Here is a 56,602-nt window from a genome sequence, read left to right as displayed (position 1 = left end):
TTCGGGTCGGAGGCGCACGGTCTGTCGGCTGAGGTGCTTCGCGCGGCCGACAAGCAGGTGCGGGTGCCGATCTACGGCGGCGCCGAGAGCCTGAACCTGGCCGCGGCCGCCGCCGTCTGCCTGTACGCGTCGGCCCGGGCGCAGCGCTGATGCGCGCCATCGTCTACGACGCGGTCGGCGCGCCGCCGCGGCTGGCCGACGTGCCCGAGCCGGACTGCCCGCCCGACGGGGCCGTGGTCGACGTGCGGGCCACCGGGATCTGCCGGTCCGACTGGCACGCCTGGCGCGGGCACGACCCGGTGCCGCTGCCACACACCCCCGGTCACGAGTTCGCGGGCGTCGTCGCCGCGGTCGGGCCGCAGGTCCGGAAGTTCGCGGTCGGCGACCGGGTCACCGTGCCGTTCGTCAACGGGTGCGGCTGGTGCCCGTTCTGTCTCGCCGGCCGCGCGCAGATCTGCCCCAACCAGACCCAGCCCGGCTTCACCCACCCCGGGTCGTACGCCGAGAAGGTCCAGGTGCGGGCGGCCGACACCAACCTCGTGCGGCTGCCCGACGCGGTCGACTTCGTGCCGGCGGCGGCCCTGGGATGCCGGTTCGCCACGGCCTTCCGCGCGCTGACCGGGCACGGCCCGGTGGCCGACGACGCGGTGGTCGCGGTCTACGGCTGCGGGGGCGTCGGGCTCTCGGCGGTGATGATCGCGGCGGCGCTGAAGCTGCGGGTGCTCGCCCTGGATCCTTCGCCGGCGGCGACCGCGATGGCGGCCTCCCTCGGCGCGGTCGTGATGCCGTCGGTGGTCGGCGAGGCCGACATCGCCATCGACGCTTACGGCTCGCCCGAGACCGCCGAGGCGTCGGTACGCAGTTTGCGGCGGGGCGGCCGGCACGTGCAGGTCGGCCTGATGCTCGGGGTGGCCGCGCGGGCGCCGCTGCCCTGGGACATCGTCATCTCGCGGGAGCTGGAGATCGTCGGCTCGCACGGGATGGCCGCCGTCGACTACCCGCCGATGCTGGATCTGGTGGCCCGAGGGCGGCTCGATCCGGGTCGTCTGGTCGGTTCCACCATCGAGCTGGCGGAGGCCGGCGCGGCGCTGACCGCGATGGACTCGCCCATCCCGGCCCACGCCGGGATCACGGTCGCCGTCGTCGGGGCGTGACCGCTATGCTGGGACCCGTGCCAGGACATCTGATGCTGTTTAGCCGGCCCGCTGGTCGCGGGCGCTAGACACTCCTGGGCGTCTTTCCCTGACCGGCGGGCTGCGGCTGAGCCGTGCCTCCGTACACTGCCCGATGGTTCATCCGGTGTTAGGGAGTCTGCCCGACCATGTCCTACCGCAACGATCCGTACGATCCGAAGCAGGCCGCCCTGCTCGACCCGGCCGCCCTCGAGGCCGCCGTGGACGACGCGCGCAAGGCCTTCGACAGCGCGCCCGACCTCGACGCGCTGGCCGCGCTGAAGCCCCTGCACCTGGGCGACCGCTCGCCGGTCTCGCTGGCCCGCCGGGAGATCGGCTCGCTGCCGCCGGCCGCCAAGTCCGACGCCGGCAAGCGGGTCAACCTGGCCCGGCAGTCCGTGCAGGGCGCGTACGACTCCCGCCAGGCCGAGCTCGAGCTCGACCGCGCGGCCAAGGTGCTGGTCCAGGAGCGGGTCGACGTCACCCTGCCGTGGGACCGCCGCCCCCGGGGCGCCCGCCACCCGCTGACCACGCTGATGGAGCACATGGGTGACCTGTTCGCCGGCATGGGTTACGACATCGTGGAAGGTCCCGAGCTCGATCTCGAGTGGGCCAACTTCGACGCGCTCAACATCGGGCCCGACAACCCGGTCCGCGGGGCCATGGACACGTTCTACGTGGACCTGCCGGGCCTGGTCATGCGCACCCACACGTCGCCCGGCCAGGTCCGCTCGATGCTCACCCGGCAGCCGCCGATCTACGTGGTCAGCCCGGGCCGGGCGTACCGCTCGGACGAGCTGGACGCCACCCACAGCCCGGTCTTCCACCAGATCGAGGGCCTGGTCGTGGACGAGGGCATCACCATGGCCCACCTGCGCGGCACGCTCGACCACTTCGCCAAGGCGATGTTCGGCCCGGACGCGCGGACCCGCTGGCGGCCCCACTACTTCCCGTTCACCGAGCCGAGCGCCGAGTTCGACGTCTGGTTCGCGCAGCACCGCGACGGCCCGCGCTGGGTCGAGTGGGGCGGCTGCGGCATGGTCAACCCGCGGGTGCTGACCGCCTGCGGCATCGACCCCGATCGCTACTCGGGGTTCGCGTTCGGCATGGGCGTCGAGCGCACCCTGATGTTCCGCAACGGCGTCAGCGACATGCGCGACATGGTCGAGGGCGACGTCCGCTTCACCACGAACTTCGGAATGGAGGTCTGACGCGATGAAGACCACGCTCTCCTGGCTGCGCGAGCACGTCGAGCTGCCCGCGGACCTCACCGCCGCTCAGCTGGACTCCGCCCTGACCAACCTGGGCATGGAGGTCGAGTCGATCGTCGACCAGTCCGCGACGATCAAGGGCGACCTGGTCGTGGGCCGGGTGCTGACGATCGAGGAGCTGACCGGGTTCAAGAAGCCGATCCGGTTCACCACGGTGGACGTCGGCCGCGACGCTCCGCAGGAGATCGTCTGCGGGGCGCGGAACTTCGCCGAGGGCGACCTCGTCGTGGTGATCCTGCCCGGTGGCGAGCTGCCCGGCGGCTTCAAGATCGGCGCCCGGAAGACCTACGGCCGCAACTCGAACGGCATGATCTGCTCGGCCGCCGAGCTCGGGCTCAGCGGCGACCACTCGGGCATCATCGTGCTGCCCGCCGGCTCGGCCACGCCCGGCACCGACGCCCGCCCGGCCGTGGGCCTGGACGACGTGCTGGTCGAGGTCGAGATCACCCCGGACCGGGGGTACGAGATGAGCCTGCGCGGCCTGGCCCGCGAGCTGTCGTACGCGTTCTCGGCGGCCTACACCGATCCGGCTGCGGTCGACTTCGCCGCGCCCACTTCGGACTCTCCCTACCCCGTCACCATCGAGGACATCGTCGGGTGCGACCGGTTCTCGGCGCGCGTCGTGCGCGGGATCGACCCGAACGCCGCGTCGCCCGACTGGATGCAGAAGCGGCTCGTGGCGGCCGGCATCCGGACGATCTCACTGCCGGTCGACATCACCAACTACCTGATGCTCGAGCTCGGCCAGCCGATGCACGTCTTCGACCTCAACCGGCTCAACGGCGGCCTCGTCGTGCGCCGGGCCCGGGCCGGGGAGAAGCTGACCACCCTGGACGGCGTGGCCCGCGTGCTCGACGCCGAGGACATGGTGATCTGCGACGACACCGGTCCGATCTCGCTGGCTGCGGTCATGGGCGGCGAGACCAGCGAGTGGCAGCCGGACACGGTGGACGTGCTGCTCGAGGCGGCCCACTGGGATCCGGTGATGGTCGGGCGCACGGCCCGCCGGCACAAGCTGTTCAGCGAGGCCGCCAAGCGGTGGGAGCGCGGGGTCGACCCGCAGCTCACCCTGGTCGCTTTGGAACGCGCCGTGTCGATCTTGACGGAATACGCCGGCGGCACCGTGGACCCGCTCGTGCTCGACATCGACCACGTGGTCGCGCCCGCGACCATTTCCTTGGATCCCGCGCTGCCGGCGCAGCGGATCGGCCTCGCGTACTCCTCATCGGACGTCGTCGATCTTCTCGGTCGCGTCGGCTGCCAGGTCACCGGAGTGGCGCCGCTGGAGGTCACCCCGCCGTCCTGGCGGCCCGACCTGCTGGCGCCGATCGACCTGGTGGAGGAGGTGGCCCGCCTCGGCGGGTACAACGACATCCCCAGCATCCTGCCGCCGGCCCGCGGCGGCAGCGGCATCACACCCGCCCAGCGGCGGCGGCGCTCGGTGGGCCGGGCGCTGGCCGAGAACGGGTACGTCGAGGTGCTGTCCTACCCGTTCGTGGCGCCGGGCGCGGCCGACCAGCTCGGCTACGACGCCGACGACCCGCGGCGCAGCGCGGTGCGGCTGACCAACCCGCTCTCCGAGCAGGAGCCGCTGCTGCGCACGTCGCTGCTGCCGACCCTGCTCGGCACGCTCAAGCGCAACCTGGGCCGCGGCCACCGCGACCTGGCGATCTTCGAGGCAGGCCTGGTCTTCCTCCCGACGCTGGCGACCACCGCGCCGCCGGCCATGGGCGTCGACCGCCGGCCCGGCGACGACGAGTGGCAAGCCGCGAACGCGATCGTCCCGAAGCAGCCGTGGCACCTCGCCGCGGCCGTGACCGGGGACATCGCGCCCGCCGGCTGGTGGGGCGCCGGCCGGGAGGCGTCGTGGGCCGACGCGATCGAGGCGGCCCGCATCGCGCTGTCGGCCGCGGGCATCACCGCCGACCGGGTGAGCGTGGCGGCGGCCGAGCTGGCCCCGTGGCACCCGGGCCGCTGCGCGGCGATCTCGGTGGACGGTGCGGTGGTCGGTCACGCCGGCGAGCTCCACCCGGCCGTCGTGTCGGCGTTCGAGCTGCCGAAGCGTACCGCCGCCATGGAACTTGACCTTGACGCCCTGCCCGCGGCTCCGGTCACCCAGGCCCGGAAGATCTCGTCGTTCCCGCCCGCGCTGATCGACGTGGCCCTGATCGTCGACGCCACGACCCCCGCGGCCTCCCTGGAGGCCGCGCTCGCGGAGGGCGCGGGCGAGCTGCTCGAGTCGGTGTCCCTCTTCGACCTGTACGAGTCGGAGCAGCTCGGCGAGGGCAAGAAGTCGCTGGCCTACAAGCTGACCTTCCGCGCCCCCGACCGCACCCTCACCTCGGAGGAGACCCTGGCCGCCCGGGACGCCGCCGTGGCCGCGGCCGCTTCGCGTTTCGGAGCCACCCTCCGCGGCGCCTGATCGTCCGGCCTCGCCGCCGCCGCACCGGGGCGGCGGCGAGGCAGCCGTTTGTACAGTGAGGACTCCTCACTTCACTCGGCGGGCGAAGGAGAGCGGCTGTCGTGCTCGGTCGTGGTTGGGTTCGGGTCCTGCTCCTGACCTTCGTCATCGTCCTGGCCGGGCTGATCGTCTGCTTCACGCTCCTCGACCTGGACCGGGCCGACAAGATCGCGAGCAGCGTCGGCGGTGTCGCCGCGCTGATCACCGTCGGCGCGACCTACCTGGCCCGATCGCGCGACACCGCGACCGCGCCGGCCGGGGACCCCGATGCGCACACGACCGAACTCGCCGACGTCGCGAAGAACGAGCTGACGGCGCTCGCCGACCTCGGTCTCATGCGGGTGCCGTGGGCCCGGCGGCGCTTCCGGAACGAGGACGATCTCGCCGAGCACCTCGCCGCGGGTGGGCAGTTGGTCATCGTGGGCGCCTCCCAATCGGGCAAGACGACTCTCGCCGTCCGGCTGATGGCCCTGCTCGACATCCAGCCGGTTCTTTTCCGGCTGCACTCCTGGGATCCCATCCGCGAGGGCCTCGAAACCTGGCTTTCCTCGGTCCTGCGGGACCAGTACGGGTTACTCGGAGAGAAGCACAAGCGAGCGGTGGAGGACCTCGCCGCCGGCCGCCTGGTGCCGTTCTTCGACGGCTTCGACGAGCTGGACCCGGCCTGTCATCGCCGGGCGTCCTCCGCGCTGCGCCGCTTCACCGAAGGACGTCCCGCGGTGCTGACCGGCATCCGGACGGAGGAGAACAGCGGCGATCTCGATTTGGCCATGCCGAACGCCGAAGTCATCACGCTCGCCCCGGTCACCGCGGCCGAGGTCCGGCGCTACCTGCTGGCCGTCCCCGCCACGGTGCGGCAACCATGGAAACAGGTCGCCGCCCGGCTCCAGGCCGACGACGCGGCGGCCGTTCGGGCCGCGTTGTCGTCGCCGCTGAACGCCTGGCTGATGAAGACGATCTACGCCGGCTCGGGCCGGCGCGCCGTGGCGGTGATGGACGAACTCTGCGGTCTGCCCGACGCCCAGGCCGTCGAGGCGCATCTGCTCGGCCAGTTGGTACCCGCCGTCTTCGAACGCCGGACGCCGGCGCGTTTCGTCGCCGCGGAGGCCGAGCACTGGCTGGGCTACCTGGCCCATCGCGCCACCCACCGGACCATCGCGTTCTGGCAGCTGCGCGGGTACGCCCCGCTGTACCGGCTCGCGCTCGCCGCCGTCGTGCCGCTCAGCGTGATCGCAGCACTCGCCGGACCGGTGTCACCGGCGCCGACCGGGGCGATGACCATGTTCCTGACCGGTGGGGTGGTCTTCGGGTTCGGCTACGCGCGGGGTTACTCCATCGGCCGGTGGAAGGCGCCCGACGATCCGGCCCGCGTGGGTTTCCTCCTGACCCGCGACGGCGCCCGCCGTCCGCCCAAGATCCCCAAGGACGGAAGGCTCCGCGACCATCTCCGCGGGCTCGGGCAGGGGCTGGGGCTGTCGGCCGTCTCGTACGCCGTCTGTCTGCTGGTGTGGTGGCTGGTGGAGCGATCCTGGGATCCGTGGCTCGGCGTCACCCGCAGTCAGTTCACGGCGGCGCTGGTGACGGCGACCGTCATCGCCGGCTCCCTCGGTTACGCCGGAGGCCGCCTCTCGGTCCGGGTGTTGCGCGCGCTTCCCCGGCTGGACGCGTCAACCGGCGCCCGCACCGTTCATCCGCTGGCCGTCATCCGCAGCGACCGCCGGTCGGGGGTGGGCATGCTGATCCTGGGCCATGCGGTCTTCGTCCTGGGTTACCTGGTGTACGCCGCGCTCTACGATCCGCCGGGCGGCCTGTGGGGAACGGTCCTGGCTCCGGTCGGCGCGGTCGCCGCGTTCTTCTTCTGGAACCAGTGGTCGTGTTACAAGGCCGCGCACATCTGGCTGTCCCTCCGCGACCGTCTTCCGTGGGCCTACACGCGCTTCCTTCAGGAATGCCATGAGACCGGCATCCTGCGGCAGAATGGCAACCACTACACGTTCCGCCATCATCACCTGCAGGGCCGCCTCAAGGAGATCTATGAAGGACGCGCCCGGTGATTTCCGGATGGTGGCCGGGACAGCCGGTCTGGGGCTCGACGACGTCGCCCACGTGCTGGTGCCGGGGCGGGGGCGGGATCACACGGGTTGCGGGCTCACCGCCGGCGCGCTCGATCGCGTGGCCGTCGCCCAGGCCCTGTTCGATCGAGTGGTGCGGCGGGCGCAGGGGCGAGTCGTCTGTTCGGGTTACAAATCCCCGATCGACCAGAAGGGCACGCCGTGGCGTTCCGATGACGCGCCCGACCGCACCTACCGCGGTGTGCCCGAGGCCGAGCTGATGCGGCGCGAGCTGCTGCGACGGGGCGTCCCGGCCGATGCGGTCCGGGCCGAGCGCGAGTCGATCGACACCGTGACGAACTTCCTGCGGGCCGAACTCGAAGGCCACTTCGGCGACGCCCGGCCCGTCGCGATCGTGGCCCAGGAACACCATCTCCATCGGATGATCGCGGTCATCGCGCCGCGCACGCTGCGCCGTGCCTACCTGGGCGTCATCGTGCCCGAGAAGGATCCGCAGGCCGAGAGCCCGCTGGCGACGCTCGCGAGCAGGCTGATCGTCACGGCCCTGCCCCGCAAACCCGGGCCGGCGATCCAACAGGCCACCATCCGGGCCGAGGTGATCTGGCGGACCGCCCGCCTGGCCGGTATGCGCCGGTATCACTGACTCGCTCCGCGCCGATGATGGCAGACGCCGGGGAAGATCCACCGCAGCTGATCGGCGAGGATGTCGCGGGAGCGGGGCCGGATCGCCCTCGACGAACTGGTGTGCCGGCACCTGCCGTGGTTCGCGTTCGACCGGATCACCGTGCGCCAGCTGCTCACCCACACCAGCGGCCTGCCGCGGTGGGCCTCCCGCACCGACCTGGCCCGCTCCGTCCGCGACCTGGACGGGGTCCGGCTCGGACCGACCGAGTACAGCGACGCCAACTACATGGTCCTGGGCGCCATGGTCGAGCACCGTACGACACGTCCGGCCTGCCGTACGGCTACGTCACCGCCTCGCTCGACGACATGACCCGCTTCGCCATGGCCCACCTCGACGGCGGCCAGGGTTTACTCAAGCCCGCGACCCTCGGCCAGATGCAGACCGCCCAGACCGACGTCGGCTACGGCCTGGGCTGGCGCGACACCGACCTCGACGGCACCCGCATCGTCCGGCACGCCGGCGCCACCCCCGGCTTCTGGGCCCACCTGATCCTGGTCCCCAGCGCCGGCCTCGGCGTCATCGTCCTCGCCGGCAGCTACAGCCCCGCCCTGGACGCCCGCCTGGCCTCCATCGGCTTCACCATCACCCGCCTGGCCCTGGGTCACTCACCCCACGCGGCCCCGCCGCCGGATCCGCTGATCCGCGGCACTCTCTCAGTCCTGGTCGCCCTGGCCGGTCTGCTCGCGCTGACCTTCATCAATTCGGCCGTACGCCGTTCCGGCCGCGCCCCCTTCTGGTGGGCCACCGCCTGGATGGCCGTGGCCGCGCTGGCCGTTGCCGCCCTACCGGCCGCCATGGGCTACTCCCTGCCCTAGATCCACCTCTGGACCCCCGACATCTTCTGGAGCATCATCACGGTCGCCGCCCGGTCGACAGCCTTGGCTGTCCTGCGCCTTACCCTGGCCCTCCACCACCGCCCCGGCCCCCGGCGCGCTCAGCCAGGGCCGCGGCAAATTCTTCTCGGCCGGGCTGGGTGCTCATGGGGGCGTGGCCGGCGGCTGAGGGCGCTCGCGAACGCGAGAAGCCCTGGCGTTCCACCCGCCGCCGTGGGCGGAACGCCAGGGCTCTCTTTCAGCGCGCCGCCGGGCGAGCTGGTCTTCGGCGCCGCCCGGCGGTTTGCTTGGCAACGAGCCGTTGGGCGGGCTGGTCTTCGGCGCCGCCCGGCGGTTGCTTGGCAACGAGCCGTTGGGCGGGCTGGTTTCGGGTTCGCTCGGCGGCTGCGTCGCGATGAGCAGCTGGGGAGCGGGGTCTACCTCACCCGGTGGCTGCCATGTGCGGCAGCCGCTGGGGGAGCTGGTGCTTTGCGGTGGTGGGGTGAGCACGTCCCGGCGGCAGGGTGGCCGCCACCGGGCCGCCGGGACGCGCTCAGCTGGGGGCCGGGCGACGGCCGTCGGGGAAGATCTGGTCGTAGGCGATCAGCCAGCGGATCTGCTCCCGTGGGGGGACCTGGCAACCGCGCAGGAAAGCCAGCAGGGTGTCGCGGCGCGAATGGCCCCTGGCGGCGATCAAGTTGTGCGCGGTGGCGCGGGAGATCGGGGTGCCCGCCAAACTGCTGCGGCGCACCACGGCGTCCACTGAACACCTACGCTGTGTCATCAGAGCCCGGAGTCGCCGGCCCAGCTCTTGCGGGGTGGCGGCGCCGGTAGGATCGGGCGGAACGTTCGGCACAGTTGCGACGGTCATGAAGAATGGCCTCCAGCGGCTCCGGTCCTCGCGGCAACGAGGATCTTTCCGGGGTCGGTGTCGATCCTGGTTCGGCCGCCAGGGCGAAACAAGAACGCGCCTGCGCACGAAAATCCCTGCTCCCAAGCCTGCGACGGTCGGTGAGAGACACCGTCGTACGCAAGGTGAGCCGCCCCGGCATCGACATCGGAGAGTCACTGTTCTCGATGCCATCGGGGCTTGCGCAACCGGAAGGGTCGACCAGGCGACCGAAAGCAAAAGCGCGTAGCGTTACCGCACTGCAACCACTCTCAGTAGTGGTCGACGAAGGTGATGTCGAAGGAGTCACCGAGCTCGCGGCGAAGTAATGCGAGCAATTGCCGACCTTCGGCGATGAAGGCGAGCCGCGCCTCCTCGGAGGACCACTCGAATCCCGGCCCGAGCTCCCGGTCATGCCGATCGGCCCAGCGCTCCAGCCTCGCCACCAGCGGAGGTGCCGGCGCCAGCTCATCCGGCGCGATCATGCCGTCCGGCCCCCACAGCGGAAACGCCCCGTAGCCAGCCATCAGCCGGATCACTGGCATGCCTCGATCATGCCGCCACGAAGCCCGCCGGAACGGCCCGCTCCGCAAACCGGCGGCAGAAGCCGCCCGCGGTGAGCCAAGGGGTAGTGGCGAGCGGAGGGGCACTGGCGGGCCAAGGGGGAGTGGCCAGCGGAGGGGCAGCGGCGAGCCGAGGGGTGCGGGTGAGTGAGGGGTGCGGGTGAGTGAGGGGCGCGGGTGAGTGAGGGGCGCGGGTGAGTGAGGGGCATCGGTGAGCGAGGGCGGCGGCGGAGCGGTGGTGGCGGCGAGGCAAGGCGCGGTGCGGGAGCGGGGCGGGCGGCGGCGAGGAAGGCAGCGGCTGGGGCCGCGACTCGGCGGGTGAAGGTGGGATGCTGCGGCTGTGGATCGGGTGATTGCTGACGTGCTTGAGGCGGTCGGGCGGTGGGATCGGGACGAGCTCGTACGGCTCCTGCATCCGTATCTGCACTGGACCGAGGGTGGCTCGACGCTGCGCGGGCGCAACAAGGTTCTCGTCCGGCTTGAGGAGGGGCCGGTGCCCGGGCCGCCCGCTTCGTGCGAGCTGCGGGACGGGCAGGTCTACCGGTGGGTGTCAGCCCAGGGCGGGTAGACCGGCATGGCGTCTGACGGCCCGCTTCCGGTCAGGACGGCGGCCCCGGCGAGTCACGTCGGGAAGAGGTGCGCCCGAAGGGTTGGACCACGTCCACCGGGTCAGGGTCGGCGTCGGGCGGGCCCCACGAGGCGACGTGCAATCTGGCGATGTTTCGGCGTCAGCCGAGGACTGGCAAGGCGGCTGCTGCGGGGCGTTGGGCCGGCGTGGGGGACTCGCGGCCGGTGCCGAGCAGGACCACGGTCTCGTCGGACCAGGTGGGTGGCAGGGGAGTGCCGGCGAGGGCCTCGATGGTGCGGCGGCCCAGGTGCAGGGCCGGTGGGTGGGCGGGGGCCGACGTGATGTCGAGGTGGTGCACGGCCAGTTCGACGGCCCAGGTGGCCAGGAAGTCGGCGTACGGCAGGACGTGGCCCTGGAAGCGGACGGCCGGCGGGGTCAGGGTGCGCACGGCAGCGCGTACGCCCTCGGTTGTCGGCGTGAGGTGAGGCAGCAAGCCGGACGGGCGATGGTAGGCGGCGGCCAGCCGCCGGACGAACTGGACCCCGGCGAAGTCGGTCTCCGAGGGGGAGAAATCGCGCCAGTAGGAGGCGGCGTCGGTGTCCGGGGGCGCGTCGGTGGAGGACACGCAGCCGAGCAGCATCTCCTGCAAGCCCATGTGGACGTGGACGAGCGCCTCGGACACGGTCCAGCCGGTGCAGCGGCTCGGGGCGAGCAGGTCGCGGTCGGTGAGCCCGGTCGCGACGGCCAGGAGGAGATCCAGCTGGCCCAGGAACGCCGGTCGCGCCTCATCAAGGTCGACATGCATGCGGCCTCCTTTACCCGGAAAACAAAGATAGACATCTGTCGCTACCTGGGTGAGAGTGGAGCCCATGGCCAAGTCGACGAGGCGTACGTTCCTGTCGGTGTCCGCGGCCGCCGTGGCCGCTCCGTGGGCGGCGGGTGAGGCCAAAGCCGCGAGCCCGCCCGAGCTGAGGCAGATCCTTCAGGAGATCAGCCCCCGGCGGGTCGAGGCCGTCGTCCGGCGTCTGGTCTCCTTCGGTACGCGGCACACGCTCTCCGTGCAGGACGACCCCGCGCGCGGGATCGGGGCGGCGCGCGACTGGATCTTCGCGGAGCTGCAGCGGTACGCCCGGGGGACGCCCATGACGGTCGAGCTGCAGTCGTTCGTGCAGCCGGTGTCGCCGCGCGTGCCGCAGCCGACGCGGATCACCAACGTGATCGCGACGGTGCCGGGCACGGTCACCCCGGAGCGCCTCTACGTGGTGACCGGCCACTACGACTCGCGGGTGACCGACGTCATGAACGCCACCGCCGACGCGCCCGGCGCCGACGACGACGCGTCCGGGGTGGCGGTGATCATGGAGTTGGCCCGGGTGTTCGCGCGGCGGCGGCCGGAGGCGACGCTCGTCTTCGCCGCGGTGGCCGGGGAGGAGCAGGGACTCTACGGCTCCGACCACATGGCGCAGGTCTACAAGGACCGTGGGGCCGACATCCAGGCCATGTTCAGCAACGACATCGTCGGGACGGGTGACGCCCACGACGGCACGGCACCGAAAAACCGCCAGGTGCGGCTGTTCGTCGAAGGCGTACCCACCTCCGAGACACCGGCCGAGGCGACGACCCGGCTCAGCGTGGGCGGCGAGAACGACGGGCCGTCCCGGCAGCTGGGGCGGTTCGTGGACCGGCTCCGGACCGACCTGGACGTCCGGGTCATCTGGCGGCGCGACCGCTACCTGCGGGGCAGCGACCACATCTCGTTCCTGCTCCGCGGCTACCCGGCGGCCCGCTTCACGGAGCCGCGGGAGAACTTCGCCCACGAGCATCAGGACGTACGCGTCGAGAACGGCACCCAGTACGGCGACCTCATCGAATTCTGCGACTTCGACTACATCGCCCGCGTCGCCCGCACCAACGCGGCCGTGGTGTGGTCGCTGGCCCAGGCCCCCGGCACCCCGAAGGGCGTGGTCATCGACACCACGCAGCTGACCAACGCGACGACGTTGCGCTGGCAGCCCGGGACCGAACCCGACCTGGCCGGCTACGAGGTCGTGTGGCGCGAGACCACGGCCCCCGACTGGCAGCACAGCCGCGACGTGGGCCAGGTGAACACGGTCACGATCGATCTCTCCAAGGACAACGTGTTCTTCGGCGTGCGGGCGTACGACCGCAGCGGAAACCGCAGCCCGGTGAGTGCCCCTAAGCCGTCCCCCTGATTGCCGTCCGGTGCGACGATGACGGCATGACCTTGGAACACACCGTGCGCCTGCGGTTCGGGGACGCGTCCCGATCGGCCGCGACGCACACCAACCTGTCGGCCGTGCGGCTCGACGGGCCGGTCCTGTGGATCGCCGGCGACGAGACGGCGACCCTCGAACGCCTCACCGTGGACGACCCCGCCCAGCCGACCGACTTCGGTGACGAGCGCAGCTTCCGCCTGGCCGACTTCGTCGACCTGCCCGGCGTCGACGCCGACGAGGAAGCCGACGTCGAGGGCCTGGCCCGCACCGGGCAGTTCCTGTGGGCGATCGGCTCGCACAGCCTGCGCCGCAAGCAGATCAAGGAACGGCACGAGGGCGCGAAGGCGCTCAAACGGCTGGCCCGCGTCGAAGGCCAGGACAACCGCCAGATCCTCGTACGGCTCCCGGTCGTCGACGTCGACGGCCTGCCCACCCCCGTCCGCGAGGTCACCGTCGACGGGATCCGCCACCGGGCGGCCGCCCTCGGCAAGCGGGACGCCCTGCGCACCCTGCTGCGCCACGACGAACACCTGGGCCCGTTCCTCGACATCCCCGGCAAGGACAACGGCCTCGACATCGAGGGCATCGCCGTCCGCGGCGACCGCGTCTACCTGGGTCTGCGGGGCCCGGTCCTGCGCGGCTGGGCCTTCGTGCTGGAGCTGCGGCCGTACGTGGACCACGACGAACCCGACCGTCTGCGCCTCACCCCGTTCGCGGACGGCAGGCTCTACCGCAAACACGTCCTCGACCTGGACGGCCTGGGTGTGCGCGACATGTGCCCCCAGGGCGACGACCTGCTGATCCTGGCCGGCCCGACCATGGACCTCGACGGGCCCGTCCGCATCTACCGCTGGCACGGCGCGGCCGTGGCCGAGGAACCGGTCATCGTCCGCTCCGACCTGATCAGCCGGGTTCTGGAGCTGACCTACGGCGAGGGCGACGACCACGCCGAGGGCCTGAGCCTGGTCGGCGACGATCGAGTGCTGGTCGTTTATGACAGCCCGGCACCCATCCGCCTCACCGACGACGGCTCGGTGATCGCCGACGTCCTCAAGCTCCCCTAGATCAGCGGCCGTTCAAGATCTGCGGCGGATCTTGGACGGCGGGCTTGAAGGCTATGCGGCCCTCAGCTGAGTCACCGGCTGCGGGCGGGTGGCCGACAGCGAGGTGATCAGCGTCGTCGTTGCGGTGACGAGCAGAGTGAGTGCGGTCACCGCGGCGATCAGGGTCCATGGGAGATCCAGGGTGGCGGTGCCGGTCACGGACTTGGTGGTGGTCAGGACGGCGATGAGGGTGGCGCCGGCGGCCACCCCGCCGAGGAGCAGGGCGGAGACCGTCACGGCGTACGCCTCCACGAGCGCCGATCGCACGACCTGGGCGCGGGTCATGCCCGTGACGCGGGCCTCGGCGAACTCGCGCCGCCGGGTGGCGGCGCCGATGACTATCGAGTTGACGACGCCGATCAGGGCGTAGAGGCCACCCAGGCCCAGGACGATCAGCATGATCTTCTCGTTGGTGGAGTTGGCGGCCTCGGCGTCGGCCCGCAGCCAGTGGTCGAGGGTCGAGACAGTCCCGATCTTGGCCAGGGCGGCCTGGGTGTCGGCCCGGTCGGCGCCGGGGGCCAGGGTCACGAAGGAGCGGGTGGGGGCTTCGGCCAGCTCGGCCGCGCGGATCAGGCCGGCCGGAACGAGGAGATTGGCACCGCCGCTCATGGCGGCCGGCACGCTGGCCACCACCGGCACCTCGCCGAGATCACGGGACGGCAGGCGCAGCCGGACGATGCCCTTGGTGGGGGTGTCACCGCCGGGACCGGCGGCGACCTCTCGGCCGGTCAGGCCGGGCAGGGAGGTGCCGTGCGCTTGGTTGTACGCCGCGGAGTCGATCACCAGGAGGCGGACCACCTCGGTTTCTTCGTCCTCGCCGGACCCGGTGGTGATCTCCGCCGGCAGCTCGGTCTCGGTCGAGACCGCAGCGACGCCGGGCGAGTCCCGAAACGCGATTCCGGGCTTGGTTGTGGAGGCGGCGTGGGGCGGAGGCGTGGAAGCGTCGGCAGGGGCGGCGCCGGGCTGAGTTGTGGAAGCGCCGCGAGGGGCGGTGCCGGGCTGCAGCGCCGGGGTGGCGGGATCCCCCGTGAGGGTGGCGGGGCCGGTGGACTCGACGACCAGGTCGGCGTGGGTCTGGGCGGCCAACTCGCGTACGCCTGAAGTGGTGAAGGAGGCGCCGGCGCCGACGTTGCCGACGATCAGGGCGACCAGCACGATCATCGGGGCGGCGACCGAGGCCGAGCGGCGGCGGGCGTCGCGCAGGTTGGCCCGGGCCAGGCCGCCGGGGCCGGTGACGGGGACCAGGCGGGCGATCAGCGGGACCAGCAGCGGGGCGAAGGCGACCACGGCCACCGCGGCCGGGATCGGGACGTTCATGGCCATCGCCATGCCGCCGGCCGGGCCGCCGTGCGGGGCGATGATGATCAGGGCGAGGGCGCCGCCGAGGAAGAGCAGGCCGATCAGGGCGCGGCTCCAGCTCATCACGCGGGCCGCGGCGCCGGTCTCGCGCAGGGCTTCCAGGGGGCGGACCCGGGACGCGCGGCGGGCGGCGACCAGGACACCAGCCACGGCGAGCAGGATCCCCGTACCGAACGAGACCCCGAGGATCCACGGCCGCCACTCGCCGGCGAAGCCCGGCGGCACGAAGTCGAACTCGCGCATGAGCCAGGCCTGGAAGTTCATCACCGCGAGGCCGGCCGGGATGCCCAGCAGCGCGCCGAACGTACCGAGCAGCAGGGCCTCGCCGAGCAGCATCCGGCGCAGCTGGCCGCGGCTGGCGCCGACCAGGCGCAGCAGGGCGAGATCGCGGCGGCGCTGGTCGACGGTGAAGGCGAACGTCGAGCTGATGATGAAGCCGGCCAGGAACACCGCCCCGCCCAGCACGACGCCGAGCATGGACACCGCGGCCGCCGTGCCGTCGGCGAACTCCATCCGCTGGGCCGCGCTGTAACCGGCCGGCGGGTCGAGCAGCGCGGCCGTGATGAGCAGCAGCAGCGACGATTGCACGAGCGCCACCCCGAGGGTGACCGACAGCAGCGCGCCCAAGACCATCCGACCGCCCCGCCCGCCACCCAAAGCCAGACTAAAGGCTGAGCTCACGCGCTCGGCCAAACTCCGCCAGGCCATGTCAGCGCTCCCAAGCGGCCAGGCGGTCGGCGACCGCGCGGGTGCTCGCGCCGGCCAGCCGGTCGACCACCCGGCCGTCGCGCAGGAAGACCACGGCGTCGGCCCGCGACGCGGCCCCGGGGTCGTGGGTGACCATCACGATGCTCTGGCCGGCGTCGGCCATCGCCCGCAGCAGATCGAGCACGGTCCGGGCCGCGGTGGAGTCCAGCGCGCCGGTCGGCTCGTCGGCGAAGAGCACCTCGGGCCGGGTCACCATGGCCCGGGCGATCGCCACCCGCTGCTGCTGGCCGCCGGAGAGCTCGCGCGGCTTGTGCCGGGCCCGGTCGGTCAGCCCGACCGCGTCGAGCGTGGCCCGCACCTGCGCCCGCGAGGGCCGGCGACCGGCCAGGCGCAGCGGCAGGGCCACGTTCTGCTCGGCGGTCAGCGAGCCGATCAGGTTGAAGCTCTGGAACACGAAGCCGACCCGGGTCCGGCGCAGCGAGGTCAACTGCCCGTCCCCGGCGGTCGTGATATCGGTGTCGCCGATCAGCACCCGGCCGCTGTCGACCCGTTCCAGGCCCGCGGCGCAATGCAGCAGAGTGGACTTGCCGGAGCCGGACGGGCCCATCACGGCCGTCCAGCCCCCACGGGGGAATTCGAGGGTCACATCGTCGACGGCCCGGACCGCGGCGGGACCGCGCCCGTAGACCCGGCTGATCCCCTCCAGCGCGACGGCGGCCCCCGTCATCGTCATCGTCGTCATGCCGATGACGCTATTTTTCCGCCGGCCCGAAAACCCTCCCGCCGACCCCCGTCTTCAAGGTGGTGTTAACTCCTCCATCCGAGCGCCGGGCCCAGCTTGGTGGCGATGTCGGTGAGGATCTGGACGTAGTCCTCGTGCTCGAAGCTGAACGGCAGGGCGAACGCCACCTCGTCGATCTCGCGGTACGCGGCGTGGGCGTGCAACTGCTCGGCGATCTCGGCCGAGGAGCCGAGGTAGTCGCGCGAGAACAGCATTCGCGCCGGACCCTGGGGCTCCAAAGTGCGGGGAGTGCGCTTGTCGACGTACGCCCGGTATTTGGCCTTTTGCTCCTGGGACGCGGAGTCCGTGGGAATGACGACCAGGCCCTGCGAGACGCGGCCCGTGGGGTTGGCCGCGCGGAAGGCGCGCACGTGCGAGAGCTGGATCTCGGCGAAGTCCGTGCCGTCCTCGGCCTTGACGACGCTGCTGGTCAGGAAGTTCATCCGGTGCTCGCCGGCCCATTGCGCGGAGCGGAGGCTGGCCCCGCCGTACCACATGCGGTCGCGCAGGCCCGGGGAGTGCGGCTCGACCCGGGGCGAGAACACCTCGAAGCCCTGGGTGCCCTCGAAGTCGGTGGCCGGCTCACCCGCGACGAAGCCGAGCAGGCGCTCGACCCGCGCGTAGCTGAAGTCCTCGTCGTGGTCGGGGTAGAGGGCCGGCTTCACCTTGTCGTAGTTCATCGGCGGGCCGACGCTGACGCCCGGGTTGAGCCGGCCGCCGGAGAGGATGTCGACGGTGGCCAGATCCTCGGCCAGGCGCAGCGGGTTCTCCCAGCCGAGCGGGATGACGGCGGTGCCGAGCTCGATCCGGGACGTACGCTGCGAGGCCGCGGCCAGCACGGCGACCGGCGACGAGATCCCGTACTGCAGGTGGCGGTGCCGCACCCAGGCGCTGTCGAACCCGAGGTCCTCACCCCGCTTGATGATCTCCAGGGTGGTCTCGTGCCCCGGCCGCGGGTCGGCCCCGTCGAAGAGCCCGATCGTCAGAAAACCCAGCTTGCGCAGTGATCCATCCGCCATGGCCCTACCCTGTCACGAATGACGGCCCTGGAGGACGTGACGTTCCCTTCACCTCCCTTTCCTACCGGCGAGATCGAGCTTCAGCTGCGCTGGCTCGACTTCCTGCGCGGCGCGGTGCTGCGCAAGGCCCTCGGGGTCACCGACGAGCAGGCCCACTGGCGGCCGGACGGCAAATTGCTCCCGTTGGCCGGTCTGGTCAACCACCTGACCGGCGTCGAGCGGCGCTGGATCGACGGCGTCCTGCTCGGCGGCTCGACCTTCAAGGACCCCGGGGAGTACGAAGCCACGGGCGTCACCATCGACGAGGCGGTTGCCGCATACCGGGAACGGGCTGTGGCGACCGGCGACGCGGTGCGTGCCCTGGGCGACCTCGCGGCACGGTCGCCGGACGGCGAATACGACCTGCGCTTCGTGTTGCTGCACCTGATCAATGAGACGGCCCGCCACGCGGGGCACGCGGACGCGGTGCGCGAGCTGCTGGACGGCACGGTCGGGGAATGACGGCGGCCGGATCACGGTCGACCGCGGTCACGCCATCGGCTCGGGCCGTTACGCTGCGAACATGCTGATCACGGTGGTGGCTGATTACGGGCTCGGGGATCTGGCGTTCGCGGAGGTGCGGCAGCGGTTCGCCCGGCTGCTGCCGGAGGCCGAGGTGAGCGCGGTGCCGGTACCGGCGTTCGACACCGTGAGCGCCGGGTTCTGCGTGGCCCAGCTGGCGTTCGGGGACGGGCCGGCCGACCGGATCGTCTACGCCAACGTGGCGCCGCGGGCGGACGAGGACGAGGCGCGGGCCGACAACGCGGGGGAGCCGCTGGCCGCGGCCCGGCTCGACTCGGGGGTGCTGGTGGTCGGGGTGGCCTCGGGGGCGTCGCTCTCCTTCCTGGCGGCGGAGGGCGTGGCCGTACGGGCCGTGGCGGTGCCCGACGCCGGGTCGCAGTTCCGTTCCCGGGACGTCTTTCCCGGGGCCGTGGCCGCCCTGGCCCGCGGCGAGGACGTGCTCGGTGACGAGTTGCCGGTTCCGCCGCCGCCGGCGAACGCCGTGGTCTACACCGACGGCTACGGCAACCTGAAGACGTCGTACGTCGAGGCTCCGGCGCCCGTCGGCACCTCCGTACGGCTGCGGATCGGTGACGTGACCGCCCAGGCCGTCGTCAGCGACGGGGTTTTCGCCGTGCCCGCCGGCGAGATGTCCTTCGCGCCCGGCAGCTCCGGCTGGGGGCGGCCGTTCTACGAGCTTCTGCACCGCGGGGGCAGCGCCGCCGACATCTTCCACCGGCCGGGATCGGGAACGCCGGTCGAGATCGTCTGATCGCTGTTTGCACTACAGTCCGGCGGGTGGGGGACACGCTGGTCGGACGGGACGACGTGGTCGCCGCCGTGCGGGCGCTGCTGGACGGCGCCGCGGCCGGGTCGGGCGGGGCGCTGGTGCTGCACGGGCCGGCCGGCATCGGCAAGACCGCCGTGCTGGATCGGGCCGCGCAGGCCGACGGCTTCCTGGTGCTTCGCGGGGCGGCGGCCCAGGAGGAGTACGTCCTGTCGTTCGCCCTCGTGACGCAGATGGTCGGCCCGGTGGCCGAGGAGAGCCCCTTCGTCGTGGGACGGGAGCTGCTCGACCGGATCACGACGCTGGCCGAGCAGCAGCCGGTGCTGATCATCGCGGACGACCTGCACTGGGCCGACACGGCCAGCGCGAGCGTGCTGGCCTTCCTCGGGCGCCGGCTCGGCGCCGACCGGGTGGCGCTGCTCGGCGCGTACCGGGACGACGAGTCCGCGCCGGCCGCGGGCGGCGGTCTGCCCGAGCTCGCGCTGGGCCCGCTGGCCGACGACGCGGCCGACCTGATCGTCCGCCGGCACGCCCCGGACCTGCCGCCGGTGACCCGCCGCCGGGTGCTGGCCGAGGCCGAGGGCAACCCGCTCGCCCTGGCCGAGTTCGCCGTCGCCGCCCGCTCGCCGGAGGCGCTCGCCCACGGATCGCTGGCGCTGACCGAACGGCTGGAGAAGGCGTTCGCCGACCGGGCGGCCGGCCTGCCGGAGAACGTCCGGGTCGCGCTGACCGTGGCTGCGCTCGGTGAAGGCGCGGTGGACGAGGTGGTCGCGGCGACCGGCCTGGTCATCGGTGGGCCGTTCGGCTCCGACGACCTCGAGCCGGCGGTGGCCGGCCGGCTGATCGACCCGCCGGCCCGGCTCGGTGCCGTCCGGTTCCGGCATCCGCTGATGCGCTCGGCGATGCGGCACGGCGTGAGCGAACCGGTGCGGCGGGCCTGCCACCGCGCGCTGGCCGAGGTCAACGGCGACGACCCGTACCGTCGGGCCTGGCACCGCGCGGCCGCCGCCGACCGGCCCGACGAGGACCTGGCGGCCGAGCTGGAGGCGGCCGGCAAGCTCGTCTACGCGGCGGCCAACCCGGCCGCGGCCTACCGGATGTACCGGCGCGCGGCCGAGCTGACCCCCGAGCACGCGGCCCGGCAGCGACGCCTGGCCGCCGCTTTGTTCGCGGCGTTCGACATGGGTGACCACCGCGAGGTCGTACGGCTGTGCGGGGTGATCGACCCGGCCCCGCTGGACCTGCCGACCCGGCTCGCCATCGCCCTGCACGAGGAGGTGCTGGTCGACCGCCGCTGGTCGGGCAGCCTGCTGCTGACCCACTTCGCCGACGAGGCGGGCCTGCTCCCGCCGGGCACCGACGCCGACCAGGTCGTGCTCGCCCTGCGCGTGCTCACCATGCGGCTGTACTGGGGCATCGGCGAGGGCGACCCGCTGCGCGGGGCCATGCTCGAGATCCTCGACCGGCTACCCGACGGCCCGGCCTCGTCCGCCCGGATCCTCAGCGAATGCATGCTCGCGCCGGTCGACCGGGCCGCCTCGGTGCTCGAACAGCTGCGCCGCACCCCCGTCTCGTCCGCCCTGCAGCCGGTCGAGCTCTGGGAACTCGGCCTGGCCGCGCAGGTCTGCGGCGACATGGCGACGGCCGGGCGGCTGCTCACCCGGGCCGTCGCCGGCATGCGCCAGGGATCGTCCGTGGTGGACTTCGTCAACGCCCTGAGCAGCCTCTGCCTGCAACTGCTGCTGGAAGGCGACGTCCGCCAGGCCGCCGTGCTGGCCGACGAGATCACCGCCCTGGTCCCGGAGGCCGGGATGCCGCTCTACGACCCGACCGCCCGGGCCATGGGTGCGGCGGCCGCGGGCCTGCGCGGCGACGCCACCACGGCCGAACAGCTGGCCGCGCAGGCCGAGCAGGTCCTGGTGCCGTTCGGCGCGGTCCCCGTGCTGGCCCTGGTCCGGATGTGCCGCGCGTTCACCGCGCTCGGGCAGAACCGGCCCGACGAGGCGTACGAGGAACTGGTCACCGTCTTCACCCCGGGCGCCAGCAGCTACCACCACGCCTTCCGCCTGCTCCTCGTGCAGCCCTTGGCCGAGGCGGCGATCCTGGCCGGCCGCCGCGACGACCTGGCCGCGCTGATCGACGAGATGACCCCCGTGGCCGTACGAACGGGGTCGCCGATCCTGCGTACCGGCCTCGACTACGCCCGGGCGGTGCTGGCCGACGACGACACGTCGTTCCGCCACGCGCTGGCCGACCCGCAGCTCACCGTGCTGGGCCGGGCCCACCTCGAGCTCGCCTTCGGCCGCTCCATGCGCCTGCGCCGCCGCGCCGTCGAGAGCCGCTCCTACCTGCGCAGCGCCCAGCACACCTACGAGGCGCTCGGCCTGGCCCCCTGGGCCGACAACGCCCGCACCCACCTCCGCGCCGCCGGCGAACGCGTCGAAACCCCCACCTCCGACGCCGCCGACCTGCTCACCCCGCAGGAGCTGCACATCGCCGCCCTGGCCGCCCGGGGCCTGACCAATCGCGAGATCGCCCAGCGGTTGTATGTTTCCCACCGGACCATCGGCGCCCATCTGTACCACATCTACCCCAAGCTGGGCGTGACCTCCCGGAACGAGCTGGCGGGCGCCTTGGGCCCGATCCCGGGGGAGTTCGCCGCTTAGCATGACCGCTCGCTGCGATGTCATTTTGGCGATGTTGCCGACTGCTCGGTCGCTAACGGCCATATTGCAAGATTGTCTGAGCGGGTCAGAACACGAATGAGTGCAGGAAGGTCTTGCGCCCTCGGGCATAATGGCGACGGGGGAACGGACCGAGGATTTCAAATAGCGGCACTGCGGATAATTGTGTGGAAGATCGTCTCGTGCGTTGCGTTGTTCGTCGTCATCGCTTAGGTCACGATGCAGTACGCACAGCTCAAGGGTATGCGGCGAGATGCTTACGCCGAATTTAACGGTTCGCAAGTATCTGACGAACTTCTTCGAGAGTGAGATACCACGGCTCTACTGGCACAGGCATGGCCTCTGGAACCGTAGAGGTGGGCGCTTGACGGTCTCAGGCGATGGTCAACGACGAGTACTTCCGGGTTGTCGCATCGGGCCCGCCCTCGCGGAGGATAGAGTCGTTCGACCCGTTCTCGACCGTGTTCGCAGCGGTGGCCGTGGCCTCAGCGGGAAGGCTGCCCTGACCAACCGCAAAGCGCCTGATTCAGCGGGCGTCTGGGGTGGGGGGAACATCAGGGATGGATTCCTGGACCGAGTTTGCGTTGACGGCGTCGCGGTAGGCCTGGGTGGCCAGTTCACGGAAAAGCATGACCCAGTGCGACACCCACAGATTCAAGACCATCCAACGCCGCATCTCGTTTCTGGGCACGCCCGGCATGGCCGGGAAGGCGAGATCCGGATCGCTGAGCGAGACCTTGACCAGCTCGATCTGCTGCGCCCGTCTCGTCGCGGCGTCGGCCAGGCGAGCTTGGCGCCACTGCAGCACCAGCGACGCCGCGATGCCGCAGAGCGCCAGCGCCGACAGAATCGCCGAGATGCCGCCGTACGCCTGGCCGACATCGGCCAGCGCTCGCCAGTCGATCGGCTCCCGCGTCACCAGGCTCACCAGCCACGGTGAGGACATGATCGCCACCACCAGGCAGACCATGACCGTCACCGCCATGGCACGCCCAAGATTCGAACGTCCAGTACTTACCCGAAAACCGGCCATGCCCTCATATTCGCCCAGGGCGGCAAGTCGATCATTCGATGGGAATAGGGGACCGTGGACACAAATGATCTACCTCAGCGGCTGAGGCACAATTCGCCGGTCATCAAACGCTCCGCGCAGGATGGGAATGAGGGTTCGGCAAGCACCTTAGCGGCTGTTTCCTCAGACGTGGGACAGGTTGGTGGAATTGATTTGCCGCCGCATCGCTGCTTGCGCGGGGAGACTACATGATCGCGCAGGCCATGCCGGACGGAGACGGCGGCACCGGTCGAGGGCGCCCCTGTACGACCTCCCGGTGGTCCGGCCGGAATTGTCAGGGGGCGAGGCGCAGGTTGCCGGTCTTCACGTCGTCGACGAAGTTCTGCCACTCGGTGGCATCGAGTGGGTGGTGCAGTGGCTGCTGCGGCGCCAGGCGTTCTCAGCGTGGAAGAGGTGGACGCGGGCCATGGCGGGCTCCCTGGCGACGGGCTTAGGCTGGCCAGAAGCACGCTGACCGGTTGTTGAGCGAGTTGCGGAGAAACGGGCTAACGGGCCAGGGCCTCTTCGACCGTGGTCTCGTGGCGGCCCAGGAAGACCGGGTCGCGGTGGGTGAGGGTGTCGGCCAGGGCCTTGACGATGGCGCCGCGTTCGCGGATCACCGAGTTGCGCCAAGGGGCCTTGTAGATCTTCACGGTGTCGTCGCCTACGCCGTTGGTGGTGATGCCCTCGGTGCGGCAGAGAGCCACGGCACGGTCCAGGTGGTAGGTCTGGGTGACGATGGTGGCCGAGGTGACGCCGAAGATGCGCTTGGCCCGCACGCACGAGTCGTAGGTGTCGAAGCCGGCGTAGTCCAGGGCGATCTGCGACGCCGGGACGCCGTGGGCGATCAGGTAGACCTTCATCGAGCCGGGCTCGTCGTACTCCCAGCGGCTGTGGTCGCCGGAGACCAGGATGGCCTTGACCTTGCCGGTCTCGTAGAGGCGCCGGGCGATGTCGAGGCGGGCGGCCAGGAACGGCGAGGGGGAGCCGTCGGCGTAGACCTCGGCGCCGAGGACGATCGCGACCGGGGCGGCCGGGACGTCGGCCTCGCTGAAGACGTGGCCGCGGGCCTGACCCCGGACCCACAGCTCGCCGCTGAGCAGCACCGCGGCGGCCAGGAGGGTCAGGACGACGCCGGCGAGGAGGCCGCGGCGCAGCCGACGGCGGGTGAGGATCAGCACGTCGCCGACTTTGCCAGGCCGGGTCAAGGCAGCATGGCGGGGTGCTCACGCTTGACGATCTCGCCGCCGCGACCGGACACGACCCGCTGATGATCTGGGCCGCCGACCGGCCGGAGGCGCGGGTGTTCGCCCGTCCCGGCGCGGTCGCGGTGGCCTGCCCGGATCTGTCGCGCCGGGACCGGATGCCCGTGCACGGCGATCCGGGCGCCGTGGCCGCCCTCCTGCGCGACGTTCTGCCGCTGGTCGGGCCGTCGTTCCGCCCGCTCGGGGCCGAGCCGCTGCTCACCGCCGTCGCCGAACGCCTGCCGACCATCGAGGTGGCCGGCCGCTTCGGCTGGATGGACACGGCGAGGCCGCCGGAAGCGAGCGGCTGGATGGACACGGCGAGGCCGCCGGCCATGGACCAGGGTCAAGATCCGCGCTGGCTGGGGGCGGGCGAACTGCCTGAGGTCACGGCGCTGCTCGATCGGGCTTTCCCGGAGACGTACGCCCGTCCGGGCGGTTCCGGCGTCCAGCGCTGGGCGGGTGTACGGGGTGAGGACGGCACCCTGCTCGCTGTGGCCGCCGACGCCTGGTCCAGTGACCGGATCGGCTTCCTGGCCGGCGTGACGACGGCGCCGGAGGCCCGGGGGCGGGGACTGGCCGCTGCCCTCTGCGCCTTTGTGACCAGGGAGCTGCTGGAGGGCCACGACCGGGTGGCGCTGTTCGTGGATTACTGGAACAGCGCCGCCCTGGCCACCTACAACAAGCTGGGCTTCGGGTTGAAGCCCTTGGCCGCGGCCCACCTCGTCAGCTGATCGTGAAGCCGGCCCGCAGCAGGTCGCGTTCGCGCGAGCTCGGGCCGACCAGCAGCTCGAAGTCGCCCGGTTCGACGACGCGCCGCCCGTCCGCGGTGACCAGCGAGCAGGCGCCGGCCGGGAGCTCCAGGTCGACCGTCCGGCTTTCGCCGGGCGGGATCGAGACCTGGCGGTACGCCTTCAGCTCGCGCCCGGCCCAGGTGACGCTGGTGACGAGGTCGCTGATGTACGCCTGCACGGTCTCCACGGCCGGCCGGGCGCCCGTGTTGGTCAGGGTCACCGTGGCCCGCACGACGCCGTCGGGGCTGACCGACGGCGTGGTGACGGTCAGGTCCTCGTACCGCACGGTGGTGTAGCTCAAGCCCTCGCCAAAGGCGAACAGCGGATCCTGGGTCAGGTCGGCGTAACGGTCGCCGTGCTGGCCGCGGATGGTGTTGTAGTAGACCGGCTGCTGGCCGACGTGCCGGGCCACCGACAGCGGCAGCCGGCCGGTCGGCTCGATGTGGCCCAGCACCAGCTCGGCGATGGCCCGGCCGCCGCGCATGCCCGGGTTGAAGGCCTGGATGATCGCGGCCGCGCCGAGGGCCGACTCGGGCAGCACCGACGGCTTGGACTGGACCAGCACGACGATCATCGGGGTCTTGGTGGCGGCGATCGCGTCGAGCAGCGCGATCTGGCCGCCCTGCAGTTCGAGCGTGGCCGTCGACTTGTGCTCGCCGGTCAGGTTGACCGTGTCGCCGACCACCACGACCGCGTAGTCGGCCCGGATCGCCTTGTCCCGGGCCACGTCGATGAGGTGCCGGTCGACCGGGGCGGCCTGCGAGATCGGCGGCCGGGGCTGGCCGTCGGGGTAGGTCTCGCCCTCCGGGTCGGGCACGAGACGCTCGATCTCGGCGCCCTTGGCGTAGTCGATGTCCCAGTTGGCCGGGGCGACCGCGCGGAAGCCGTCGAGCACGGTCTCGATCAGTTCGCGGGGCTGGCCGTCGGGCAGCCAGTCGATCTGGCCGGAGTCGCCGGCCCAGTCGCCGAGCTGGGCCGACGGCGAGTCGGCGTTGGGGCCGATGACCGCGATGCGCTTGAACTTGCCGGCCGGGTCGATCGGCAGCGTGCCGTCGTTGCGCAGCAGGATCAGCGAGCGGCGGGCCACCTCGAGGTTGAGCTCGCTGTGCCCGGCCGCGCCGATCACCAGCTTCTGCCGTTCCGGGCTCGGCGCCCGCGGGTCCTCGAACAGGCCGAGCTCGAACTTCAGGCGCAGGATGCGGCGTACGGCCTCGTCGATCTCCTCCTCGGCCAGCAGGCCGCGCTCGACCGCCTCCTGGGCGCCCTCGAAGAAGCCCGGGGTGACCATGACCAGGTCGTTGCCGGCCTTGACGGCGACCGCGGCCGCCTCGGCGTAGTCGGCGCAGACGCGCTGCTCCCACACCATCCGGCCGACGTTGTCCCAGTCGGTGACCAGCGTGCCGGTGAAGCCCCACTCCTGCTTGAGGACGTCGTTGAGCAGCCACTTGTTGGCGGTGATGGGCACGCCGTCCATCGACTGGTAGCCGAGCATGAAGACCCGGCAGCCCTCGCGGGCGACCCGTTCGAACGGCGGCAGGAACCATGAGCGCAGCTTGCGCGGGCTCAGGTCGGCCTCGCTGGCGTCGCGCCCGCCCTGGGTCTCCGAGTAACCGGCGAAGTGCTTGGCCGTGGCCAGGATCGCCGTCGGGTCGGTCAGGCCGCCGCCCTGGTAGCCGCGGATCATCGCCGAGCCGAGCTCGCCGATCAGGAACGGGTCCTCGCCGAAAGTTTCGTCGACCCGGCCCCAGCGGAGATCACGGGTGATGCACAGGACGGGGGAGAAGGTCCAGTGGATGCCGGTGGCCGAGACTTCGACCGCGGTCACCCGGGCCACCCGTTCCAGCAGCTCCGGATCCCAGCTGCCGGCCATGCCGAGCTGGGTCGGGAAGATGGTGGCGCCCGGCCAGAACGAGTGGCCGTGGATGCAGTCCTCGGCCGTCAGCAGCGGGATCTGCAGCCGGGTCTTGGCCACCAGGTCGATCGCCTCGAGCATCTTGGCCGGCGAGGTGTGCAGGATCGAGCCGGCGAGCTGCTCGCTGACGATCTCCTTCACGTCGCCGCGGGCGTCCAGCTGGAGCATCTGCCCGACCTTCTCGGGCAGGGTCATCCGGCTCAGCAGGTCGTCGACCCGCTGGTCGACGGACAGGGACGGATCCCGGTACGGGGGGACGTCGGGCACGCGCGCCTCCGGTCGCTCTCGACCGCGGTGGCACGGTCAACGAAACAGTGAACGACTCGGAGTCTGACAGCTCGGAACCGGTTCCGGCAGCCCGGAACGGTTCCGAAACTTTTCTTCCCCCATCCAACCACCCCACCGCCGCCCTTAATCGGAAGGAAACCTATCCCGACAACCGCTTAGTTGTCAGGGTCGCTCTCGTCGATGCTGGGCACCTCCAGGCCGGCCGCCTCGATGGCGTCCAGGCGGGCCTCCACGGCCTCCTTCTCGCGCTGCACGAGGGTGGCGTACTCGGCCAGGGCGCTCGGGTCCTCGGTGTCCTCCAGCTTGTCGAAGAAGCGCTGCGTGTTGCGGACGGCCTCCGAGTACGCGGCGGCGGTCTCCCGGATAGCGATGATCGTCTGGTCTGCCATGGCGCCAGTCTTACCACCGGCCCGGTGGTTTCACTCACTCGCAGGGTAAATGGTGTTGCTCGTCGCTCGTGAGCGTTGATACGGTCTTCTGCATATTCATACGGAGGTTGGCATGGGGATCCGGGTCGCGGTAGCGGGAGCGAGTGGGTACGCGGGTGGGGAGGTGCTGCGCCTGCTGGCCGGGCACCCCGAGTTCGATGTGGTGACGGCCACCGCCCATACACAGGCGGGTACGCACGTCACCGCCGTACATCCTCAGCTCGTGGGTCTGGACCTGACGCTCAGCGCAACCGACGCGGCCGGCCTGAGCGGCGCTGACCTGGTGTTTCTGGCTTTGCCGCACGGGCAGTCGGCGGCCCTGGCGGCCCAGCTGCCGGAGACGGTGAAGATCGTGGACCTCGGGGCCGACTTCCGGCTCAAGGACGCGGCGCCCTGGGAGAAGTATTACGGCGGCCGGCACGCCGGCACCTGGACGTACGGGTTGCCCGAGTTGCCCGGTCATCGTGACGCGATCAAGGCGTCCACCCGGGTCGCCAACACGGGGTGTTATGCGGCCACCATCACGCTCGCGCTGGCTCCGCTCATCGCGGCCGGGGTGGCCGACCCGGCCGACGTGGTCGTGGTGGCCAGCTCGGGCACCTCGGGCGCGGGACGCTCGGCCAAGGTGAATCTGCTGGCCAGCGAGATCATGGGTGACCTGTCGCCGTACAAGGTGGGTGCGCACCAGCACGTGCCGGAGATCAAGCAGGCCACCGGGGCGACGTCACTGTCGATGACGCCGGTGCTGGCGCCGATGCCGCGCGGCATTCTGGCCACGGTCACGGCGCGTGCGCTCACCGAGGACGACCCCCGTGAGGTGCTCGCCGCGGCGTACGGCAATGAGCCTTTTGTGCATGTGCTGCCCGCAGGGCAGTGGCCACACACGGCGGCCACCTCCGGCTCCAACTCGTGTCATCTCCAGGCCACCGTCGATGTCGACTCGGGCCGGATCGTCGTCGTCAGCGCCCTGGACAACCTCGGCAAGGGCGCCGCGGGCCAGGCCGTCCAGTGCGCCAACCTCATGTTCGATCTGCCCGAGACCATGGGCCTGTCCGTGTTCGGAGTCGCACCGTGACCGTCACCCACCCGAAGGGCTTCCGGGCCGGCGGCGTCGCCGCCGGGCTGAAAGCCAACGGCAACTCCGATGTGGCCCTCGTGGTCAACGACGGGCCCGACTTCACCGCGGCCGGGGTCTTCACCGGCAACCGGGTCAAGGCGGCGCCCGTGCTCTGGAGCCAGCAGGTGCTCAAGGGCGGCATCGTGCGCGCGGTCGTGCTCAACTCGGGTGGCGCCAACGCCTGCACCGGCCCGCAGGGCTTCCAGGACACGCACGTCACCGCCGAGCACACCGCGACCGTGCTTCGCGGCGGCCCCCGGCCGCAGCTGATCGGGGCCGGCGACGTGGCGGTCTGCTCGACCGGCCTGATCGGCGAGCGCCTGCCCATGGACAAGCTGCTGCCCGGCGTCACCGCGGCGGCCAAAGCGCTCAAGCCCGACGGTGGCCCGGCCGCGGCCGAGGCGATCATGACGACCGACACGGTCGCCAAGAACGCGGTGGTCCAGCGGGACGGCTGGTCGGTCGGCGGCATCGCCAAGGGCGCCGGCATGCTGGCCCCGGCCCTGGCCACCATGCTCGTGGTGATCACGACCGACGCCTCGGCCAACAACGAGGTGCTCGACGCCGCCTTGCGCGAGGCGACCCGCGTGACGTTCGACCGGATCGACGCCGACGGCTGCATGTCCACCAACGACACCGTGCTGCTGCTGGCCAGCGGCGCCTCCGACCGGCAGCCCACGCCGGAGGAGCTGACCGCCGCGGTGACCGAGGTCTGCCACGACCTGGCCCAGCAGCTGATCGCCGACGCCGAGGGCGCCACCAAGCACATCGCGATCGAGGTCAAGGGCGCGGCCAGCGAGGCCGACGCCGTCGAGGTGGGCCGCACGGTCTGCCGCAACAACCTGGTCAAGACGGCGCTGTTCGGCAACGACCCGAACTGGGGGCGGATCCTGGCCGCGGTCGGCACCACCCAGGCCCGCTTCGAGCCGGACCGGGTGGACGTGGCGATCAACGACGTGTGGATCTGCAAGGGCGGCGCGGCGGCCGAGGACCGCTCCAAGGTCGACCTGACCGGCCGCGACGTGAAGATCACGGTCAACCTGCGCGAGGGTGAGATGGAGGCGACGATCTGGACGACCGATCTGTCGCACGCCTACGTGCACGAGAACTCGGCGTATTCGTCGTGACGCCGATCGAGAAGGCCGGGGTGCTGATCGAGGCGCTGCCCTGGCTGGAGCGCTTCCACGGGGCCACCGTAGTGATCAAGTACGGCGGCAACGCGATGATCAACCCTGCGTTGCAGGCGGCGTTTGCCGCGGACATGGTGTTCCTGCGCTATGCCGGGATAAAGCCGGTTGTCGTGCACGGCGGCGGGCCGCAGATCAGCCGGATGCTCGACAAGATGGGCATCGAGAGCGAGTTCCGCGGCGGGCTTCGAGTGACGACGCCCGAGGCCATGGACGTGGTCCGGATGGTCCTGGTCGGACAGGTCGGGCGTGAACTGGTCGGCATGATCAATCAGCATGGGCCGTTCGCGGTCGGGCTCTCCGGTGAGGATGCTCGACTGTTCACGGCGGTCCGGCGCACTGCCGTGGTCGACGGATCGCCGATCGACATCGGCCAGGTGGGCGACGTGGGCCGGGTGGACACCTCGGCGGTGGACGACCTGATCGCGGCCGGGCGGATCCCGGTCATCGCGTCGGTGGCGCCGGATGCCGATGGCGTGGTGCACAACGTCAACGCCGACACGGCGGCGGCGGCGCTGGCCGAGGCGCTCGGCGCGCGCAAGCTGGTCGTGCTGACCGACGTGCCGGGGCTCTACACGAACTGGCCGGACACGTCGTCGCTGACCTCGCGGATCGACGCCGACGCGCTCGAGAAGCTGCTGCCGTCGCTGGAGGCGGGCATGGTTCCCAAGATGGAGGCCTGCCTGCGGGCGGTACGCGGCGGGGTGCCCGCGGCCCATGTCGTCGACGGCCGGGTCGAGCACTCGACGCTGCTGGAAGTTTTCACCTCGGAAGGAATCGGAACAATGGTGGTGCCCCCATCCGACCGCCCCGCCACCGCCCTTAAAAGGACTGAAGCATGACCTCCTTGATTGATCGCTGGTCGCAAGCCGGCATGAACAACTACGGGGCACCGCAGGCGGCGTTCGTCCGAGGCGAGGGCGCGGTGCTGACCGCCGAGGACGGCAAGCAGTACGTCGACTTCCTCGGCGGGATCGCCGTCAACGCGCTCGGACATGCCCACCCGGCCGTGGTCGAGGCTGTTACCCATCAGGTGCAGCAGCTCGGGCACATTTCTAACTTCTACGTGGCGGAGCCGCCGGTGGCCTTGGCCGAGCTGCTGCTTGCGCTCGCGGGCCGCTCCGGGCGGGTGCTTTTCACCAACTCAGGCGCCGAGGCCAATGAGGCTGCCTTCAAGCTTTCGAGGCTGACGGGCCGGACCCGCGTCGTGGCGACAAATGGGGCATTTCACGGCAGGACCATGGGCGCCTTGGCGTTGACCGGTCAGCCCACCAAAGCGGACCCCTTCCGGCCGTTGCCGGGCGACGTTGAGCACGTTCAGTTCGGTGACCTGGCCGCGCTGGAGCAGGCCGTCACCAGCGAGACCGCCATGGTCATCCTGGAGCCGATCCAGGGTGAGAACGGCGTGGTGGTCCCGCCCGCGGGATACCTCGCGGGCGCCCGGGCCATCTGCGATAAAACGGGCGCGCTGCTCGTGCTCGACGAGGTGCAGACCGGCGTCGGGCGTACCGGCCACTGGTTCCACCACCAGAGCGAGGGCGTCGAACCCGACATCATCACCCTGGCCAAGGGGCTCGGCGGCGGCCTGCCGCTGGGCGCCTGCATCGCCTTCGGCGCGGCGGCCGGCCTGTTCACCCCCGGGTCGCACGGCACCACGTTCGGCGGCAACCCCATCTCCTGCGCGGCCGGGCTCGCGGTGATCCGTACGATCGCCTCCGAAGGTCTGCTCGACCACGTCAAGCGGGTCGGTGAGCAGCTCCGGCGCGGTCTCGAAGGCCATCCGCTCGTCGACCACGTCCGCGGCGCCGGCCTGCTGCTCGGCGTCGTGCTCAAGGAGCCGATCGCGGCCCGGCTCGCGGCCGACCTCAAAGAGGCCGGTTTCCTGGTCAACGCCCCCGCCCCCGGCGTCATCCGGCTCGCCCCGCCGCTGATCATCAGCACCGAGCAGGCCGACGCCCTCATCGCCGCTTTCGAGGAACTTTCATGACCCGGCACTTTTTGAAAGACGACGACCTCACCCCGCAGGAGCAGAGCGAGGTTCTGGACCTGGCCGCCACCATGAAGGCCGACCGGTTCGCCTACAAGCCGCTCACCGGCCCGCGCTCGGTGGCCGTCTTCTTCGACAAGGTCAGCCTGCGTACCCGGCTGTCGTTCGAGGCCGGCATCGCCGAGCTCGGCGGCCAGCCGGTCATCGTGGACACCCAGGCCACCCACTTCGGCCGGGGCGAGTCGCTGGCCGACGCCGGCCGGGTGGTCGAGCGTTACGTGGCCGCCATGGTCTTCCGCACCACCGGCGACGAGCGGCTGACCGAGCTGGCGTCCGGGGTCAAGGTCCCGGTGATCAACGCGCTCACCGACGGCTACCACCCCTGCCAGCTGCTGGCCGACCTGCTCACCATCCGCGAGCGGCTCGGATCGACGGCGGGCAAGAAGCTGGCGTACGTCGGTGACGCCGCCAACAACATGGCCCACTCCTACCTGCTGGCCGGGGCGACGGCCGGCATGCACGTCCGGGTGGCCGGCCCGCCCGGGTTCGACCCGGCGGCCCCCGTGGTGGCCCGCGCGGCCGAGGTCGCGGCGTGGACCGGCGGCTCGGTCGAGGTGCTGCGCGACCCGTACGAGGCGGTCGACGGGGTGGACGTGGTGGCCACCGACACCTGGACGTCGATGGGGCAGGAGGACGACGGCCGCGACCGGCTCACCCCGTTCTGGCCCTACCAGGTCAACAAGGACCTGCTCGCGGCCGCGGGCGCCGGCGCCATCGTGCTGCACTGCCTGCCCGCCCACCGCGGCGAGGAGATCACCGACGACGTCATGGACGGCGCCCAGAGCGCGGTCTTCGACCAGGCCGAGAACCGGCTGCACGCGCAGAAGGCCCTGCTCGCCTGGCTGTTGGCGGTGAATGCGCAGTGACCGGGCCGGTGACCCGGGCCGGCCGGCACGCCCGGATCGGTGAGCTGATCAGGGACAAGGCCATCCGGTCGCAGACCGAACTCGCCGAGCTGCTGGCCGGCGAGGGCGTCCAGGTCACCCAGGCCACCCTCTCCCGCGACCTCGAGGAGCTGGGCGCGGTGAAGGTCAGCGGCGCCTACCTCATCCCCGAGGACGGCAAGCGGCCGCTGCGCGAGACCACCGAGCAGGGGCCGGCCCGGCTCCTGCGGCTGCTCAAGGAGCTGCTCACCGGCGTGGACGCCAGCGGCAACATCGCCGTCCTGCGTACCCCGCCCGGCGCGGCCCAGTTCCTGGCCAGCGCCCTGGACCGCTCCGGGCTGACCGATGTCGTCGGCACCATCGCCGGCGACGACACGATCTTCGTCGTGGCCCGCGACGTCACCGGCGGCCGGGCGTTAGCTGAGAAGCTCGCCGACTGGGCCGGGCACCACAGCGACCACCTTGAAAGGAGTACCCGTGACTGAGCGGGTCGTTCTCGCCTACTCCGGGGGCCTCGACACCTCCGTGGCCATCCCGTACCTGGCCGACCAGACCGGCGGCGAGGTCATCGCGGTCGCCCTCGACGTCGGCCAGAGCGGCGAGGACATGGACGTCATCCGGCAGCGCGCCCTCGACTGCGGCGCCGCCGAGAGCGTCGTGGTCGACGCCCGCGAGGAGTTCGCGGCCGACTTCTGCCTGCCCGCCGTGCGGGCCAACGCCCTCTACATGGACCGCTACCCGCTGGTCTCGGCGCTCAGCCGCCCGCTGATCGTGCGTCACCTGGTCGAGGCGGCCCAGCGGCACGGCGGCACGATCGTGTCGCACGGCTGCACCGGCAAGGGCAACGACCAGGTCCGCTTCGAGGTCGGCATCGGCGCCCTGGCCCCTGATCTCAAGGTGATCGCGCCGGCCCGCGACTTCGCCTGGACCCGGGACAAGGCGATCGCGCTGGCCGAGGAGAAGGGCCTGCCGATCGACGTCTCGCACAAGTCGCCGTACTCCATCGACCAGAACCTGTGGGGCCGCGCGGTCGAGACCGGCTTCCTCGAGGACATCTGGAACGCCCCGATCGAGGACATCTACTCCTACACCCAGGATCCGTCGGTGGCCCGCGACCCGGACGAGGTCACCATCACCTTCGACCGCGGTGTCCCGGTGGCGATCGACGGCGAGACGGTCACCCCGCTGCAGGCCATCACCGAGCTCAACCGGCGCGCCGGCGATCAGGGCGTCGGCCGCCTCGACATGGTCGAGGACCGCCTCGTCGGCATCAAGAGCCGGGAGGTGTACGAGGCCCCGGGCGCGATCGCTCTGATCACCGCCCACCAGGAGCTGGAGAACGTCACCGTCGAACGCGACGTGGCCCGGTTCAAGCGCACGGTCGACCAGCGGTGGGGCGAGCTCGTCTACGACGGCCTCTGGTTCTCGCCGCTCAAGAAGGCGCTGGACGCCTTCATCGAGGAAACCCAGCAGCACGTCTCGGGCGAGGTACGGCTGGTCCTGCACGGCGGGCGGGCCACCGTCACCGGCCGGCGTTCCGAGGCCAGCCTGTACGACTTCGGGCTGGCCACCTACGACACCGGCGACACCTTCGACCAGAGTCTGGCCAAGGGCTTCGTCCAGCTCTGGGGCTTGCCGTCACGCATGGCGTCGGCCCGCGACCGGCGTCTGGGAGACTGACTCACCGTGACGAACGAGAAGACATCCTTGTGGGGTGGGCGGTTCGCCGGCGGCCCCGCCGACGCCCTGGCCCGTCTGTCGGTGAGCGTCCAGTTCGACTGGCGCCTCGCCCCGTACGACATCGCCGGCTCCCGGGCCCACGCCCGGGTCCTGGCCGCGGCCGGGCTGCTCGACCCGGACGAGCTGGGCCAGATGCTGGCCGCCCTCGACGACCTGGAGGCGGCCTGCGCCTCCGGCGAGTTCCGGCCGACGATCGACGACGAGGACGTGCACACCGCCCTCGAGCGCGGCCTGCTCGAACGGCTCGGCGCGCTCGGCGGCAAGCTGCGCGCCGGCCGCTCCCGCAACGACCAGGTCGCCACCGACCTGCGCCTCTACATGCGCGACCACGCCCGCGGGGTGGCCCAGGCCGTCGTCGAGCTGGCCGACGCGCTGACGGAACAGGCTGCTAACAACGTGAACACGGCGGCGCCGGGCATGACCCACGTGCAGCACGCGCAGCCGGTCACGTTCGGGCACTGGCTGCTCGCGCACGTCCAGCCCCTGCTGCGGGATCTCGACCGGTTGCGGGACTGGGACGCGCGTACGGCCATCTCGCCCCTGGGAAGTGGCGCCCTCGCCGGGTCGTCGTTGCCGCTCGACCCGGCCGCGGTCGCCAAGGAGCTGGGCTTCACCGCGCCGGCGGCCAACTCGATGGACGCCGTGGCCGACCGGGACTTCGTGGCCGAGTTCCTGTTCATCACCGCGCTGATCGGCGTGCACCTCTCCCGCCTGGGCGAGGAGGTCGTGCTCTGGACGTCGACCGAGTTCGGCTGGGTCGAGCTGGACGACGCGTTCGCCACCGGCTCGTCGATCATGCCGCAGAAGAAGAACGCGGACATCGCCGAGCTGGCCCGCGGCAAGAGCGGCCGGCTGGTGGGCGGCCTGGTCACGGTGCTGACCATGCTCAAGGGCCTGCCGCTGACCTACGACCGCGACATGCAGGAGGACAAGGAGCCGGTCTTCGACGCCATCGAGACCCTGGAACTCCTGCTGCCGGCTCTGGCCGGCATGATCTCGACCATGACCGTACGGGTGGACCGGCTGGCCGCCTCCGCCCCGGTCGGCTTCTCGCTGGCCACCGAGGTCGCCGACTGGCTGGTCCGCAAGGGCGTGCCGTTCCGCGACGCCCACGAGATCACCGGCAAGCTGGTGGCCCTGTGCTCGGTGCGCGAGTGCGAGCTCGGCGACCTCACCGACGACGACCTGAAGACGGTCAGCGAACACCTCGACCCGACCGTCCGCCAGGTCCTCACCGTCGAGTCGGCCCTGGCCTCCCGCACCACCCCCGGCTCGACCGGCCCGGGCCCGGTGGCCGACCAGCTGGCCCAGGTCCAGCACCATCTGGACACCTGGCGCGCCTGGGCAGTGGAGAAGGTCGTACCGCGGTAGGCAGTTGTCCGGTCAGGCCGGTCGTGCCCCTCGCGCGACCGGCCTTTTCCGTTAGGCTCCTCCGCCGTGAAGATCCAGGATCTGCTCCAGCCCGGTGGCCGCGACGTCCCCGCGTACGGGAGCGCCGGCCTGACCGCCGAGGCACTGCTCCGGGCCGAGGGCGTGGCCGTGACCGTGCTGCGGGTCGCGGCCGGCGGGCGCATCGGGCGCCATCCGGCCATGGGCGACCAGATGCTGCTCGTCGTCGCGGGCCGGGGCCGGGTCCGCTCCGGCGATGATCCGTGGCAGCCGGTCGGCCCCGGTCAGGTGGTGCGCTGGCCCGACGGCGAGGACCACACCACCGAGGCCGACGAGGATCTCGTCTGCTTCGTCGTCGAGACCGGCTGACCCTCTGAGGCCGGCCGGACCACTGCCGCGCGTTCCTGCCGCCTTTCGTCCGCTAATCCGGCAGCTGCGCGGAAGACGCGTCGCGGTCGTCGAGGACGCCGCGGTAGACCGGGTGGCGCAGCTGAGTTCCACCGGTCCAGGACCGGTAGGCGACCCGCGCCACCGTCTGCGGCTCGACCCAGACGGCGCCGGCCAGGGCGGTGCTCTCGGCGTGGGCCACCGGCGGCCGGCTCCGGCGCAGCGGGGCCAGCCGCTCCTGCAGATGCCGGCGCGAGTCGCCGGACAGGCCGCTGCCCACCCGGCCGACCAGATGCAGCCGGCCGGCCCGGTCGTACGCGCCGACCACCAGGGCGCCGATGCTGTCGTGCAGCCGGCCCCGGCCGGGCAGCCACCCACACACCACCACGTCGGCCAGGTGCGGGATGACCGTCTTGACCCAGGCCTTGGACCGGAGCCCCGGGGTGTACGGAGAGGCGAGCCGCTTGCAGACGATGCCCTCGAGACCGTGCTCGCTTGCCGCGGCGTACAGCTCGGCGGCGGCATCGATAAAGGCCGGCGGAGTGTCCACGCCGGCCGACCGGAGGCCGAGCTCCTCCAGCATGGCCCGGCGCTCGCTGTAGGGCGCGGCCATCACGTCCCGCTCACCGGCGACCAGCAAGTCGAACACGTACAGGGTGACCGGCGCCGCCCGCAGCAGCTGCGGACCGGGCTTGCGCACAGCGATCCGCTGCTGCAGCCGGGCAAAATCCGACACCCCGCCCGCATCCAGCACGACCAGCTCGGCATCGAGCGCGACCCGCCGCCCCCCGAGCAGCTCCGGCAACACCCCCAACTCGGGAAACGCCCCCGTCATGTCCCGCCCGGCCCGACTGTGCAGCCGCCACCGCCCCCCGGCGCACGTGACCCCGGCCCGCATCCCGTCGTACTTGACCTCGGCCGCCCACCCCGCGCCCACCGGCACCGCCCCCGGCGTAGCCAGCATCGGCGCCACAGCCGCCGGCAACCCCGCCGCCCCACCCACCCGCCGATCGTCGACTGGAGCTGCCGCAAACCGCAGCAAAACCGCCTTTTTACACCCGCCGATGGCCCCGGCGCCCACCGCGCCAACTCGCCGACCGGCCACGCCGGGCTTCGCGGTGCTTGCGGGTGGGGTCCCCGTCGGTCCGGCCCGCACCGCGCCTCGCACCGCGCCGCGCCCCGGGCCGCGCCTCGCGCCCCGGGCTCCGGGCCCCGCCTTTCGCCCCTGGCTGCGCTGCGCCTCGGGCCTCGCGCGCCGCGCCCCTCTCGCGGGCCGCATCTCGCCTCGCCCCGCCCCGCGCCCCGCCACCGCGGCTCGCCCCCGCCCCTCACCGCGCCTCGCCTCGCGCCCAGGGCCGCGCCCCGTGCGCCGCGCCTCGCGTCGCGGCGCCGCGGTCGGCGTCGCGTCGAGGTGGGGTGGGTCTTGGTGCCGGGCGCCGGTCAGGCTGTGGCGGTGAGGCGCTGGTGCAGGTCGGGGTCAAGTTTCAGGGTGGGGGCGGCCATCACCTCGTCCAGGCGGGCGGGGGTGCTGGCGCCGACGATCGGCCAGATTGCGGGGTCGCCGTTCAGGAGCCAGGCCAGGACCACCTGGTTCAGGGTGGCGTCCAGGTCTTGGGCGACCTCGGTGAGGGCGGTCAGGCGGCGGGTGGTTCCGGGGTGGTCGTACGCCTCTTCGAGCGGACGGTCGGCACGCCCGTACCCGCCGTTGATCAGAGGGGAGTAGGCCCACAGGTCGAGGCCGCACGAGCGTACGTAGTCGAGGGTCTCCGGGAAGACCTGGCGGTGCGCCCACGATTCGAGGGCGGCGCCCGGCCGGGGCTGCACATAGGAGTGCCGCAGCTGAAGCGCCGACCAGCCGGCCGTTGCCCGGCCCTGTTCCACGCGCCAGGCGGGAGTGTTGGACGCGCCGACCCGGCGCGCGAGCCCCTCGGTGACCAGCGCGCCGAAGGCCCCCGTCGTCTCCTCGAGTGGGACCGAACGGTCCTCGACGTGGGCCCAGTACAGGTCGATGTGGTCGACGCCGAGCCGTTGCAGGCTGCCCGTCACCGCCGACCGGATCGTCGGGGCCGACAGGCCCTCCATCGCCTCCAGGCCGCGGGCCGGGTCCGTCGGCTCGGCCCCGACCTTGGTGCTGATCAGGACGTGCTCGCGCATCCCGGGCCGGGCGGCCAGCCACCGGCCGATGACGCGCTCGCTCTGCCCGCCCAGCCCCGACGGGTGCTCCCAGAACGCGTAGTTGTTGGCCGTGTCGATCCACCGCCCGCCGAGCTCCACGAAGCGGTCGAGCAGCGCGAACGACTCCGCCTCCCCGATCCTCGTCCCGAACAACATCGCCCCCAGCACGATCTCAGCCATGCCGGCGATCCTGCCGCTTAGAGCGCACTCGAGGTCAAGAAGCAATCGGCACGAAGGCGCTGGGCGGGGGCGGGGGCGGGGGCGGGGTGGAGGCGGGGGAGTGGCCGCGAGGTGGCGCAAGCGCGTGGCGCGCGGGCAATGGGCGCGGGGTGGTGCGGAAGAGCGTGCACAGCAGCGGGCAGGGGCCACGGAGGAAACGGTGGGCCGGCGGGTCAGGCCTGGACGGCGGTGATCCAGGCGAGGAAGAACGCGCCGAAGGCGATGACGTAGCCGAGCAGGATGCCGGCGGTGCGCCAAGGGGGTTTGGCGGCGCAGAAGCCGGCGGCGGTGAAGGTGCCCACGGCGGCCGCGAGCAGGGGCCCCACGGTGACGGCCTGTTGGCCGGTGGGGGTGCAGATCAGGGCCGTGCTGGCGCCGGTGCAGGCGTCGCTGGCGAAGGAGAGGATGAACAGGGCGAACAGGCCCGTGGCGCCGGAGGCGAAGGCGAGCAGGACGACTGCCGCGACGGCGCCGGCGGGGACGGGGCCGCGGGGGCGGGTGGGGATGGCCTGGTCCATGGGCGGGGACTCTACCCAGGAGTAAACCTCAGAACAGGAACGCAGTTGCGTTCAACTCGTGGCCCGGGTCAGGCGGGCGGTGGCTCGTTGTTTGAGGGCGAAGCCCTGTTTGGCGGCGTCGCGGAGGGTGGCGACGAGGGGGGAGCGGGAGCGGCGGGCCCACGGCACCGGGATCTCGGCCGTGCCGTACTTGGCCTTGTAGGAATTGCCGCCGACGAAGTCGAACTCGGTCAGGCCGCGGGCGCGGGCCCACCGCAGCGCGTGCCAGATGAGGGCCTCGTTGGGGCGCAGCAACTGATCGGCGCGGTAGCTGGCGCCGCCCCAGAAATACATCGTGCGGTGGTGCCAGGGGAGGATCGCGGTGGCGATGCAGCGGCCGCCAACGTCCCGGGCCCGCAGGAGCAGCAGGTTTCCCGATGGGCCGACGCACGACAAAAGCGATCGTACGCGGTCAATGCCATAAGTGGGGACGAGGTTCTGCTTGGCGAATACGTCGCGGAGCTGGTCGTAGTATTCGGCGGCGAAAGTCGGATCGTCGAATGAGGTCTCCTCGACCACCACGCCGGATTTCGCGGCCTTGCGGATATTGCGGCGGCAGGCGCTCGCCATGGCGGCGAAGAGCTCGTCCGGCGACGGGGCCAGGGAGATCACGGCGGTCGGGGCCAGATCCCATTGCAGACCCAGCCCACCCAGGTCGCCGGCCGGCAGGCGGCGGTCGCGGATCTCCAGGTGGGCGCAGCCGAGCTCGTCGAAGGCGAAGGGCATCAGAGCGGCCAGGGCGTCCCGGCGGCGGATTCCGGCTTCCAGTAGGAAGCCGACGTACGAGGTGGTCCAGCCGGCCATCGGGCTGCCGAGGATGCGCAGGCCGAAGCGTTTGCTCAGCAGCCCGGTGAAGTGGCCGACGGTGGTGGCGCCGTCCTCCACGACGGCGAGCACCGGCCGGGCGCCCTGGGCCGTGGCCACGAAGCGGAGCCACTCGGGCGTGTGGAAGATCAGGCGGTCGTCGTAGGCCGCCCGATCGGCCCAGAGCGCGGCCGCCGGCTCGACCCGTCGCAATCGCAGCATGGAAATCACCATGCGCCATTTCGGGAGACCGAGGCAAGGCTGTGAAGCTTTCTCACGTTCTTTATGACAATTGCTACTGACGGGCCGCCGGAGCCATTTGGGAGGGTCGGATCAGATCATTGACGGGGAGGGCCAATGCGAACGCGGACGACCCTCAAACGGCGGCTGAACGAGCTGGAGCTGCGCCGCCGCCTCCGGGCGCGGCCCCGCCTGCAGGGCCGGATCCTGGCGCCGGCCGGCATCTTCAAGCGACTGCCGGACACGGCCGGGCTCTACTTTCCCTTCTACCACGACGTCCCGGCCGAGTTCGCCGGCGATCTGCGCCGCCACCTGCGCGCCTTCCGGCAGCGGGGGCCGCTGGTGAGTTGGCATCAGGCGCTCGGCATCCTCGCCGGGAAAGACGCGCCCGAGAAACCGGTCTTCTGCCTCTCCTTCGACGACGGCCACCTCAGCTGGCGCGACGTCGTGGCGCCGATCCTGGCCGCGGAGCGCATCCCGGCCACCTTCTTCCTGACCACCGGCCTGGTCGGCCGGCCCGGCAACCTCACCTGGGACGACTGCCGCGATCTGGCGGCCCAGGGCTTCGCCTTCGGCTCGCACACCATCACCCATCACCGGCTGGCGGATCAGTCCGGCTTCGAGGTGGTACGCGAGATAGCGGACTCCAAACACGAGATCGAGGACGAGCTGGGTGTGGCCGTCGACGACTTCGCCGCCCCGTACGGCCACCCGGTCGTGGATTTCGGTGAGCGCGAGGTGACCGCCGCCCGCGAGGCCGGCTATCGCAGTTTCGCCACCACCCTGCGCGCGGCGATGCACCCGGGCGGCCCGCCGATGGCGATCCGCCGCCAGGGCCTGCACCCGGCCTGGCCACTCTGGGCCGTGAGGACCCGGGTCCATGCCTGACACCCGGATTTACCTGTCCCCGCCCGACGTCGGCGACCTCGAGCGCAAGCTTCTGCTGGAGGCGTTCGACTCGAACTGGGTGGCGCCGGTCGGCCCGGATCTCGACGCCTTCGAGGCCCAGGTGGCCGAGTCGGTCGGCGTACGGCATGCCGTTGCTCTCAGCAGTGGCACCGCCGCCCTGCATCTCGCGTTGGTGGCGGCCGGCGTGCGCCACGGCGACACGGTCCTGGTGCCCTCGTTCACCTTTGCCGCGACGGCGAATGCGGTGACGTATCTCGGCGCGCGGCCGGTCTTCCTCGACAGCACGCCCGAGAGCTGGAACGTCGACCCGGCGCTGGTCACCGAGGAGCTGCGGCGGCGCTGCGCCAAGGGCCGGCCGCCGCGGGCGGTGATCGCGGTCGACATGTACGGGCAGTGCGCCGACTACGGCCCGCTGCTCGACGCGTGCGACCGATACGGCGTGGCGCTGATCGAGGACGCGGCCGAGGCGCTCGGGGCCACGTACCGGGGCCGGCCGGCCGGGTCGTTCGGGCTGGCCGGAATCCTGTCGTTCAACGGCAACAAGATAATCACCACCGGCGGGGGCGGCATGCTCGTCACCGACGACGACCGTACGGCCGCCCGGACCCGCCACCTCGCCACCCAGGCCCGCGAGCCGCTGCCGTACTACGAGCACCGGGCCGTCGGTTACAACTACCGCCTCAGCAACCTGCTCGCCGCCGTCGGGCGCGGGCAGCTGCAGCGGCTCGGCTCGATGATCGCCGCGCGCCGGGAGACCGGCCGCTGCTACCGGACCGCCCTCGGCAACCTGCCCGGTCTGAGCTTCATGCCGATCGCCGCCTACGGCGAGTCCAACTGGTGGCTGACCTGCCTGCTGGTCGACGCCGAACGCTTCGGCGCGAGCCGCGACCGGATCCTCGAACGGCTGGCCGCGCACGACATCGAGGCCCGCCCCACCTGGAAGCCGATGCACCTGCAGCCGGTGTTCGCCGACTGCGTGACGCGCGGTGGGGCGGTCAGCGCCGATCTGTTCCGCCGTGGCCTGTGCCTGCCGAGCGGGTCCGCGCTCACCGGGCCCGACCGGGAACGCGTCGTGGACGTCATCCGTGCCCTCGCGGCCGAGCGGAAGGGGTGAGGATGCGCATCGTCTACATTCACCAGTACTACTGCAATCCGGGGATGGCCGGCGGCATCCGCTCCTACGAACAGGCCCGGCGGCTCGTCGCGCGCGGGCACACGGTCGACGTCATCACGACCGACATCGCGGGCGGCCCGCGGCGGCTCACGGTCGACGACGGCATCCGGGTGCACTGGTACCCCGTCCCGTACAGCAACGAGATGTCGTACGGCCGCCGCCTGCGGGCCTTCGCCGCCTTCATGGTGCTGGCGACGGCCAAAGCGGCGTCGCTCAAGGCGGATCTGGTCTTCGCGACCAGCACTCCGCTCACGGTCGCGGTGCCCGGCGTGCTCGCCGCCAAGGTGCGCCGGGTGCCGTTGGTCTTCGAGGTGCGCGACCTCTGGCCGGAGGTGCCGATCGAAATGGGCGCGCTGCGCCACCCGGTCATGCGCCGGGCGGCCGGGGCACTGGCCGACTTCGCCTACCGGAACGCCCGCGAAGTGGTGGCCCTCTCGCCGGGAATGGCGGCCGGCATCACGGCCCGGCGGCCTTCCACCCGGACGACCGTGATCCCGAACGCCGCCGACCTGTCCCTGTTCGAGGTCGACGAGGTGGAGGTCAAAAAGTTCCGGGCGGAGCACCGGTGGCTGGGCGACCGGCCGCTGATCGTCTACACCGGAGCGCTGGGCGCGGTGAACGGCGTTTCCTACCTGGTCGAAGCGGCCAGGCGGATGCGGGAGCGGGATCCCGGGGTACAGGTGCTGATCGTCGGGCACGGCAAGGAATGGGAGCCGACCCGCGAGCTCGCCGCAAAACACGGACTGCTCGACGTCACCGTACGCATGTGGGAGAAGGTGCCCAAGTCGGCGCTGCCCGTCATCCTGGGCGCGGCGACGATGTCGACCAGTTTCGTCCGGCCGATCCGCGCCCTGTGGGACAACTCGGCCAACAAGTTCTTCGACGCGCTCGCGGCCCGGCGGCCCATCGCCGTCAACTACGGCGGCTGGCAGGCGGCGCTGCTCGAGGAGACGGGCGCCGGCTTGGTGCTCGACCCGGTGGACACGGCCGCCGCGGCGGAAACGCTCGTGGCGCACTGCCGGGATGAGCAATGGCTGTCGCGGGCCCGCGAGGCCGCGTACAGCCTGGCCGTTGAAAGGTTCAGCCGCGACAAGCTCTTCGAGCAGTTCGAGGCCGTGCTGACCCGAGCGGCGGCCTGAGGTGGAATTGCGCGAATACGCACGGGCGTGCCGCCGCGGCTGGGTCTGGCTCGTCGTGCCGATGCTGCTGGCGGTCGGGATCGCCACCGGATTGGCGTTGAGCCGGCCGCCCGCCTACCGGTCGACGATGGTGCTGTTCGTGACCACCGGGGCGGACGACGCCGACGCCGGGGCGAGCCGGCTCAACTCCTACATCGCGCTGCTCACCGGGCCGCGGGTGGCGCAGGGCGTGGTGACCAAGGTCGGTCAGGGCCTGACCGTCGAGCGGGTCACCGACCATCTCACGGCCCAGGTCCAGGACGGCACGGACCTGCTCGTGGTCGCGGCCACCGATCCCTCCGCCGCGACGAGCCGCGCGATCGTGCGCACGGCGACCACCGAGCTGGTCGCTCTGGTCAAGAACCTGGGCGCCGGGTCCGCGGTCTCGGTCGCCCAGGACGCGGTGACAACCAAAGAGCCAGACCGGCTGGTACGCAACGTGAGCTTCTCGGCCGTACTGGGCCTCCTGATCGGCGCGATCGTGGTGGCGGTCCGCGAGGCCACCCGCAAGAAGGTCACGGAGGAGGACGACCTGCGCCGCCTCGGCATCGGCACCGTCGGCGTGATCGCCATCGGCAACCGCTACGGGCGTACCGCCAAGCCGGACGAGGAGCTGGCCGAGGCGTTCCGCAAGCTTCGCAGCCTGCTGCCCGCGCTCGGCGGCGGCACGTCGCTGCTGCTGACCGGGGCCAACCGCAAGGAAGGCACGACGGCGGTGGCCTGCGGCCTGGCCATCGCGCTGGCCGAGACGGGCGCCCGCGTCCTGCTGGTCGACGCGAACCTGCGCTCGCCCGGAGTGAGCCGCTACCTGTCGATGGAGCCCGGCCCCGGCCTGGCCGAGGTCCTGACCGGCGCCGCCACGATCGCCGAGGTGCTGCACAACCCGCTCGACGGCCGCCTGACCGTGCTGCCCCCCGGCATCGGCGCCGCCGACCCGGGCGAGGCGCTGGCCTCCCCGCGGCTCGGCGCCACCATGGACGATTTGAGCGGCCGCTTCGACGTGGTGCTGGTCGACGCCCCACCCCTGAACGGCGTGGCCGACGCCGCCGTCCTGAGCAAGGTGACCGACGGCGCCCTGCTGGTGGTCCGGGCCAACCGCACCCGCACGGCCGACGTCCAGCGCTCGGCCGACCTCCTCGAACGCGTCGGCGCCCAGCTGGTCGGCGCCGTCCTCAACGCCCTGCCCCGCCGCCTGCCGACCGGGGCCCTCCGCCACCGCCCACCCCAGGTCCCCGCCGACAGCCCGAGCCTCCTCCAGACCTTGGTCGGCGCCCCCACCGACCCCGAGGAAACCTCCTCCGGCCTGATCCCCGCCTACCCGGCCACGGCCCGCGGCCGCGCCCGCGTCACCGAGGACCCCGCCCCGAGCCCCCCACCCGACGACCCGGTACCCACCACACCCACGATGCCGCGCACCATCCCCCCTTTCATTCCCACCGTCGTCCGCGCCTCCGCCCACCTCCCACCCACCCCGCCCGCCGAGGACGACGCCCCACCGACCGCGCGCGCCTCCGCCCCCATCCCTCTCAGCCCGCGCGGCGAGGGGGACGCCCCACTGGCTGCGCGCGCTTCCGCGCAGATCCCGCCGGATCCGTCCGGCGAGCGGCTCGCCCCACGGGCCGCGGGCACCTTCGCCCCCATCGCGCCCGATCCGTCCGGCGAGGAGGGCGCCCGACTGCCTGCGCGCGATTCCGCGCAGGTCCCGCGCGATTCGTCCGGCAAGCGGGTCGCCCCACGGGCCGCGCAGGTCCCTCCCGATCCGTCCGGCGAGGGGAGCGCCCGACTGGCCGCGCGCGATTCCGCGCAGGTCCCGCGCGATACGTCCGGCGAGCGGGTCGCCTCACCCACCGCGCGCGCCTTCGCTTCCATCCCTTTCAACCCGGCCGGCGATGGGGACGCCCCACTGGCCGCGGGGACCTCCACCCCTATCCCTCTCGACCCGGCCGGCAACGAGGACGCCCCACCTACCGCCCGTGCCTCCGCTCCCATCCTGCTCGACTCGACCGGCGAGGAGCACGCCCGATCGGCCACGCGCGGCACTGCCTACGTCGAAGAGGCGCTGCCGGATAAATCCGACATGACCCAGGGCGGGAGGGGGCTCAAAGAACAGGTAGAAGGCGAAGCGGGCGGCACTCAGCCAGCCGCGACGGCGGAGAGCGGGAGCGCGGGCGAGAGCGGCGGGGTGGCCGCGACGGCGGAGAGCGGGAGCGCGGGCGAGAGCGGCGGGGTGGCCGCGACGGCGGAAAGTCGGAGAGCTGGAGAAAGCGGCGGGGTGGCGCAAAGCGGGAGCGCGGGCGAAAGCGGCGAAGTGGCCGCGACGGCTGAGAGCGGGAGCGGGGAAGAAGCCGGCGGCGGGGTGGCCGCGGTAGAGGAAGGGGCGGGCGGCGGCGTGGCCGCAGCGGAGGAGGAGGCCAGCGGGGGCGAAGGCGGCGGGGTGGCCGCGGGTAAGGCGGATGGCCGGGATGAGTGAGCTGGCCGAGCGGCCGGTAGTGGTCGCCCCGGAGGGGACTCGCGGACGGTGGGCGTGGGTTCGGGGGCAGCTGCGGGAGCCGTACGCCGGGCTTTTCGCCTCTCAGCTTCTGGTGGGCGGGGTGGCCCTGGTGGCCAACGTGCTCATGGTGCGGGCGCTGACCCCGTCCCATCGGGGTGAGGTGGCGTTGCTGCTGCAGGTCGTCTACTTGTCCACTCAGGTGTTGTTGCTGGGGACCGAGCGGAGCTTTGTCGCGGCGTATCACGGGATCGCGCCGGCGGCCGGGGTGCGGGCCTATGCGCGGTTGCTGCTCGTGCCCGGTGTGGTCGGGCTGGTGGCGGCGGCCGGGTTCGCGGTGATGGGGCCGCGGCATCTCAACCCGGGGGCGGTCGTCGTCGGGCTCATCGCGGCGTACGCCTTCGTCGAGACGGGTGGGCTGGCGATCCGGTCGATTGCCATCGCGGCGGGCCGGGTCACCGATTTTCTGGTGCTGCGCATCGTCGAGGCGGTGCTGCTTCTGTCGTTGCTCGTGGCGCTCTATCTCGGTGGTGCTGCGCAACCCGAGCTGTGGATCCTCGGCTATCTGATCGCGGGCATCCTGCCGACCGGCGCCTATCTCGTCCTATGGATGCGCGGACCACGCCGCCCCACGGTGGATCAGAACCGGCTGGTGCGGCGGGAGGGCATCGCGCTCTTCCCCGCGGCACTGTCCAACATGGCCATGTTGCGGGTGGATCGGCTGGCCCTGCCGGCGATCGCGTCGACGTCGGCGCTGGGGCTCTACGCGAGTGTCTCGACGATGACCGAGCTGCTGGCGTGGCCGGTTCGGGCCTACGCCGACTCGCGGCTCGGGCGCTGGCGGGTGGCGCACCACGAGGGCACGCTGCGGAGCCGGCCCTTGGTGGTCGCGGCCACCGTCTACTGCCTGGTGGTCGCGCCGATCGCCGCCGCCGGGCTGTTCCTGCTCATAGTTCCGGTGTTCGGCCCGGACTACGCGCCGGCCAAGGGCATCGTGGTGCCGCTGGTCGCGGCGGCCGGGCTCTACGCGGTCTCCCGGGTCAGTCTGGGGCTGCTCATCGCGAAAGGCCGGGGCGCCCTCGTCTCCGCCGCCGAGATCACCGGCTTCGCGGTGAGTTTCGCCGGTTACCTGTTGCTGATCCCCCCGTTCGGCATCGTCGGCGCCGCCTACGGATCGCTGATCGGCTACGGCGCCTGCTTGGTGTTCGCATTGGCCGCGAACGCGGTGAGAAGGCCGGCATGACCTGGGTGTGGCATCCGCGTGTGCTGCTGGCTCCGGGGCTGGTCCTGATCCTGGTGGCCATCGGCGGGCGGTACACGCTGGACCGGGCCGGCTTCACCGATCTGGCCTGGGTCGACCTGCGGGTGATCGGGCTCGTGGCCGGTCTGGGCGCGCTCACGGTGGACGTCGCTCGGCGGCCGCGCGACGGGCGTACGGCCGGGAAGCGGGAGGGCTGGATCGTCGCCACCGTCCTGTTCTTCGTCTTCCAGATCGCGTCGGGGCTGTGGGCGCCCGGCGCGGCCCGGGTCGGCCCGCAGACGCTCGACCTGGTGCTGATGGCGGCGCTCGTCCTCGCGTTCTACCTGTACGCCACCGGCGATCCGGATGCCGTCATCCGTACCGCCTTCCTGCTCTTCTATGTCGCGGCCGTGCTCTTCGCCCTGGCCGCCCTGATGTCGGGGCCGGGCGAGCAGGGCCGCTATTCGGCGTTCGGGGGCGGCCCCAACGTCTTCGTCCGCATCCAGCTGCTCGGGGTCATCAGCGCGATCGCCCTGGCCATGTTCACCCGGCGCAAGCTGCCCCTCGTCGCCGTCCCGCTTTTCCTGTTGGCCGCCGTGCTGTCCGGCTCGCGGGCCGGCCTGCTCGCCGGGCTTGTCGTCGGCGTGGCCGCGCTGTGGAAGATCCGGGGCCGGCTCCGGGCGGGCCTGGTGGCCGCGGTGACCGGCGCGCTGGCGCTCGTCGCCGGGGTCATCGGGTTGCTGGCTCCGCCCGCGTTCGTCAGCCTGTTCCAGGAGCGGTTCGTCGAGCAGACCGTGCAGGAGCGCTACCTTTCCGACCGCACCGACATCTGGGGCGCGGCTTGGCGCCTGGCCGAGGACCACCCGCTGGCCGGCAGTGGCCTGGACGGCTTCTACGGGACGATCGGCGTCAACCAGCGGGTCGAGTACCCGCACAACTACGTGCTCGGCGTCGCGGCCGAGGGCGGCCTGATCGGGATCGGGCTGCTCGCCACGGCGGTGCTGCTGTGGGTGGCCACCGTGCGCGGTGGCGGCCTGCGGCCCCGGACGACCGGGCTCGCGGTGGCTTCGGCGGTGCTGGTCGCGCTGTGCAGCCTCTTCTCCGGCGACTACTACGACGCGCGGCTGTTCTGGCTCTTCGCCGCCCTCGCCGCCGCGGCTGCGGTCACCCCGGCCCCGCAGAAGGTGCTGACATGAGGATGACCCGGCGCGCCGCCCTGCTGCTGGCCCTGGGGTCGGCCACCGCCGCCTGTCACCAGGCCGGGACACCGGCGATGCCGATCCCGCAGAGCCCGCTCGCGCCCACCACGCCGGTCAAGGCGGTCTCCCACTGGACGGCCGTTTTCCAGAAGAGCTGGAACTTCCAGTACGACAGCAGCCTCCCGCAGAGCCGTTCGCGTGACAGCTGGGACCACTACAACCTCTCGTACTCTCTCGACGCCCTCGTCGCGATGTTCCGGGCCACCCGCGAACGCCGCTACCTCGACCGGGCCCTCGAATTCACCGAGAACGTCATGGCCGCCGCCGTCCCGTCCCGGTCGATCGCCGGGAGTCGCTTCAAGGACGGCTACCTCGGCTGGCCGTCGTCGATGAACGGCGAGGACGGCGACGAGATCCCGCTCTACGAGAGCTACTTCTGGCGGTACGGAACCGCGCTGCTGGTCGCCATGCGCGAGTCGGCCATGGTGATGGCCGATCCCGGCTACCAGGCCCGCTTCGACCGCCTGCACACCTTCGCCGCGACGCACGTCTTCGCCAAGTGGTACGACCGCGGCCCCGACCACTACATCTACCGCGAGCGCACCCACATGGCCGCGCACTGGGGGCTCATCGCCCTCCATCTGGGCCGGCTTCAACCCCGGGACACCTTCCAGGCCGTACGGGCCGAGGTGGACCGCCGCCTGCGGGACCAGCTCCGTCGCAGCCCGGTGGACCCCGCCGCGTACTTCTGGAGCGACGTCTGGGGTTCGGTCAAGCGGCCGGGGCAGGATGTGGGCCACGGCAACGGCGTCATGGCGTACGTCGTGGAAGCGCACGACCGCGGCACCGCCTGGAGCGACGCCGACCTGGCGGCCTTCGCCGCCGTACTGAAGGTGATCTGGCCCGGTGGGCGCGACTACCGGGCCTATGTGGACGGTACCGGCACCGACAACGGCTGGCTGGCCGACGGCTTCGTGAAGCTGGGCCGCGGCCACCCGTCGGTCCAGCTGCGACTGGAGGGCCACCAGGTGGTCAACGACCAGTTCGCGGCCAACATGGCGCTCAACGCCAGGATGCTGAGGGGATGACGAGATGACGGCCACCGCGCACGCCGCGCTGCTCGACCCGGGAGCCCGGGAGTGGAAGGAGGCCCTGCAGAAGACCGGCCACGACATCTATCACGTGCCCGACTACGTCGGCCTCGACGCGAGCCTGTGCGGCGGGCGCCCGATCGCGCTCTGGTATTGCGACGCCGGCCGGCACGCGTTGCTGCCGCTGGTCGTGCGGGACATCCCCGGCGCCGGGCGGTGCGACGCGATGTCCCCGTACGGCTATCCCGGTCTGGTCGGCAGCGCGGTGCCGGGCGACCGCGCGTTCTGGGAACGCGCCTGCGACTCGATGGTGGCGACGATGCGCGAGGCGGGGCTGGTGACCGCCTTCGTGCGGATGCACCCGCTGCTGCCCTCGCCGCCGCTGCCGGTCCTGGCCGCCCGGGGCACGATGGTGGGGCACGGCGAGACGGTCTCGATGGACCTGACGGTCGGGGCCGAGCAGATGTGGCGGCAGACCCGGGCCGACCACCGCAACCACATCAACCGGGCCCGCCGGGCCGGCACCCGGGTCGTCTTCGACGAGTGGGAGCGGCTCGCCGAGTGGGTCGCGGTCTACCACGAGAACATGCGGCGGGTCGGCGCCCAGCCCTACTACTTCTTCACGTACGAGCATCTGGCCGCCCTGCACGACGCCATCGGCGACCGGATGCACCTGGCCGTGGCCCTGGAGGGCGACGAGGTGGTCGGCGGCAACACGTTCTTCGAGTACGACGGGATCGCCACCGGCTACGTCTCGTCGACCCGGCGGGCCAAGCACCGGTACGCCGACGAGCTACTCTACGACGAAGTCCGCCGCTGGTGCAAGGAGCGCGGGAACACGGCGTTCCACCTGGGCGGCGGGCGCGGCGGGCGCAACGACTCGCTCTTCTCGTACAAGGCCGGCTTCTCGCCGCGGCGGCACCCGTTCCACACCTGGCGCATCGTGGCGGACGCGCCGGCGTACGAGGCCCTGGTCCGTGAGTTGAAGCCGGACGCCGACCCGGCGGACGTCGCCGGCACGTTCCCGCCCTACCGCTAGGAGGCCCCCATGCGCATCACGTGCGTCGGCGGCGGCCCCGCCGGGCTCTACTTCGCGGTGCTGGCCAAGCTGGCCGACCCGCGGCACCGGATCACCGTGCTGGAGCGCGATCCGGAGGGTGTCACCTACGGCTGGGGTGTCGTGTTCTGGGACGACCTGCTCGACGACCTGTTCCGCTACGACCTGGTCAGCGCCGAGCGGATCTGGGCGGCCGCCTACAAGTGGGACGAGTACGAGGTGCGCTGCACCGGCAAGCACGTCACCCACCTGCCCGGCTACGGCTACAGCCTGGGCCGGCACCGCCTGCTCGACATCCTGGCCGAGCGGGCCGCCGAGCTCGGCGTCGACATCCGCTACCGCACCGAATCGGCCGGCCGGCCCGTGCTGCCCCCGGCCGACCTGGTGGTCGCGTGCGACGGCGCCGGGAGCCGGCTGCGGGACCAGGCCGCCGAGCACTTCGGGGCCGAGGTCGAGACCGGCCGTAACAAGTACATCTGGCTGGGCACCCCGAACATCTTCGACACCTTCACGTTCGGCTTCGAGCGCACCCACGCCGGCTGGATCTGGTTCCACGCCTACCCGTTCTCGCGCGACGCCAGCACGTTCATCGTCGAGTGCACCCCCGAGACGTGGGCCGCGCTGGAGTTCGACCGCCTCGACGCGGCGGCCGGCTGCGCCCGGCTGGAGAACATCTTCGCCGCGCACCTCGGCGGGCAACCGCTCATCGACCATCGGGCCACTTCCGGCGGTACGGGGTGGATGAGCTTCCGCCGCGTCACCAACCGCCGCTGGGACCACGGGGTGGTGGCCCTGCTCGGCGACGCCGCCCACACCACGCACTTCGCCATCGGCTCCGGCACCAAGCTGGCCATGCAGGACGCGATGGCCCTGGCCGACTGCCTCAAGTTGGAGAAGCAGCTGCCGGCCGCCCTCGAACGCTACGAGCACCGCCGGCGATCGGCGCTCGCCCCTCTGCAACGGGCGGCGCTGGCCAGCAGCACGTGGTTCGAGCGGATGCCGACGTACGCCGACCTGCCGGCGAAACAGTTCTCGTACGCGCTGTCGAACCGCCGCGGCGACTATCCACTGTGGCGTTATGTTCTGCACGTGACCACCCAGACGGCGGCCGCCCGGGCCATGCTGCGCGGGGCTCTGGCCGCGCGCCGGCGGCACCGGGCCCGGCGCCGCCTGCACGCCAACGCCGAAAGGAGCACCTATGGCTGAAGCCGCGATACTGAAACCGGACGACCGGGCGTGGGCCGACACGCTCGCCCGGGTCCGGCACGACGTCTACCACCTACCCGAGTACGCACGGCTCGACGCCGGGTTGCCGGAGACCCGGCCGATCGCTTTCCGGTACGCCGAGGCGGACCGGGTTCTCCTGCTGCCGCTGCTGCTTCGCCCGGTGCCGGACACGGACCTGCTCGACGCCGTCTCGCCGTACGGCTATCCCGGCCCGGTGAGCGACGCCGTCACCGAGGACTTCTTCGAGCGCGCCTGGCGCGCCTTCACCGAGCTGGCCTGTACGCGCGGAATAGTCACCGCCTTCGTGCGGATGCACCCGCTGCTGCCCGTGCCCGCCGCCCCGCTGGCCGCCGCCGGAACCCTGGTCCGCCACGGCGAGACGGTCTCGATCGACCTGCGCCTCAGCGCCGACGAGATGTGGCGGCAGACCCACCGCAGCCACCGCAACCAGATCAACAAAGCCCGCCGGGCCGGCGTCACCGTCGTCTTCGACGACTGGAGCCGCTACGACGAGTGGATCGCCACCTACCACGCGACGATGCGCCGGGTCGGCGCCACCGGCTTCTACTTCTTCTCCAACGACTACTTCTCGCTGATGCGGTCCGTTCTGGACGGCCACGTGCATCTGGCGGTCGCCCTCTCCCCGGACGGTGAGGTCCTCGGCGGCAACCTCTTCTTCGCCTACAACGGCATCCTGCACACCCACCTGCAGTCGACCCGCGACGGCGAGATCCACCACGCCGACAAGCTCCTCTACGACGAGGTCCGCACGTGGGGCCGCACCACCGGCGCCACCGTCTACCACCTCGGCGGCGGCCTGGGCGGCGCGGCCGACTCCCTGTTCCGCTACAAGGCCGCTTTCTCGTCAGGCCGCCAAACCTTCCACACCTGGCGCGTCATCACCGAGCCCCAGGCGTACGAGAAACTGGCCGGTCCCCCGACCCCGGAGGCGCTGGAGGGGCGCTTCCCGCCCTACCGCTGAACGAAAGCGGCGGGCACCCCGACGATGGGGCGCCCGCCACTTCACTGCCACGCGACGCGACGCGAATTACCAGACCATCCCCAGGGTCTGGCCCCGTTGCATGATGGTTCGCTCCTCGTCGTGCTGCGGCGAGAGTGGTCGGCCGCACCGCTCCAACAACACGGTGGCGGTCGGCAGCACGCCCTCCAGCGCCAGCCGGATCTTCCCGTGATTCGTCGAGGCGTAGGCGGAGAGACCCCGCCGGACGAACGCCTCGAACCGCTCGGGATCTATGGCATGCAGGTCGTCGGCGCGGGCGGTCAAGCCGGTCGGCACGTCGTCGACATCCGCGACCACCTTGACCATCCCGGTGAACAGGGCGCCGGCCGTGCTCACCGGGCTCCACACCGTTCGGCCCTCAGCATCGTCGACGAAGAACACATATGTCACGAAGCCCACCGTATCCGGATGTCGACGCCGAGTTGGAGCCGAAGCTCCGCAACCTTCTTCTCCACTGCCGGGCGCAGCAGGGACGGGAGGCCGGTGTCATGGAAGTTGAAGCCGACCGGCGCGTTCTCGTAGTCCTTGATGTACTGCCGCGCCTGCACATACTTCCTGATCTTGGGGCCGATGTGCTTGGCGACCCACTCGTCCACCGCATCCGCGTCGTTCCAGAGGTTCTTCGCGGACTTGTTCTCCCACAGCACCCATCCTTGATCCAGTCGATGTCGGTGATGGTCTTGCTGAGGTCGCTCGGGTCGTAGATCTTCTCCTCGGTGTCGCCGTCCTTGAGGCGGTACTTGCCGTCCTTGTGCAGCTTCGTCTTGTCCTTGCCGTAGGGGAAGTCCTTGCACTCCTCCGTGCCCGCGGCCTTGGCGGTCGCCGCCGCTCGCGCTACGCCAAGCGGTATCGGACAGCCGACCCCGGGCTTCGTGTCCGGCTTGTCCGGGCCCTTCTTGGCCCGCTCGATGATCTCGATGAACTTGTCGACGATCTTGCGAGCCCGACTGGTGGCCCGGAAGAAGTTGCCGATGCCGGTGCTGACCCGAACGATCGCCGCGGTGATGGCCGGGATCTTGAGGACGACCGCAGCCGTGGAGATCGCGTTGACGGCCGTCCAGAGGCAGCCCTCGACGTCGCCCTCGGTGAAGCAGGCCTTGGCGTCGGTCCAGCCGATCAGGTCGAGCAGGATCGAGCCGCCGTTGGCCTTGACCCACTCGAGCACGTCCTGACCGGAGATCTGCAGCGCGGCGTGGTACTCGTCCACGCACGGCTGACCGCAGGCCGCGAGCAGGATCGCCTCGTCCGAGGCGTTGACCGGCGTCGGGGCCGGCCCGTTCATCTGATCGTTGCGTGCGGCCAGCGCTTCCTGGCGCTCCTGTTCCTCGGCCCGGGCCGCCGCTTCCTGAGCCTGCGTGGTGTAGGCGTTCGCGTTGGCCGCCGACTCCTCCGCGTCGGTGGCCGAGGCGTCGGCCCGCTCGGCCCAGCCCGAAGCCTCCCGGGAGTCTGACTCGGCCTTGCTCGCGGCCGAACGGGCCGCGCCCGCGTCCCGCTCGGCGTCGCTCGCCTCGGCATCGGCCAGGCGAGCCTCGCTTTCCGCGTTCGAGGCGGCGATGTCGGCCGAGAGCGCGTCGAGCTGGGCCTGGTTGTCGTAGCCGGCGGCGCGATCGGCCGAGTCCTGTGCCGCCTTGGCATCGGCGGCGGCCGCGCTGGCCGAGGCCCGGGCCGCGATCGCGGACTTCGCGGCCGCTGACGCGTCGGCCGCCGCAGCCGACGCGGCCTGGGCGGCCAGCTTGGCGTCGCCCTGCGCCTGCGCCGCCAACTGTGCGGCGGCCAGTGCGGCCTTGGCCGCCTCGTCCGCCCGGAGCTGGGCGGTCGCCGCCTGCTGTTGCGCGATGGTCATCGAGCTTTGCCCGACCAGCACGGCAAAGCCGGCCGAGGCGTCGGTCGCCGCGAACGGCGTGCCGAGGCTGATCGCCTCGGTGGCCGCGGCGACCGCCTGGGCCGCCGAGTCACGAGCCGCGAAGGCCGCCTCGGAGGCCGCGTAGGCGGCGCCGGCCGTGCGGGCGCTTTCCGCGGTGGCTTCGTCCGCGTGCTGCTTCGAGGCGGTGGCGTTGGTCCGCGCGACGACCGCCGCGGCAGCGGCCTTGTCGGCCTCGACCTCGGCCTGATCGGCCGCGTAGGCGGCGTTCTCGGAAGCCACGAGGGCGTCCGCCGCGGCTGAAGTGGCCGTCAGGTACGCCGAGCGGGTCTTCTCCGCGGCCGCCTTGGCGTTGTCCCGCTCGGCCTCGGCGGTCACGCGCTTGGCGCGGGCGATGTCCGACTGCTTCTTCGCCTCGGTCTCGGCCGTCGCGGCCGTGGCCCGGTCGGTCTTGGCCCGGGCGGCCTGGGTGGCCGCGGTGGTGGCCAGCTCGGCGGCGGCCAGTGCGGCCGCCTTGGCCTGGGCGGCGGCCTCCTGGGCGGCGACCCGCCGGTACTCGGCCTGCAGGGCCGACTGCTGGGTCAGGGCCAGCGACTGCAGGGCGGCGCCGTCGGCGTTGGTCGCCTTGGCCGCGTTCAGGGTGGTCTCGATGGCCTTCTGGGCCGACATGGTGTTGCGCTGGGCGGCCACGGCGGCGAGCTCTCTTCGCCGTCGACCAGCCTTGCGGCCAGGCCGGTCGCCAGGTCCACCATGCGGCGCTCGGTGTGCTCGTCGGCGTCTCGGACCTCGATCACGTCCTCGTCGAAGGAGAACGGCACCGGCCGCCCCGACGGGTGACCGGTCCAGCCGGCGATCGCCGGGACCGCCAGCGAGCGGGTGCCGGACGGCAGGGCCGCCTCGACGCTCGTCAGCAACGTGAAGTCGCGTTGCGCGGCCACCAGCGCCGCCCACTCGTCCGGGAGGATCGGCGCGTGCTTGTTGTCGCCGCCCCATCGCCGGCCGCGGGTCAGGAACAACTGCCGCTGCGCGAACGCCGCCGGGTCTCGCTCCCAGACCACCACCTCGGCGCCGTCCCACCGGTACGGCTGGTCGTCGTCGCTGATCACCCAGGCGTCGAGCCGCTCGCCGAGCTCGAGCATGCGGCGTACGAACTCGAGCTCCGGGTGCTTGATGCTGAGCCGGCCCTCGCGGAAAAGCAGGTGGTGCTCCCACTTCGGGATGCCGGATCGCCAAGCCACGTAACAGAAATCGGCCCGTCGGGGTGCGTCGGGCGGAATGGTCAGGTCGGGTTCGCCGGCCACCAGGGCCTCCACCTCATGGCCCAGGATCGGGAAGCGTTCGCTTTCCGGCCAGCGAATGGCCCGCGTGATGTGGATCTCGAAGCCCATCGGGCGATCATGACAGCCGGGCGCCGGCGTCGGCGAGGCGCTGCAGGTCGGCCGGGTCGCAGCGGTGGTCGGCCGGGAGGGTGAGCATGCGGGCGGCCAGGGTGGCGGCCTCCTCGTCGCCGCTCCAGAAGGCGGTGCGGTCCTGGCGCCAGTGGACGGGGGCGTAGATCTGCTGCTGGGCCAGGTGCTTCTGCAGGGCATCGCGGATCGGCTCGGAGCGGCAGAGGAGCTGTACGCGGAACGGGGCCGGCCCGGTGGGCAGGAGTTCCCACTCGGGGGTTTCGGCCGGGAGCAGGCCGGCGAGGGTGCGGGCGCTTGCGGTGCTCCGGTCGCGCAGGCCGGCCACGTCCATCAGGGGGAGGGCGGCAGCGGTGAGCGCGGACGGCGGAGCGACGCTGCACAGCAGGGTCTGTTCGCCTTGTTGTTGCAGGGGGCGGAAAGTCTCGTGGGGCAGGCCGGCGGCTTTCAGGAGCATTGCGGCCAGTTTCAGGTCGCTGCCGGGGCCTGGGGGGCCGGACGGGGCGGGCAGGCGGCGGCCCCGGGGTGACCAGAGCAGCCCGCCGTCGGGCAGGGGCAGGGTCTTGCGCAGCGACGC

52 protein-coding genes (2 of these 52 running past the window's edge) are annotated in these 56,602 nt (G+C 71.9%); 34 read left to right on the top strand and 18 right to left on the bottom strand.

Features of this window, described 5'->3' with window-relative positions:
* The 8 genes from AB0J66_RS25100 to AB0J66_RS25065 all read left to right on the top strand — a co-directional run.
* A protein-coding gene (locus tag AB0J66_RS25100; RefSeq protein ID WP_364665034.1) for an RNA methyltransferase crosses the window boundary here: on the top strand, positions 1-150 show its end. The gene continues 627 nt to the left of window position 1, outside the view; 150 of the gene's 777 nt are visible here — the last part of the coding sequence; its start codon lies beyond the left edge, outside the window; the stop codon is at positions 148-150.
* Positions 150-1,154, top strand: coding sequence for an alcohol dehydrogenase catalytic domain-containing protein (locus AB0J66_RS25095; protein WP_364665031.1), 1,005 nt, complete (start codon positions 150-152; stop codon positions 1,152-1,154). The genes AB0J66_RS25100 and AB0J66_RS25095 overlap by 1 nt, the downstream gene beginning before the upstream one ends.
* 167 nt (positions 1,155-1,321) lie before the next feature.
* Positions 1,322-2,383, top strand: a complete 1,062-nt coding sequence (pheS, locus tag AB0J66_RS25090) for a phenylalanine--tRNA ligase subunit alpha (protein WP_364665028.1) — start codon at positions 1,322-1,324, stop codon at positions 2,381-2,383.
* Between the two features lie 4 nt (positions 2,384-2,387).
* Positions 2,388-4,865, top strand: coding sequence for a phenylalanine--tRNA ligase subunit beta (gene pheT, locus AB0J66_RS25085; RefSeq protein WP_364665025.1), 2,478 nt, complete (start codon positions 2,388-2,390; stop codon positions 4,863-4,865).
* Positions 4,866-4,966: 101 nt separating this feature from the next.
* Complete coding sequence (locus tag AB0J66_RS25080; RefSeq protein WP_364665022.1) at positions 4,967-6,958, top strand: hypothetical protein; 1,992 nt, start codon at positions 4,967-4,969, stop codon at positions 6,956-6,958.
* Positions 6,939-7,619 carry a YdcF family protein gene (locus AB0J66_RS25075; RefSeq protein WP_364665019.1) on the top strand — a complete coding sequence of 227 codons (681 nt, stop codon included), beginning with the start codon at positions 6,939-6,941 and terminating at the stop codon, positions 7,617-7,619. Before AB0J66_RS25080 ends, AB0J66_RS25075 begins: the two co-directional genes overlap by 20 nt.
* Positions 7,620-7,679: 60 nt before the next feature.
* A complete protein-coding gene (locus tag AB0J66_RS25070; protein WP_364665016.1) occupies positions 7,680-7,970 on the top strand; it encodes a serine hydrolase domain-containing protein in 291 nt (96 codons plus the stop codon).
* Entirely contained in the window at positions 7,967-8,476 is a 510-nt protein-coding gene (locus AB0J66_RS25065; protein ID WP_364665013.1) for a hypothetical protein, read from the top strand. The genes AB0J66_RS25070 and AB0J66_RS25065 overlap by 4 nt, the downstream gene beginning before the upstream one ends.
* Before the next feature lie 550 nt (positions 8,477-9,026).
* Here the strand turns inward: AB0J66_RS25065 and AB0J66_RS25060 are convergent.
* A complete protein-coding gene (locus AB0J66_RS25060; RefSeq protein WP_364665011.1) occupies positions 9,027-9,236 on the bottom strand; it encodes a hypothetical protein in 210 nt (69 codons plus the stop codon).
* Between the two features lie 398 nt (positions 9,237-9,634).
* Positions 9,635-9,907 (bottom strand): hypothetical protein, encoded by a 273-nt coding sequence (locus tag AB0J66_RS25055; RefSeq protein ID WP_364665008.1) that lies wholly within the window; start codon positions 9,905-9,907, stop codon positions 9,635-9,637.
* A 358-nt stretch (positions 9,908-10,265) separates the two neighbouring features.
* On the opposite strand from AB0J66_RS25055, the gene AB0J66_RS25050 reads away from it, so the two are divergent.
* On the top strand, positions 10,266-10,493 hold the full coding sequence (locus AB0J66_RS25050; protein ID WP_364665005.1) for a nuclear transport factor 2 family protein: 228 nt from the start codon (positions 10,266-10,268) through the stop codon (positions 10,491-10,493).
* Between the two features lie 160 nt (positions 10,494-10,653).
* Here AB0J66_RS25050 and AB0J66_RS25045 read toward each other — a convergent pair whose 3' ends face one another.
* The gene (locus tag AB0J66_RS25045) at positions 10,654-11,298 is read right to left on the bottom strand and encodes a maleylpyruvate isomerase N-terminal domain-containing protein (RefSeq protein WP_364665002.1); all 645 of its coding nucleotides are present in this window, start codon (positions 11,296-11,298) and stop codon (positions 10,654-10,656) included.
* 64 nt (positions 11,299-11,362) lie between these two features.
* Here AB0J66_RS25045 and AB0J66_RS25040 point away from each other — a divergent pair, with 64 nt between their 5' ends.
* Together AB0J66_RS25040 and AB0J66_RS25035 are read left to right on the top strand one after the other, a co-directional pair.
* Positions 11,363-12,706: a M28 family metallopeptidase gene (locus tag AB0J66_RS25040; RefSeq protein ID WP_364664999.1), complete on the top strand. Its 1,344-nt coding sequence runs from the start codon at positions 11,363-11,365 to the stop codon at positions 12,704-12,706.
* Positions 12,707-12,732: 26 nt separating this feature from the next.
* Positions 12,733-13,794, top strand: a complete 1,062-nt coding sequence (locus tag AB0J66_RS25035) for a DUF3616 domain-containing protein (protein WP_364664996.1) — start codon at positions 12,733-12,735, stop codon at positions 13,792-13,794.
* A 51-nt stretch (positions 13,795-13,845) separates the two neighbouring features.
* On the opposite strand, the gene AB0J66_RS25030 is transcribed toward AB0J66_RS25035, so the two are convergent.
* The 3 genes from AB0J66_RS25030 to AB0J66_RS25020 form a co-directional block, all read right to left on the bottom strand.
* Positions 13,846-15,825 (bottom strand): FtsX-like permease family protein, encoded by a 1,980-nt coding sequence (locus AB0J66_RS25030; protein ID WP_364664994.1) that lies wholly within the window; start codon positions 15,823-15,825, stop codon positions 13,846-13,848.
* Between the two features lie 76 nt (positions 15,826-15,901).
* Positions 15,902-16,633: an ABC transporter ATP-binding protein gene (locus tag AB0J66_RS25025; protein ID WP_364665576.1), complete on the bottom strand. Its 732-nt coding sequence runs from the start codon at positions 16,631-16,633 to the stop codon at positions 15,902-15,904.
* 74 nt (positions 16,634-16,707) lie between these two features.
* Positions 16,708-17,700, bottom strand: coding sequence for an LLM class flavin-dependent oxidoreductase (locus AB0J66_RS25020; RefSeq protein WP_364664991.1), 993 nt, complete (start codon positions 17,698-17,700; stop codon positions 16,708-16,710).
* Positions 17,701-17,718: 18 nt separating this feature from the next.
* On the opposite strand from AB0J66_RS25020, the gene AB0J66_RS25015 reads away from it, so the two are divergent.
* From AB0J66_RS25015 to AB0J66_RS25005, 3 genes are all read left to right on the top strand, one after another.
* Entirely contained in the window at positions 17,719-18,201 is a 483-nt protein-coding gene (locus AB0J66_RS25015) for a DUF664 domain-containing protein (protein WP_364664988.1), read from the top strand.
* 61 nt (positions 18,202-18,262) lie between these two features.
* Positions 18,263-19,012, top strand: coding sequence for a hypothetical protein (locus AB0J66_RS25010; RefSeq protein ID WP_364664985.1), 750 nt, complete (start codon positions 18,263-18,265; stop codon positions 19,010-19,012).
* A gap of 26 nt (positions 19,013-19,038) precedes the next feature.
* A complete protein-coding gene (locus tag AB0J66_RS25005) occupies positions 19,039-21,693 on the top strand; it encodes a LuxR family transcriptional regulator (protein WP_364664982.1) in 2,655 nt (884 codons plus the stop codon).
* A gap of 544 nt (positions 21,694-22,237) precedes the next feature.
* On the opposite strand, the gene AB0J66_RS25000 is transcribed toward AB0J66_RS25005, so the two are convergent.
* Both AB0J66_RS25000 and AB0J66_RS24995 read right to left on the bottom strand, forming a co-directional pair.
* Entirely contained in the window at positions 22,238-22,696 is a 459-nt protein-coding gene (locus tag AB0J66_RS25000; RefSeq protein ID WP_364664980.1) for a DUF6082 family protein, read from the bottom strand.
* Positions 22,697-23,268: 572 nt separating this feature from the next.
* Entirely contained in the window at positions 23,269-23,943 is a 675-nt protein-coding gene (locus AB0J66_RS24995) for an ElyC/SanA/YdcF family protein (RefSeq protein ID WP_364664977.1), read from the bottom strand.
* Positions 23,944-23,984: 41 nt separating this feature from the next.
* Here AB0J66_RS24995 and AB0J66_RS24990 point away from each other — a divergent pair, with 41 nt between their 5' ends.
* Positions 23,985-24,740: a GNAT family N-acetyltransferase gene (locus tag AB0J66_RS24990; protein ID WP_364664974.1), complete on the top strand. Its 756-nt coding sequence runs from the start codon at positions 23,985-23,987 to the stop codon at positions 24,738-24,740.
* Here the strand turns inward: AB0J66_RS24990 and AB0J66_RS24985 are convergent.
* Both AB0J66_RS24985 and AB0J66_RS24980 read right to left on the bottom strand, forming a co-directional pair.
* Positions 24,733-26,979 carry a glycoside hydrolase family 3 N-terminal domain-containing protein gene (locus AB0J66_RS24985; RefSeq protein WP_364664971.1) on the bottom strand — a complete coding sequence of 749 codons (2,247 nt, stop codon included), beginning with the start codon at positions 26,977-26,979 and terminating at the stop codon, positions 24,733-24,735. The two genes, AB0J66_RS24990 and AB0J66_RS24985, sit on opposite strands and share 8 nt — an antisense overlap.
* 176 nt (positions 26,980-27,155) lie before the next feature.
* Complete coding sequence (locus tag AB0J66_RS24980) at positions 27,156-27,389, bottom strand: hypothetical protein (protein WP_364664968.1); 234 nt, start codon at positions 27,387-27,389, stop codon at positions 27,156-27,158.
* 112 nt (positions 27,390-27,501) lie between these two features.
* On the opposite strand from AB0J66_RS24980, the gene argC reads away from it, so the two are divergent.
* From argC to AB0J66_RS24935, 9 genes are all read left to right on the top strand, one after another.
* Positions 27,502-28,503 (top strand): N-acetyl-gamma-glutamyl-phosphate reductase, encoded by a 1,002-nt coding sequence (gene argC, locus AB0J66_RS24975; RefSeq protein WP_364664965.1) that lies wholly within the window; start codon positions 27,502-27,504, stop codon positions 28,501-28,503.
* The gene (argJ, locus tag AB0J66_RS24970; RefSeq protein ID WP_364664963.1) at positions 28,500-29,672 is read left to right on the top strand and encodes a bifunctional glutamate N-acetyltransferase/amino-acid acetyltransferase ArgJ; all 1,173 of its coding nucleotides are present in this window, start codon (positions 28,500-28,502) and stop codon (positions 29,670-29,672) included. The genes argC and argJ overlap by 4 nt, the downstream gene beginning before the upstream one ends.
* Positions 29,669-30,574 carry an acetylglutamate kinase gene (argB, locus tag AB0J66_RS24965; protein ID WP_364664960.1) on the top strand — a complete coding sequence of 302 codons (906 nt, stop codon included), beginning with the start codon at positions 29,669-29,671 and terminating at the stop codon, positions 30,572-30,574. The genes argJ and argB overlap by 4 nt, the downstream gene beginning before the upstream one ends.
* Positions 30,571-31,719: an acetylornithine transaminase gene (locus tag AB0J66_RS24960; protein ID WP_364664957.1), complete on the top strand. Its 1,149-nt coding sequence runs from the start codon at positions 30,571-30,573 to the stop codon at positions 31,717-31,719. Before argB ends, AB0J66_RS24960 begins: the two co-directional genes overlap by 4 nt.
* Positions 31,716-32,645, top strand: coding sequence for an ornithine carbamoyltransferase (gene argF / locus AB0J66_RS24955; RefSeq protein WP_364664955.1), 930 nt, complete (start codon positions 31,716-31,718; stop codon positions 32,643-32,645). Before AB0J66_RS24960 ends, argF begins: the two co-directional genes overlap by 4 nt.
* A complete protein-coding gene (locus tag AB0J66_RS24950; RefSeq protein ID WP_364664952.1) occupies positions 32,642-33,148 on the top strand; it encodes an arginine repressor in 507 nt (168 codons plus the stop codon). The genes argF and AB0J66_RS24950 overlap by 4 nt, the downstream gene beginning before the upstream one ends.
* Positions 33,141-34,343 (top strand): argininosuccinate synthase, encoded by a 1,203-nt coding sequence (locus tag AB0J66_RS24945; protein WP_364664949.1) that lies wholly within the window; start codon positions 33,141-33,143, stop codon positions 34,341-34,343. The genes AB0J66_RS24950 and AB0J66_RS24945 overlap by 8 nt, the downstream gene beginning before the upstream one ends.
* Before the next feature lie 6 nt (positions 34,344-34,349).
* Positions 34,350-35,774, top strand: coding sequence for an argininosuccinate lyase (gene argH / locus AB0J66_RS24940; protein ID WP_364664947.1), 1,425 nt, complete (start codon positions 34,350-34,352; stop codon positions 35,772-35,774).
* Between the two features lie 66 nt (positions 35,775-35,840).
* On the top strand, positions 35,841-36,161 hold the full coding sequence (locus AB0J66_RS24935; protein WP_364664945.1) for a cupin domain-containing protein: 321 nt from the start codon (positions 35,841-35,843) through the stop codon (positions 36,159-36,161).
* 52 nt (positions 36,162-36,213) lie between these two features.
* Here AB0J66_RS24935 and ligD read toward each other — a convergent pair whose 3' ends face one another.
* The 4 genes from ligD to AB0J66_RS24915 all read right to left on the bottom strand — a co-directional run bounded on the left by ligD (position 36,214) and on the right by AB0J66_RS24915 (position 40,156).
* The gene (ligD, locus tag AB0J66_RS24930; RefSeq protein ID WP_364664943.1) at positions 36,214-37,143 is read right to left on the bottom strand and encodes a non-homologous end-joining DNA ligase; all 930 of its coding nucleotides are present in this window, start codon (positions 37,141-37,143) and stop codon (positions 36,214-36,216) included.
* A gap of 476 nt (positions 37,144-37,619) precedes the next feature.
* The gene (locus tag AB0J66_RS24925; RefSeq protein WP_364664941.1) at positions 37,620-38,534 is read right to left on the bottom strand and encodes an aldo/keto reductase; all 915 of its coding nucleotides are present in this window, start codon (positions 38,532-38,534) and stop codon (positions 37,620-37,622) included.
* A 212-nt stretch (positions 38,535-38,746) separates the two neighbouring features.
* On the bottom strand, positions 38,747-39,091 hold the full coding sequence (locus AB0J66_RS24920; RefSeq protein WP_364664938.1) for a hypothetical protein: 345 nt from the start codon (positions 39,089-39,091) through the stop codon (positions 38,747-38,749).
* A 51-nt stretch (positions 39,092-39,142) separates the two neighbouring features.
* Positions 39,143-40,156: a GNAT family N-acetyltransferase gene (locus tag AB0J66_RS24915; RefSeq protein WP_364664936.1), complete on the bottom strand. Its 1,014-nt coding sequence runs from the start codon at positions 40,154-40,156 to the stop codon at positions 39,143-39,145.
* A 135-nt stretch (positions 40,157-40,291) separates the two neighbouring features.
* Here AB0J66_RS24915 and AB0J66_RS24910 point away from each other — a divergent pair, with 135 nt between their 5' ends.
* The 10 genes from AB0J66_RS24910 to AB0J66_RS24865 are packed head-to-tail and all read left to right on the top strand — an operon-like array spanning position 40,292 to position 52,719.
* The gene (locus AB0J66_RS24910; RefSeq protein WP_364664933.1) at positions 40,292-41,062 is read left to right on the top strand and encodes a polysaccharide deacetylase family protein; all 771 of its coding nucleotides are present in this window, start codon (positions 40,292-40,294) and stop codon (positions 41,060-41,062) included.
* Entirely contained in the window at positions 41,055-42,197 is a 1,143-nt protein-coding gene (locus AB0J66_RS24905) for an aminotransferase class I/II-fold pyridoxal phosphate-dependent enzyme (protein ID WP_364664930.1), read from the top strand. Before AB0J66_RS24910 ends, AB0J66_RS24905 begins: the two co-directional genes overlap by 8 nt.
* 2 nt (positions 42,198-42,199) lie before the next feature.
* The gene (locus AB0J66_RS24900; RefSeq protein WP_364664928.1) at positions 42,200-43,396 is read left to right on the top strand and encodes a glycosyltransferase family 4 protein; all 1,197 of its coding nucleotides are present in this window, start codon (positions 42,200-42,202) and stop codon (positions 43,394-43,396) included.
* Position 43,397: 1 nt separating this feature from the next.
* On the top strand, positions 43,398-45,905 hold the full coding sequence (locus AB0J66_RS24895; RefSeq protein WP_364664926.1) for a polysaccharide biosynthesis tyrosine autokinase: 2,508 nt from the start codon (positions 43,398-43,400) through the stop codon (positions 45,903-45,905).
* Positions 45,898-47,166, top strand: coding sequence for an NAD(P)H-quinone oxidoreductase (locus AB0J66_RS24890; protein ID WP_364664923.1), 1,269 nt, complete (start codon positions 45,898-45,900; stop codon positions 47,164-47,166). Before AB0J66_RS24895 ends, AB0J66_RS24890 begins: the two co-directional genes overlap by 8 nt.
* Positions 47,163-48,359, top strand: coding sequence for an O-antigen ligase family protein (locus AB0J66_RS24885; RefSeq protein ID WP_364664920.1), 1,197 nt, complete (start codon positions 47,163-47,165; stop codon positions 48,357-48,359). Before AB0J66_RS24890 ends, AB0J66_RS24885 begins: the two co-directional genes overlap by 4 nt.
* Positions 48,356-49,450 (top strand): hypothetical protein, encoded by a 1,095-nt coding sequence (locus AB0J66_RS24880; protein WP_364664918.1) that lies wholly within the window; start codon positions 48,356-48,358, stop codon positions 49,448-49,450. The genes AB0J66_RS24885 and AB0J66_RS24880 overlap by 4 nt, the downstream gene beginning before the upstream one ends.
* A gap of 4 nt (positions 49,451-49,454) precedes the next feature.
* Positions 49,455-50,492, top strand: coding sequence for a GNAT family N-acetyltransferase (locus tag AB0J66_RS24875; protein WP_364664915.1), 1,038 nt, complete (start codon positions 49,455-49,457; stop codon positions 50,490-50,492).
* A 9-nt stretch (positions 50,493-50,501) separates the two neighbouring features.
* Positions 50,502-51,716, top strand: coding sequence for an FAD-dependent monooxygenase (locus tag AB0J66_RS24870; protein WP_364664913.1), 1,215 nt, complete (start codon positions 50,502-50,504; stop codon positions 51,714-51,716).
* On the top strand, positions 51,709-52,719 hold the full coding sequence (locus AB0J66_RS24865; RefSeq protein ID WP_364664911.1) for a GNAT family N-acetyltransferase: 1,011 nt from the start codon (positions 51,709-51,711) through the stop codon (positions 52,717-52,719). Before AB0J66_RS24870 ends, AB0J66_RS24865 begins: the two co-directional genes overlap by 8 nt.
* A gap of 66 nt (positions 52,720-52,785) precedes the next feature.
* On the opposite strand, the gene AB0J66_RS24860 is transcribed toward AB0J66_RS24865, so the two are convergent.
* The 4 genes in view from AB0J66_RS24860 to AB0J66_RS24845 are tightly spaced (at most 7 nt apart) and all read right to left on the bottom strand, a layout consistent with a single transcriptional unit that may run on beyond the window.
* A complete protein-coding gene (locus tag AB0J66_RS24860; RefSeq protein WP_364664908.1) occupies positions 52,786-53,148 on the bottom strand; it encodes a DUF6086 family protein in 363 nt (120 codons plus the stop codon).
* On the bottom strand, positions 53,117-55,309 hold the full coding sequence (locus AB0J66_RS24855) for a hypothetical protein (protein ID WP_364664905.1): 2,193 nt from the start codon (positions 55,307-55,309) through the stop codon (positions 53,117-53,119). The genes AB0J66_RS24860 and AB0J66_RS24855 overlap by 32 nt, the downstream gene beginning before the upstream one ends.
* Positions 55,255-56,007, bottom strand: coding sequence for a hypothetical protein (locus AB0J66_RS24850; RefSeq protein ID WP_364664903.1), 753 nt, complete (start codon positions 56,005-56,007; stop codon positions 55,255-55,257). The genes AB0J66_RS24855 and AB0J66_RS24850 overlap by 55 nt, the downstream gene beginning before the upstream one ends.
* 7 nt (positions 56,008-56,014) lie before the next feature.
* A protein-coding gene (locus tag AB0J66_RS24845) for a hypothetical protein (RefSeq protein WP_364664900.1) crosses the window boundary here: on the bottom strand, positions 56,015-56,602 show its 3' portion. 432 nt of this gene lie beyond the right edge of the window; only the last 588 of its 1,020 coding nucleotides appear in the window; its start codon lies beyond the right edge, outside the window; its stop codon occupies positions 56,015-56,017.

Origin of the sequence: Actinoplanes sp. NPDC049598, from assembly GCF_040675435.1 — a bacterium.
GTDB lineage: Bacteria > Actinomycetota > Actinomycetes > Mycobacteriales > Micromonosporaceae > Actinoplanes.
The sequence above is the reverse complement of the archived record's forward strand: the minus strand, read 5'-3'. Positions and strand labels throughout refer to the sequence as shown.

Bases quoted from the DNA above. Each gene is read 5' to 3' on its own strand.
- AB0J66_RS25095 (WP_364665031.1), top strand. From the start codon at position 150: ATGCGCGCCATCGTCTACGACGCGGTCGGCGCGCCGCCGCGGCTGGCC.
- pheS (WP_364665028.1), top strand. From the start codon at position 1,322: ATGTCCTACCGCAACGATCCGTACGATCCGAAGCAGGCCGCCCTGCTC.
- pheT (WP_364665025.1), top strand. From the start codon at position 2,388: ATGAAGACCACGCTCTCCTGGCTGCGCGAGCACGTCGAGCTGCCCGCG.
- AB0J66_RS25075 (WP_364665019.1), top strand. From the start codon at position 6,939: ATGAAGGACGCGCCCGGTGATTTCCGGATGGTGGCCGGGACAGCCGGT.
- AB0J66_RS25070 (WP_364665016.1), top strand. From the start codon at position 7,680: ATGTCGCGGGAGCGGGGCCGGATCGCCCTCGACGAACTGGTGTGCCGG.
- AB0J66_RS25065 (WP_364665013.1), top strand. From the start codon at position 7,967: ATGACCCGCTTCGCCATGGCCCACCTCGACGGCGGCCAGGGTTTACTC.
- AB0J66_RS25055 (WP_364665008.1), bottom strand. From the start codon at position 9,907: ATGCCAGTGATCCGGCTGATGGCTGGCTACGGGGCGTTTCCGCTGTGG.
- AB0J66_RS25045 (WP_364665002.1), bottom strand. From the start codon at position 11,298: ATGCATGTCGACCTTGATGAGGCGCGACCGGCGTTCCTGGGCCAGCTG.
- AB0J66_RS25040 (WP_364664999.1), top strand. From the start codon at position 11,363: ATGGCCAAGTCGACGAGGCGTACGTTCCTGTCGGTGTCCGCGGCCGCC.
- AB0J66_RS25035 (WP_364664996.1), top strand. From the start codon at position 12,733: ATGACCTTGGAACACACCGTGCGCCTGCGGTTCGGGGACGCGTCCCGA.
- AB0J66_RS25030 (WP_364664994.1), bottom strand. From the start codon at position 15,825: ATGGTCTTGGGCGCGCTGCTGTCGGTCACCCTCGGGGTGGCGCTCGTG.
- AB0J66_RS25025 (WP_364665576.1), bottom strand. From the start codon at position 16,633: ATGACGATGACGGGGGCCGCCGTCGCGCTGGAGGGGATCAGCCGGGTC.
- AB0J66_RS25020 (WP_364664991.1), bottom strand. From the start codon at position 17,700: ATGGCGGATGGATCACTGCGCAAGCTGGGTTTTCTGACGATCGGGCTC.
- AB0J66_RS25015 (WP_364664988.1), top strand. From the start codon at position 17,719: ATGACGGCCCTGGAGGACGTGACGTTCCCTTCACCTCCCTTTCCTACC.
- AB0J66_RS25010 (WP_364664985.1), top strand. From the start codon at position 18,263: ATGCTGATCACGGTGGTGGCTGATTACGGGCTCGGGGATCTGGCGTTC.
- AB0J66_RS25000 (WP_364664980.1), bottom strand. From the start codon at position 22,696: ATGGCGGTGACGGTCATGGTCTGCCTGGTGGTGGCGATCATGTCCTCA.
- AB0J66_RS24980 (WP_364664968.1), bottom strand. From the start codon at position 27,389: ATGGCAGACCAGACGATCATCGCTATCCGGGAGACCGCCGCCGCGTAC.
- argC (WP_364664965.1), top strand. From the start codon at position 27,502: ATGGGGATCCGGGTCGCGGTAGCGGGAGCGAGTGGGTACGCGGGTGGG.
- AB0J66_RS24960 (WP_364664957.1), top strand. From the start codon at position 30,571: ATGACCTCCTTGATTGATCGCTGGTCGCAAGCCGGCATGAACAACTAC.
- argF (WP_364664955.1), top strand. From the start codon at position 31,716: ATGACCCGGCACTTTTTGAAAGACGACGACCTCACCCCGCAGGAGCAG.
- ligD (WP_364664943.1), bottom strand. From the start codon at position 37,143: ATGCTGGCTACGCCGGGGGCGGTGCCGGTGGGCGCGGGGTGGGCGGCC.
- AB0J66_RS24925 (WP_364664941.1), bottom strand. From the start codon at position 38,534: ATGGCTGAGATCGTGCTGGGGGCGATGTTGTTCGGGACGAGGATCGGG.
- AB0J66_RS24920 (WP_364664938.1), bottom strand. From the start codon at position 39,091: ATGGACCAGGCCATCCCCACCCGCCCCCGCGGCCCCGTCCCCGCCGGC.
- AB0J66_RS24915 (WP_364664936.1), bottom strand. From the start codon at position 40,156: ATGCTGCGATTGCGACGGGTCGAGCCGGCGGCCGCGCTCTGGGCCGAT.
- AB0J66_RS24910 (WP_364664933.1), top strand. From the start codon at position 40,292: ATGCGAACGCGGACGACCCTCAAACGGCGGCTGAACGAGCTGGAGCTG.
- AB0J66_RS24905 (WP_364664930.1), top strand. From the start codon at position 41,055: ATGCCTGACACCCGGATTTACCTGTCCCCGCCCGACGTCGGCGACCTC.
- AB0J66_RS24900 (WP_364664928.1), top strand. From the start codon at position 42,200: ATGCGCATCGTCTACATTCACCAGTACTACTGCAATCCGGGGATGGCC.
- AB0J66_RS24890 (WP_364664923.1), top strand. From the start codon at position 45,898: ATGAGTGAGCTGGCCGAGCGGCCGGTAGTGGTCGCCCCGGAGGGGACT.
- AB0J66_RS24885 (WP_364664920.1), top strand. From the start codon at position 47,163: ATGACCTGGGTGTGGCATCCGCGTGTGCTGCTGGCTCCGGGGCTGGTC.
- AB0J66_RS24880 (WP_364664918.1), top strand. From the start codon at position 48,356: ATGAGGATGACCCGGCGCGCCGCCCTGCTGCTGGCCCTGGGGTCGGCC.
- AB0J66_RS24875 (WP_364664915.1), top strand. From the start codon at position 49,455: ATGACGGCCACCGCGCACGCCGCGCTGCTCGACCCGGGAGCCCGGGAG.
- AB0J66_RS24870 (WP_364664913.1), top strand. From the start codon at position 50,502: ATGCGCATCACGTGCGTCGGCGGCGGCCCCGCCGGGCTCTACTTCGCG.
- AB0J66_RS24865 (WP_364664911.1), top strand. From the start codon at position 51,709: ATGGCTGAAGCCGCGATACTGAAACCGGACGACCGGGCGTGGGCCGAC.
- AB0J66_RS24850 (WP_364664903.1), bottom strand. From the start codon at position 56,007: ATGGGCTTCGAGATCCACATCACGCGGGCCATTCGCTGGCCGGAAAGC.